At 71.2% G+C, this 45,120-nt stretch carries 38 protein-coding genes; 28 read left to right on the forward strand and 10 right to left on the reverse strand.

The window, feature by feature from the left end; genetic code table 11:
• Positions 1-21: 21 nt before the first annotated feature.
• The 3 genes from ACFHWU_RS23450 to ACFHWU_RS23460 form a co-directional block, all read right to left on the reverse strand.
• Positions 22-522: a hypothetical protein gene (locus ACFHWU_RS23450; protein ID WP_416591591.1), complete on the reverse strand. Its 501-nt coding sequence runs from the start codon at positions 520-522 to the stop codon at positions 22-24.
• A gap of 1 nt (position 523) precedes the next feature.
• Positions 524-1,330, reverse strand: coding sequence for a hypothetical protein (locus tag ACFHWU_RS23455; protein ID WP_416591592.1), 807 nt, complete (start codon positions 1,328-1,330; stop codon positions 524-526).
• A gap of 65 nt (positions 1,331-1,395) precedes the next feature.
• A complete protein-coding gene (locus ACFHWU_RS23460) occupies positions 1,396-1,779 on the reverse strand; it encodes a hypothetical protein (protein ID WP_416591593.1) in 384 nt (127 codons plus the stop codon).
• Between the two features lie 548 nt (positions 1,780-2,327).
• Here ACFHWU_RS23460 and ACFHWU_RS23465 point away from each other — a divergent pair.
• Entirely contained in the window at positions 2,328-2,693 is a 366-nt protein-coding gene (locus tag ACFHWU_RS23465; RefSeq protein ID WP_416552474.1) for a hypothetical protein, read from the forward strand.
• On the forward strand, positions 2,687-3,310 hold the full coding sequence (locus ACFHWU_RS23470; protein ID WP_416591603.1) for a GNAT family N-acetyltransferase: 624 nt from the start codon (positions 2,687-2,689) through the stop codon (positions 3,308-3,310). The genes ACFHWU_RS23465 and ACFHWU_RS23470 overlap by 7 nt, the downstream gene beginning before the upstream one ends.
• Positions 3,311-3,413: 103 nt before the next feature.
• On the opposite strand, the gene pepN is transcribed toward ACFHWU_RS23470, so the two are convergent.
• On the reverse strand, positions 3,414-5,966 hold the full coding sequence (gene pepN, locus ACFHWU_RS23475) for an aminopeptidase N (protein ID WP_416591594.1): 2,553 nt from the start codon (positions 5,964-5,966) through the stop codon (positions 3,414-3,416).
• Positions 5,967-6,186: 220 nt separating this feature from the next.
• Between pepN and ACFHWU_RS23480 the strand changes: the two genes are divergently transcribed.
• From ACFHWU_RS23480 to ACFHWU_RS23495, 4 genes are all read left to right on the forward strand, one after another.
• Positions 6,187-6,813 (forward strand): DsbA family protein, encoded by a 627-nt coding sequence (locus ACFHWU_RS23480; protein WP_416552477.1) that lies wholly within the window; start codon positions 6,187-6,189, stop codon positions 6,811-6,813.
• A 150-nt stretch (positions 6,814-6,963) separates the two neighbouring features.
• The gene (locus ACFHWU_RS23485) at positions 6,964-7,197 is read left to right on the forward strand and encodes a hypothetical protein (RefSeq protein ID WP_416552479.1); all 234 of its coding nucleotides are present in this window, start codon (positions 6,964-6,966) and stop codon (positions 7,195-7,197) included.
• 208 nt (positions 7,198-7,405) lie between these two features.
• Positions 7,406-8,605: a DUF1015 family protein gene (locus ACFHWU_RS23490; RefSeq protein ID WP_416552481.1), complete on the forward strand. Its 1,200-nt coding sequence runs from the start codon at positions 7,406-7,408 to the stop codon at positions 8,603-8,605.
• Positions 8,606-8,670: 65 nt separating this feature from the next.
• A complete protein-coding gene (locus ACFHWU_RS23495; protein WP_416552483.1) occupies positions 8,671-9,138 on the forward strand; it encodes a ribose-5-phosphate isomerase in 468 nt (155 codons plus the stop codon).
• Between the two features lie 57 nt (positions 9,139-9,195).
• On the opposite strand, the gene ACFHWU_RS23500 is transcribed toward ACFHWU_RS23495, so the two are convergent.
• Positions 9,196-9,696 (reverse strand): hypothetical protein, encoded by a 501-nt coding sequence (locus tag ACFHWU_RS23500; protein WP_416552485.1) that lies wholly within the window; start codon positions 9,694-9,696, stop codon positions 9,196-9,198.
• Between the two features lie 23 nt (positions 9,697-9,719).
• Positions 9,720-10,979: a GNAT family N-acetyltransferase gene (locus tag ACFHWU_RS23505; protein ID WP_416567875.1), complete on the reverse strand. Its 1,260-nt coding sequence runs from the start codon at positions 10,977-10,979 to the stop codon at positions 9,720-9,722.
• A 114-nt stretch (positions 10,980-11,093) separates the two neighbouring features.
• Here ACFHWU_RS23505 and ACFHWU_RS23510 point away from each other — a divergent pair, with 114 nt between their 5' ends.
• The 3 genes from ACFHWU_RS23510 to ACFHWU_RS23520 all read left to right on the forward strand — a co-directional run bounded on the left by ACFHWU_RS23510 (position 11,094) and on the right by ACFHWU_RS23520 (position 13,658).
• Positions 11,094-11,720 (forward strand): hypothetical protein, encoded by a 627-nt coding sequence (locus ACFHWU_RS23510; protein ID WP_416552488.1) that lies wholly within the window; start codon positions 11,094-11,096, stop codon positions 11,718-11,720.
• 90 nt (positions 11,721-11,810) lie between these two features.
• Positions 11,811-12,719 (forward strand): phosphatase PAP2 family protein, encoded by a 909-nt coding sequence (locus ACFHWU_RS23515; protein ID WP_416567876.1) that lies wholly within the window; start codon positions 11,811-11,813, stop codon positions 12,717-12,719.
• Between the two features lie 48 nt (positions 12,720-12,767).
• Complete coding sequence (locus ACFHWU_RS23520; protein ID WP_416567877.1) at positions 12,768-13,658, forward strand: hypothetical protein; 891 nt, start codon at positions 12,768-12,770, stop codon at positions 13,656-13,658.
• A 27-nt stretch (positions 13,659-13,685) separates the two neighbouring features.
• Here the strand turns inward: ACFHWU_RS23520 and metH are convergent, their stop codons facing one another.
• Entirely contained in the window at positions 13,686-17,333 is a 3,648-nt protein-coding gene (metH, locus tag ACFHWU_RS23525) for a methionine synthase (protein WP_416567914.1), read from the reverse strand.
• A 346-nt stretch (positions 17,334-17,679) separates the two neighbouring features.
• On the opposite strand from metH, the gene ACFHWU_RS23530 reads away from it, so the two are divergent.
• The 5 genes from ACFHWU_RS23530 (at position 17,680) to ACFHWU_RS23550 (ending at position 21,717) form a co-directional block, all read left to right on the forward strand.
• On the forward strand, positions 17,680-18,210 hold the full coding sequence (locus ACFHWU_RS23530) for a hypothetical protein (protein ID WP_416552494.1): 531 nt from the start codon (positions 17,680-17,682) through the stop codon (positions 18,208-18,210).
• 114 nt (positions 18,211-18,324) lie between these two features.
• Positions 18,325-19,260, forward strand: coding sequence for a WD40/YVTN/BNR-like repeat-containing protein (locus ACFHWU_RS23535; protein ID WP_416591595.1), 936 nt, complete (start codon positions 18,325-18,327; stop codon positions 19,258-19,260).
• Position 19,261: 1 nt separating this feature from the next.
• On the forward strand, positions 19,262-19,537 hold the full coding sequence (locus tag ACFHWU_RS23540; RefSeq protein ID WP_416552498.1) for a ubiquitin-like small modifier protein 1: 276 nt from the start codon (positions 19,262-19,264) through the stop codon (positions 19,535-19,537).
• A gap of 46 nt (positions 19,538-19,583) precedes the next feature.
• The gene (locus ACFHWU_RS23545) at positions 19,584-20,858 is read left to right on the forward strand and encodes an MFS transporter (RefSeq protein ID WP_416591596.1); all 1,275 of its coding nucleotides are present in this window, start codon (positions 19,584-19,586) and stop codon (positions 20,856-20,858) included.
• 100 nt (positions 20,859-20,958) lie between these two features.
• The gene (locus tag ACFHWU_RS23550) at positions 20,959-21,717 is read left to right on the forward strand and encodes a beta-ketoacyl-ACP reductase (RefSeq protein WP_416552502.1); all 759 of its coding nucleotides are present in this window, start codon (positions 20,959-20,961) and stop codon (positions 21,715-21,717) included.
• A gap of 13 nt (positions 21,718-21,730) precedes the next feature.
• Here ACFHWU_RS23550 and ACFHWU_RS23555 read toward each other — a convergent pair whose 3' ends face one another.
• On the reverse strand, positions 21,731-23,356 hold the full coding sequence (locus ACFHWU_RS23555) for a glycoside hydrolase family 43 protein (RefSeq protein ID WP_416552504.1): 1,626 nt from the start codon (positions 23,354-23,356) through the stop codon (positions 21,731-21,733).
• Positions 23,357-23,616: 260 nt separating this feature from the next.
• Between ACFHWU_RS23555 and ACFHWU_RS23560 the strand changes: the two genes are divergently transcribed.
• The 3 genes from ACFHWU_RS23560 to ACFHWU_RS23570 are packed head-to-tail and all read left to right on the forward strand — an operon-like array spanning position 23,617 to position 26,732.
• On the forward strand, positions 23,617-24,900 hold the full coding sequence (locus ACFHWU_RS23560; RefSeq protein ID WP_416552506.1) for an extracellular solute-binding protein: 1,284 nt from the start codon (positions 23,617-23,619) through the stop codon (positions 24,898-24,900).
• Positions 24,901-24,909: 9 nt separating this feature from the next.
• Entirely contained in the window at positions 24,910-25,839 is a 930-nt protein-coding gene (locus ACFHWU_RS23565) for a carbohydrate ABC transporter permease (protein WP_416552508.1), read from the forward strand.
• Positions 25,836-26,732: a carbohydrate ABC transporter permease gene (locus ACFHWU_RS23570; RefSeq protein WP_416552510.1), complete on the forward strand. Its 897-nt coding sequence runs from the start codon at positions 25,836-25,838 to the stop codon at positions 26,730-26,732. Before ACFHWU_RS23565 ends, ACFHWU_RS23570 begins: the two co-directional genes overlap by 4 nt.
• A 355-nt stretch (positions 26,733-27,087) precedes the next feature.
• Here the strand turns inward: ACFHWU_RS23570 and ACFHWU_RS23575 are convergent, their stop codons facing one another.
• Positions 27,088-28,095: a sigma-70 family RNA polymerase sigma factor gene (locus tag ACFHWU_RS23575; RefSeq protein WP_416552512.1), complete on the reverse strand. Its 1,008-nt coding sequence runs from the start codon at positions 28,093-28,095 to the stop codon at positions 27,088-27,090.
• Between the two features lie 123 nt (positions 28,096-28,218).
• Here ACFHWU_RS23575 and ACFHWU_RS23580 point away from each other — a divergent pair, with 123 nt between their 5' ends.
• The 6 genes from ACFHWU_RS23580 to ACFHWU_RS23605 all read left to right on the forward strand — a co-directional run bounded on the left by ACFHWU_RS23580 (position 28,219) and on the right by ACFHWU_RS23605 (position 37,555).
• On the forward strand, positions 28,219-28,863 hold the full coding sequence (locus tag ACFHWU_RS23580; protein WP_416552514.1) for a maleylpyruvate isomerase family mycothiol-dependent enzyme: 645 nt from the start codon (positions 28,219-28,221) through the stop codon (positions 28,861-28,863).
• A gap of 450 nt (positions 28,864-29,313) precedes the next feature.
• Complete coding sequence (locus ACFHWU_RS23585) at positions 29,314-30,096, forward strand: hypothetical protein (RefSeq protein WP_416552516.1); 783 nt, start codon at positions 29,314-29,316, stop codon at positions 30,094-30,096.
• Positions 30,097-30,553: 457 nt separating this feature from the next.
• On the forward strand, positions 30,554-31,915 hold the full coding sequence (locus tag ACFHWU_RS23590; RefSeq protein WP_416552518.1) for a Rieske 2Fe-2S domain-containing protein: 1,362 nt from the start codon (positions 30,554-30,556) through the stop codon (positions 31,913-31,915).
• The gene (locus ACFHWU_RS23595; RefSeq protein ID WP_416591597.1) at positions 31,908-33,440 is read left to right on the forward strand and encodes a glutamine synthetase family protein; all 1,533 of its coding nucleotides are present in this window, start codon (positions 31,908-31,910) and stop codon (positions 33,438-33,440) included. The genes ACFHWU_RS23590 and ACFHWU_RS23595 overlap by 8 nt, the downstream gene beginning before the upstream one ends.
• A gap of 12 nt (positions 33,441-33,452) precedes the next feature.
• Positions 33,453-34,907 carry an aldehyde dehydrogenase family protein gene (locus tag ACFHWU_RS23600; protein ID WP_416552522.1) on the forward strand — a complete coding sequence of 485 codons (1,455 nt, stop codon included), beginning with the start codon at positions 33,453-33,455 and terminating at the stop codon, positions 34,905-34,907.
• Between the two features lie 101 nt (positions 34,908-35,008).
• Positions 35,009-37,555 carry an aminotransferase class V-fold PLP-dependent enzyme gene (locus ACFHWU_RS23605; RefSeq protein ID WP_416591598.1) on the forward strand — a complete coding sequence of 849 codons (2,547 nt, stop codon included), beginning with the start codon at positions 35,009-35,011 and terminating at the stop codon, positions 37,553-37,555.
• On the opposite strand, the gene ACFHWU_RS23610 is transcribed toward ACFHWU_RS23605, so the two are convergent.
• The gene (locus tag ACFHWU_RS23610; RefSeq protein WP_416552526.1) at positions 37,491-38,246 is read right to left on the reverse strand and encodes a GntR family transcriptional regulator; all 756 of its coding nucleotides are present in this window, start codon (positions 38,244-38,246) and stop codon (positions 37,491-37,493) included. The genes ACFHWU_RS23605 and ACFHWU_RS23610 overlap by 65 nt on opposite strands.
• Before the next feature lie 308 nt (positions 38,247-38,554).
• Here ACFHWU_RS23610 and ACFHWU_RS23615 point away from each other — a divergent pair, with 308 nt between their 5' ends.
• From ACFHWU_RS23615 to ACFHWU_RS23635, 5 genes are all read left to right on the forward strand, one after another.
• Positions 38,555-40,576, forward strand: a complete 2,022-nt coding sequence (locus tag ACFHWU_RS23615) for a primary-amine oxidase (protein WP_416567880.1) — start codon at positions 38,555-38,557, stop codon at positions 40,574-40,576.
• A 181-nt stretch (positions 40,577-40,757) separates the two neighbouring features.
• Positions 40,758-42,404, forward strand: a complete 1,647-nt coding sequence (locus ACFHWU_RS23620) for an ABC transporter substrate-binding protein (RefSeq protein ID WP_416591599.1) — start codon at positions 40,758-40,760, stop codon at positions 42,402-42,404.
• 45 nt (positions 42,405-42,449) lie between these two features.
• A complete protein-coding gene (locus ACFHWU_RS23625; RefSeq protein WP_416591600.1) occupies positions 42,450-43,304 on the forward strand; it encodes an ABC transporter permease in 855 nt (284 codons plus the stop codon).
• Positions 43,301-44,353: an ABC transporter permease gene (locus ACFHWU_RS23630; protein ID WP_416591601.1), complete on the forward strand. Its 1,053-nt coding sequence runs from the start codon at positions 43,301-43,303 to the stop codon at positions 44,351-44,353. Before ACFHWU_RS23625 ends, ACFHWU_RS23630 begins: the two co-directional genes overlap by 4 nt.
• Positions 44,354-44,360: 7 nt before the next feature.
• Positions 44,361-45,053, forward strand: coding sequence for an alpha/beta fold hydrolase (locus tag ACFHWU_RS23635; protein WP_416591602.1), 693 nt, complete (start codon positions 44,361-44,363; stop codon positions 45,051-45,053).
• The last annotated feature ends 67 nt before the right edge of the window (positions 45,054-45,120 follow it).

The raw sequence follows: 45,120 nt of genomic DNA on the forward strand, positions 1-45,120 counted from the left end.
ATAACCATCACCCACATCGACCTACCGAAAGCCAGCAAAAAGGCCAAAGTTTAGGTCAGTGGTACCGGGTGGCCAGATGACTGTCACTGGGACGCCGTTGTTTTCGGCGTAGGCGACGACGTCGGCGGTTCCGCCGTAGCTTCGGGCGGGCATGCCGTCCCAAACGGCGAAGAGCTGATCCGATTGGTCGACCATCAACTCGCTTGCGGCCATGTGGGCAGTCGAGTCGGAGATGTGGTAGTCGCAGCGGTGGACAGCTACGGCCTGGCTGATCAACTTGTCGTACGCAGCATGGGCGTGCTCGGGTAGTCCGTCGCGGTACTCCTGGGCGGGGACGACGACTTCAAGCTGACCGCCGTGCCGGAGCACCGCCTCGGCAAAGAGTTGATCGGCTCCGTCGGCGAGGCAGGTTAGGCCGACGATTTCCTCCTTGACTTCGGACAGCCTCATGTTCAAGGTTTCGGTGACCTTGGCTGTGACTTCGTCGTTCAGTCCGCGATGTCCGGTGATGGCAATCCGCAACTTAGCGATCCTCCTGGTATCTTCCGTAGAGTCGTTCGTCCAGATCGAGCGTCAGTTTTCCGGCCCGTCCTCCGAGGGATTCGCGGAACCGCGAGACTGATTGGAGGATCTTCTCTGACTCGTACTTCTTGCCTGCGTCGAAAGCCTCACAGGCGATGTTGCATGCCTCGTCGAGGCGTCCAGACTTCGCCAGGATCTGGGCTCGTAGGACGTCTGATAGGGCTTTGGTCTTCGGACTCTGGGCTGGACCGCTGGCTGCTATAGAGAGCGCCCGGCTGGCCAGGCTTGGTTGATCCAGCTTGCTTGCGACTTGCGCTCGAAACGACGCCAGTTTTTGGTGATCGAAGCGGAAGATCCAAGGCCAGACAGGTTCATCGTTCCGGGCCTTCGCTAGGCGATCCTCGGCGTGGTTCAAGAGGTGCAGCGACTTTTTGTCGCCAGCCTCAGCGAGCGCGAGTGATTCGATCGCGTCCATCCAGACTGTGGAGATGGCGGGCGCTGAGCGGGGAAGGGCGCGGCGAGCGGATGCGACGATCTGGACGGCTTCGCGTGCGTCGCCGCAGTTCGCTGCGAACTGGCCCAGGCTAGCCTGCATGTATGCGAGTAGCAGCGGGTGTCCAGACCGATCTGCCGCGTGGACCGCGAGTTGGTAGTGTCGGCGGGCGTTGGCTCGGTCGTCGACATCCACGTACAGCCAGGCGGTCAGCCCGGCGGTTTCGCTGAGCACCGAGTAGAGCTGGCGGGTGTGCACAGGTGAGCGTTCGTTCCGCGATGCGAGTTGGCGGATGAGCGCGAGGTGTGCGCTCACCGGCGGAAGCAGGCTACGCGCAGGCATGCGCTGCTCCAGCCTGCGGTAGGTGGTCGAGGGGATGGTCAGTAGTTGCTCGTCGTCGCGTGATTCGAGGGGAACGCCTCCAGCAGCTGTGCCGACCAGGGCAACCCGCGTGGCTGCTGCGGCTGCGGCGACGAATTGGCGGCGGTTCGTGTCACTCTCCTGTTCATCCAGCAAGCCGGCCAGAGATCGAGGTATCCCCAGGCCGTCGCAAAGTGCCCGCACGGTGCGAAGCCCGGATCTCGGCTCCGTCCGGTGAGCAGGCGGGAAACGTGTGGCTGCGATATGCCAACGGCTTGCGCGATCTCCGTCTGCGACACCCGAGTTTGGGTCGTGACGACCTGAAGGACGGTAGCCCAGTCGCCGGCCTTCAACGCCTGGCGGACATCTACTCGCTCCAGGATCTCGGGTGGCAGCTTGATCATTTGCTCATGCCTGCGCAGCTCGGCGTTGGTTCCTGCTCTTGCATCTGTCCCTCCTGCGGTGCTGCGCGTCCGTCCGCTAGGAAAGCGAACCGGACCTCCTCTACTATGCCGCTTCCGTGTCGGAGGCGTATGCCTGAAGGTATAGATCTTGATTCCTATGCCGCTGGGAGTGGCGCTGACTATCTGTGATCGCCAAGCTGCGTGTCGTCGCGATCCGCGACAGGACAACTCAGACGATCAGGAGCACGCCGATTGGCCACGGCCGCACCGGCGTGGTGGGGAGGATCAAGAGTGTTGACCTTGGTAGGAGTCGTGTTGGCGGCGCTGGGCGGGTTGTGCGTCGGCTTCTTCACGTTCCGGGTGAAGCAGCGGTGGTGTCCGGTGTGTGGGGCGACGTTGCGGTGTCCGGAGTGTGCGCCTCGGCATTCGATGCGGTTCAGCCCGACGGGCCCGTCCGGCGTGCCTGGTTCGGCGGGTGCTGGTCGGGCTGGTGCTGTGGGGCGGGCGGCGGTGGATGCGGCTCGGGTGAACCGTGGCCGGTGGTCGCGGTGAGGGCAGAGTTGCGGGAGTTGGCCGCCGCTGGTGGTGGGGTGCTGGTGGTCCGGCATGACGGGCGACCTGGGGTCGGCCGGGGCGCGGGTGCGGCGTACCGCGATGTGACCGGTGCGGAGCCGGTGGCCGACAGCGGTGGCGGTGGTGGTCATGTGGCGGTGCGGCCGTCGTGGTCGTGTGCCGGTTGCGGCGAGTTGTGGCCGTGTCTGGTGGCGCGGGTCGAGTTGGCGGGGGTGTTCGGGCCGGTCGCGTTGGCGACGTACATGGTTGAGCGGATGACCGAGGCGGCGTTCGACCTGCCCGACGTCACCGCGGCCGAGTTGTTCGACCGGTTCCTGGTGTGGACGTGGCGGCCATGCTGACCGTACGGCCGGCGACGGCCGCCGACGTGGAGCCGTTGGCGGAGTTGTTGGCGCAGTCGTGTGTGCTGGACCCGGTGGTGTCCTGGCTGATCGGCGACCATGCGCTGCGCTATTTGACGATGCACCGGTTCTTCACCGCCGAGTTGGAGTTCGGTGTGCGGCACGGGATCGTCGACGTGGTCGGGCACTGCGACGGGGTAGCGATCTGGTACCCGCACCCGTTCGACCGGCTGCTCGGTGCGGAGCATCAGCGGCGGCGGTTGCGCGCCTGCGGCGACCGGCACGGCCCGTACGCGCACTACACCTTCACCGCCGGCCGCGTGGAAGCGACCGGCCGACACCACCACCTGGCGTTCCTGGCGGCGGCACCCTGGCTGAGACGGCAGGGGATCGGGTCGGCGCTGCTGGCCGCGCACCACACCCGGTTAAACCGGATCGGCATGCCGGCGGTGGTCGAGGCGAGCAGCCCACGCTCCCAGGCGTTCCACCTGCGCAACGGCTACCGGATCGTCCGGGTGGCGCACCTGCCGGCCGGCGGACCACCGCTGTGGGCGATGCGCCGGGGCGGCGCACCACCCAACCAACCACCCATGACCGCAGCCCTCCGCGTCGGCTGAGCCTGACGACCGGAGTGCCGCATCGAGGTGAGGCTGAGACACCTTGAATCTGCGTCTTAGGGTGTCTCAGCCTCACCTCGATGGCGGCTGGCGCGGGAGTCGCTCAGCGGGCGGCGGCCGTGTCGGTGGCCCGTGCGGTCAACGCCCGGACCACCCCGTCGCGGCCCTCAGCGACCAACCGGCGCAGCGGAGCCGGGTGACCCTCGCCGGCCAGCCATTCGTCCGTCGCCGCGACGGTTTCCTCGGAGACCAGGTACGCCGGGTAGGCCAGCGTGACGAACTCCTGCGCCGGCTCGCTGTCCCGGGTGGCCCAGATCCGGCCCACCACGTCGAAGTACGCCGTCCGGTACGGCTCGGTCAGCTCCACCTGCGTCGAGTGCTGGAAACCCTGCAGCAACGCCCGGTGCTGCCAGTTCGGCAGGCTGTCCGGCCCGGTCAGCTTGGCCCAGATGGCGGCCTTGTTGGCCGGGTCCGGCAGCAGGGCGCGGGCCAGCGCTGCCTCCCGCTCACCGCTGGCGGTCCGGTCCCGGGCCAGCTCCGCGTCGATCTGCTCGCCGGTGGCGGCACCGTTGGCGGCCAACGACTGCAGCACCGTCCAGCGCAGCTCGGTGTCGATGGTCAGCCCCGGCACCACATCTGCCCCGTCGAGCCAGCCACGCAGCACCGCCAGGTCGCCGTCGGAGCGGGCCGCCGTGGCGTAGCTGCGCGCCCAGGCCAGCTGGAAACCGCTGCCCGGCTCCGCCGCCTGCAGCGCCGTCCGGGCGGTACGGGCCAGGTCGGCCCAGCCCTGCGCCGCCCAGCCCGGCTCGGCGTAGAACGTCAGCGTGTTGGTGGCCTGCCGCAGGGTCGCGGTCACCAGGTTGATGTCGGTCTCGTTGGGCAGCCCGGTGAGCACCAGGGCGACGTAGTCGCGCGCGGCGAGTTCCCCGTCCCGGACCATGTCCCAGGCCGCCGCCCAGCACAGTGCCCGCGCCAGCGACGATTCGAACGCGCTGATGTGCTGCACCACGTTGGCCATTGACGCCGGGTCGAGCCGCAGCTTGGTGTAGCTCAGGTCGTCGTCGTTGAGCAGCAGCACGTCGGCGGCGGGCAGCCCGGCCAGCCCGGTCAGCTCGGTGCGCTCACCGCTGATGTCGACCTCGACCCGGTGCCGGCGGACCAGCCGGCCGTCGGTCAGGTCGTAGAGACCGACCCCGATCCGGTGGGTACGCAGCGTCGGGTGCCCGGCCGGTGCCTCCTGAAGCACCGTGACCTGCTGGTAGGTGCCGTCCGGGCCGACCGACAACTCCGGCCGCAGCGTGTTGACCTGGGCGGTCTCCAACCACTGGGCGGCGAATTTGCGCAGCTCCCGGCCGGAGGCGGCCTCCAGCTCGGAGAGCAGGTCGTCGAAGGTGGCGTTGCCCCAGGCGTGCCGCTGGAAGTAGGTGCGCAGACCGGCGAGGAAGGGCTCCAGACCGACGTACGCGACGAGCTGCTTGAGCACGCTGGCGCCCTTGGCGTACGTGATGCCGTCGAAGTTGACCTCGACCGCCTCCAGGTCCGGCATCTCGCAGTAGACCGGATGGGTGGAGGAGAGCTGGTCCTGCCGGTAGCCCCAGTTCTTGCGGACCGACAGGAAGGTGGTCCAGGCGTCGGTGAACCGGGTCGCCTCCGAGTTGCACCAGTGGCTGGCCCATTCGGCGAACGACTCGTTCAACCACAGGTCGTTCCACCAGCGCATGGTCACCAGGTTGCCGAACCACATGTGGGCCAGCTCGTGCAGCACGGTGTTGGCCCGCTGCTCGTACTCGAAGTCGGTCACCTGGGAACGGAAGATGTAGTGCGCCTCGGCGTGGGTGACCGCGCCGAAGTTCTCCATCGCACCGGCGTTGAAGTCCGGCACCCAGATCTGGTCGTACTTGGGCAGCGGGTAGCGGACCCCGAACTGGGCCTGGAAGAAGTCGAAACCCTGCGCGGTGATCAGGTGCAGGTCGTCGACGTCGAGGTGCTCGGCCATGCTGGCCCGGCAGAAGTAGCCCAGGTCGACGCCGTCGTGGCTGCGTCGCACCTCGTGGTACGGGCCGGCGCACAGCGCGGTGATGTAGGTGCTCATCCGGGCCGACTCGGCGAAGTGGACGGTCTTGGTGTCCGGCCCGGCCGGCTCCTCGGTGGCCACCGGCATGTTCGAGATGACCCGCCAGTGGGCCGGCACGACAGCGTGCCAGGTGTAGACGCTCTTCAGGTCGGGCTGGTCGAAGCAGGCGAACACCCGCTGCGCGTCCGCGGTCTCGAACTGGCTGTACAGGTACGTCTCGCCGTCGACCGGGTCGACGCTGCGGTGCAGCCCCTGCCCACTGGCCGAGTAGATGAAGTCGGCCTCGACGACCAGCGTGTTCTCCGCAGCCAGGCCCGGCAGGGCCAGCCCGGACTCGGCCGACCAGCCGGACGGGTCGAGTCGCTGGCCGTTCAGCGTCGCCGAGTGTAGCTGGTCCGCCGCCACCTCGATGAACGTGCTGGCTCCGGGCTCGGTGCAACGGAAGGTGACCGTTGTCGTCGAGCGGAACACCCGGTTGTCCGTTGCGCTGCCGGCGGCGGACAGGTCGAGGTGGATGTCATACCCGGTCACGTCGAGCAGGCGGGCGCGTTCGGCCGCCTCGACCTGGGTCAGATTGCGCACTCCAGCCACCGTGTGCCTCCGTCCAATCGTTCAACCGCCGACGTCGACGTCGGCGGCGTCGGGGACAGCTGGGAATGACCCCGTTCGGCCAAGTCTTTCACGTCGTGGGGGCCTGGCGAGGCCGGCCCAGATCCTGGACTTGGTGGGTTGGGGCGCCGTCTGGCGAGGTGACCCGGACAATGGCGGCGGACAGCCGCCGGACAAAAAGAAGGAGAGTCTGATGTCGGACCGTCAGACCGTGGACATGTACTTCGATCCGTTGTGCCCGTGGGCCTGGATCACCTCACGTTGGTTGTTGGAGGTCGAACAGGTCCGGCCGGTCGACGTGCGGTTCCGGGTGATGAGCCTGGCCGTGCTCAACGAGGGCCGTGACCTGCCGGAGAGCTACCGGAAGCTGCTCGACGGGGCCTGGGGGGCGGTCCGGGTCGCCGTCGCGGTCCAGCAGGACCACGACGACGCTGCGGTACGGGCGCTCTACACCGCGCTGGGCAACCGGATCCACCTGGAGAAGCAGCCGACCGCACCGGAGCTTTACACCGCCGCGTTGACCGAGGCCGGGCTGGACCCGGCGCTGGCCGCCGCCGCCGACGATCCGGCCTGGGACGGCCCGCTGCGGGCCAGCCACGCCGCCGGGATGGCCCCGGTCGGGATGGACGTCGGTACGCCGGTGATCCACGCCCCGGGCCCGGAGGGTGCCGGCCCGGTCGCGTTCTTCGGCCCGGTGATCACCCCGGTGCCGCGCGGGGAGGCCGCAGGGCGGCTCTGGGACGGTGTGCTGCTGGTCGCCGGGACGCCGGGATTCTACGAGCTGAAGCGGTCCCGCGAGGTGGATCCCACGTTCGACTGACCAATTTGTCGGTGTCGGCGACGAGTTCCACGTCGCCCGGCGTGTCGCTGCGCGGCGCACGTGACGCGTCCCAGGCCACGTCGTTGCCCAGGATGTTCACCCCGCCGGCCCGGTAGGAGACCGGGCCACACCGACGCATCGGAGGTCAACATGCTGGTCGACATCGACTCCGACTACTGGGATCTGCCCGTGCTGCGCGAGGCGATCGCAGCCCAGGTCTGGGGCGCGCCGAGTGACGGCAGCCGGCACCGGCGGGAACCGTCGGTCCACGAGGCGGAGCGGGTGCCGGTCGCCGTACCGTCGGGGCTGCCGGCGTCGACGGTCGGCACGGTCCCAGCGGCCCGGTCCGGCGGCCGGCACCGGCGCCCGACCCCGGTCGGGTGATCCGGTCCGGCCGGTCACTGCGACCACCGCCGTCGACAGCGGCCCGGGCGACCGGGCCGCTGTCCGTTCCACTTGCCGGGGCCCCCGGGCCCCCGGGCCCCCGGGCCCGCGTCCGTCGGGCCGGTCCGGCGACCAGGTCGGCGTCCATCCGGTGGACACGGCCGATGTATCGGTCGTCACAGCGGACCCCGCCGGTAGCGTCCGCGCCATGACGGTCGTTCACCCGATTCCCCGCGCCTGGATCACCACCGGTGAGACCGGTGCGCAGAACTACGACGAGTTCGCCGACGACGCCGAGATCACCGCGATCATCGGGGCGAATCCCCGTAGCGCGCTGGCAGTGGAGATGCCGCACCGGGCGCCGGACAGCCTCGGCCGGTCGTTTCTCGACTGCCTGCCGTCGGCCGCCCGACGGCTCGCCGAGGCCCGCGCCGACGGTAGCTACACGCCGGCCGAGCAGGTCGCCGTGCTCTACCGGATCACCGAGCCGGCCAGCGACGCGGCTGCGTACGGCCTGTTCGTTATGGTCGACACCGACCAGATCTCCACCAGCGCCGACGAACCGGGCCTGGTGATCCGCAACGAGGACGTGTTCATCGCCAAGGTCCGGGAGCGGGTGGCGCTCGCCGAGGCGGTCGGACATCTACTCTCCCCGGTGCTGCTGCTGCAGACCGGGCGCGGCGACGAGCTGCACGCCGCGCTCGCCGAGGCGGCGGAGGCCGCCGGCGCTCCGGCCGCGACCGATCTGGACCAGGCCGGCCGTACCCATGCAATCTGGCCGGTCGGTCCGGGAGAGCTGCAGCAGCGGCTCTGTGCCCTGGCCGGTGGCGGTGAGCTGGTCGTCGCCGACGGCAACCACCGCAGTCTGGCCGCGCAGACCGGCGGCCTGTCCCGGTTCCTGGCCGTGGTCACCACTCCCGCGTCGGTGGCCATCCAGCCGTACAACCGGCTGGTCAGCGAACTGACCCTGAGCCCGGACGAGACGCTGGCCGGGCTGCGGGCCGCCGGTGCGGCGGTGGCCGCGCTCGACGGCGCGCCGACGGTTCCGGATGTCGGCGGCGAGGTACGGCTCTACCTGGCCGGAGGCGGCTACCAGGTCACCCTGCCTACCAGCGGCGGTGACCGGGTGGACAACCTCGACCACGCCCTGGTGGAGCGGGTGCTGCTGCGCGGTGTGCTCGGCCTCGACCCGGGCGACAAGCGGATCACCTACGTCGGCGGCGACTATCCGGCCAGCTGGCTCACCGGCGAGGTCGACGCCGGTCGGGCCGAGCTGGCCGTGCTGATCGCCCCGGTCACCGTCGACGATTTCGTCGCGGTGAACCTGGCCCGGCAGAAGCTGCCCCGCAAGAGCACCTGGTTCACCCCGAAGGCGCGCGGCGGCCTGGTGCTGGCCGAGATCGGCTGAGCCGTTACGCGGGACCGGCTGACCCGGCTGTACGGCCTACCTGCCGGCGCTGAGAGACTGCGGGTATGCGCGTCTACCTGGCAGCCGACCACGCCGGCTACGAGCTCAAGGTGCATCTGGTCAACCACCTCGTCAAGCAGGGGTACGAGGTGACCGACGTCGGGCCGCACGAGTTCGACCCGGACGACGACTACCCGGCGTTCTGCCTGCACGCCGGAACCCGGGTGGTCGCCGACCCGGGCAGCCTCGCAGTGGTGATCGGCGGCTCCGGCAATGGCGAGCAGATCGCCGCCAACAAGGTGCCCGGGGTGCGGGCGGCCCTGGCCTGGAACCTGGAAACCGCGCAGCTGGCGCGCACCCACAACGACGCCAACGTCGTCGCGATCGGCGCCCGTCAGCACACCCTCGACGAGGCGACCACGCTGGTGGAGGCGTTCCTGGCCACCGGTTTCTCCGGCAACGACCGGCACGCCCGCCGGATCGCCCAGGTCGCCGCGTACGAGGTCGACCGGGAGTTGCCCGCGCTGCCCTGACCAGGGACGCCACGCGCTGCGTTCCGGCGTCCGGTGGTTCGCGGGGAACCGGCCGGTTCACCGCTCCCGGCGGGGCAGTTCCTCCCGGGGTACCCAGTGCCGGCGGACGATGGTCAGGGTCTCCTCGGCCCGGGCGAGGTCGTCCTCACTGGGGCGGGACGCGTCCCGCGCCCGCAGCGCCGCCGAGGTGCTGACCTGCGAGGTGCCGGAACCGACCAGTCCGCGCAGGCCACGGTCGGCTTCCCGGTCGTCGCCGCCGGACCCGCCGCCGGCGGAACGGCCCGACGTCTGCCGGCGCTGACGGTGCGTCGGCGGTGGCTCCGGGACGCGCTGCGACGGCTCTGGAGCACGCGGTCCCAGTGGCTGCGGGCGCGGCCCCGGCCCTGGTACCGGCCTGCCGTCCGGCTCCGGAGTGCTCGGAGTGCTGCCCGGCTCCGGCGTACCGTCCTGCTCCGGGTCGTGCACCTCAGCGGTGCTGGCGCTGGCCGGTCCGCTGTCGGGGCGTCGCGGCGGGCCGCCGTGCCGGTGCCGTCGCCTGCGCCGTTCGAAGTCCGCCATCCGCCGACCGTACCGCGACCGGCTCAGAAGATCTCGATGCCGGCGGGGGCACGGTCCCAGCCGAACGCGGTGTTGGCCTCGGCCACCGCACCGTGGCGCAGCTCGCGCACCCGGCCGGCGTCGGCCAGCGACCGCAGCGACGGGCCGCCCAGGTACACCGCCGCCAGATCGGCGACCCCGCAGGCGAGGTCCGCCGGTTCGTCGGTGGGTACGCAGCGGGCCTGTTCCCGGCCGCCGGTCAGCCGCCAGCGGCCGGAGTTCTCCGGCAGCAGCGGATCGGTGACGTCGACGACCACGTCGACTCCGGTGGCGTACCGACGGGCGGACAGCGCCGCCGCGACGTCGACCAGCCGCACCCAGAGGCTGTCGGCGAGCGCTGCACCGAGTTGCCGGGGCTCGTCGACCAGTTGGAACAGCGGCTCGTCCAGCGCCGCGAACCGGAAGGAGAGCGTCCGGCTGAGGTCGATGCCGGTGAGGAACCGCCACAGGGCCCGGTATCCGTCGACGCTGCCGGCCACCGCCTCGGTCACCCGTACCCGGCCCTTCGGCCCACGGGCGTCCCAGTCGCTCACCGTGCGCCACAGGGCGTAGCCGTCCGGGCCGGTCGGACCGTCGTGCAGCACCACCCGCAGCGCGGTCTGGCCGGATCGGCGGGCCGGGCCGTCGGCCAGCACGTACCGCCACCACCGGTCGTCCCGGCCGGACCAGCCGGGACGATTGGGGCGCAGCCGTTCGTACACCGCCGCCAGCTCGGGCCGCAGCTGCCCGGGGTCGCCGACGCGCAGCGACCCGACGCCAGGGCCAGCGGACAGGTCGGCACCCGCGCCCGGGCCGGTCGGGTCGAGCACCCGGGTCTCCCGCAGGTCGACATCCAGTTCCAGCCGCTGTGCGGCCATCCCGTAACCGTACCGCGGGTAGATGCGGCCCTCGCTGGCCCACAGCACCGCGACCGATTCGCCGCCGTCGCGTAGTTGGCGCAGCTGGCGGTGCATCAGCCGGGTCAGCAGCCCGCGCCGACGGTCGGTCGGGGCGACCACGACCATGGAGACGTGGGCGGCGGGCAGCATCGCGCCGGGCACGGTCAACTCCCTGGTGTACGCCCCCGCGTGCCCGACCATCCGGTCGCCGTCGGTGACCACCAGCGACCGGTCCGACTCGAAGACGTCCCGCTCGACGTGGTGCAGGTCCGGGTCCGGGTTCTGGTGGAAGGCCGCCAGCAGCAGCTCCATCACTGGGTCGAAGTCCTGCGGCACGCCGGCCCGGATCGGAAACGGTGCATCCATCTGCTCTGTCTAACCGATCGGTGGCGGGGTCGGCGAGTCATTTGCCGGCTCGCTACTCTCGGATGTGAGCGTCTAAATGGTACGGGGGTCCGCCCGCACCCGTGGGGAGGAAAGATGGCAGATCGGCATACACCCTGGGCCGAGCGGACCGTGGAGGTGCCGCCGCAGCGTACGGTCCCCGGCGCAGCGGACGCGGACCAGCCGACGACACCGGACGCGGACCAGCCGACGACACCGGGTGTCGCCGGCCTTTTCCGGCGTGGGGTGGCGCAGGTCGGCCGGGGCGGGCCGCCGCCGACCGCCGAGTTCACCGCGTCGCACGAGCCGACCGGCACAGGCTGGCCGTCGGAGGTCGGGCCGGGCTGGTCGGACGGCCGGATCCGGCCGCCCCGGCCACCGCTGAGTCAGCAGCTCGCCCAGCTCCGTCGTGGCGGCGAGTGGAGCGTGCTGGGTGGCTTGTTCGCCTTCGTCTGTTGGGGGGTCTGGGCCATCTCCGCCCGGGGGGACCTGGCCAGCCCGGTGCTGACCTTCGCGCTGACGATGCTGGTCGGGGCGGGTCTGTTCGCGCTGTGCCGGGTGATCGGCCGGGTGGTGCTGGAACGCCAGCTGGGTCGGGTCCGGCACGGTGCCCGTGCCTCGCACATGGTGACCGGGGCGTACCTGATCGTCGTCGGGTTCGCCTACCTGCGGCAGACCGAGTGGGTGGTCAGCGTCTGGAACTGGTTCGCTGGTTGGTTCTGAGGTGCTGAGCTTCCGGGTTCCTGCGTTGTGACCGAGCGCGGGACGTTCTGACCGAGCGCGGGAGCCGGGCCGGGCGGCTACCGTGACGGCATGCGCAGTCGCGGCGCGGTGTTCCTGGGCGTCTGGTGCCTTCTGCTGGCCGCCGGCCAGACCGCGGCCTTCGGCGTGGTCTGGTGGGTCTTCGTGCGGACCTGGCGCGGCCAGTGGCTGGACACCATCGCGCTGACCGGCAACTCGATTGGCCAGGACGAGGCGTACGGGCCGGCGAACACCGTGCTCGGTGTGGTCTCGGTGGCCTCGCTCGCCCTGGCCACCGGGGTGATCGGGTTCATCGCGCTGATCCGGGGCCGGGTCCTGCTGGCGGTGGTCGCCACCGGGGTGATCGCCGGCTCCAACCTGACCACCCAGTGGGTCAAGTACGCCGTCGCCCGGCCGTCGCTCGGGGTCGATCCGGTCGACGCGAACTCGGCCAACAGCCTGCCCAGCGGGCACACCACGGTAGCCGCCTCGGTCGCGGTGGCGCTGGTCCTGGTACTGCCGGCGGCGCTGCGCGGCATCGGGGCCCTCGCCGGTGCCGGCTACGCGGCGGCCGCCGGGGTCGCCACCCTGTCCGCGGGCTGGCACCGGCCCAGCGACGCGGTGGCGGCGCTGCTGGTCGTCGGGGGGTGGGCGGCGGCCGGGATGCTCGCACTCACGCTGGCCCGGTCGCCGGACGACGAGCTGCGCCCGAGCGGACACCACCCGATGTCGCTGGCGCTGCTGCTGCTCGCCGGGGTCGGACTGCTGGCGGCGGCCGGGGCCGCGATGGCGGTGACCGACCAGGTGACCGGGCTGCCGCTGGAGGCGCTGAGCCGTCGGCGGCTGTTCGTGGCGTACGCGGGCAGCGCGGCGGGGATCGCCGGCACGGCAGCGGTCACCATGGCCCTGGTGCTGGGGACGGCCGGCTACGCCGTACCGGCCTCGGCGTCCACCGGCCCGGATCCGGCGGGTGGGAATTGAACCGGGTTGGGGTGGAACCGATCGGGAACAAGTGACGTCTCAGCAGACATGACGATTCTTCGAGGCGTACGGGCGGCGGCCACCGCCGCCTCCCTGTTGCTGCTCACCGCCGCGTGCGGACAGAACCCGGGCACCGACTCGTCCACCGGCGGCACCGCCGGCGGGTCGTCGCTGCCGGCCGACACGCTGGTCCTGCGGGTGGACCACACCGGCGGTTTCACCATGCCGGCGGCGTTGCTGACCCGGCTACCGGTGGTCAGCGTGTACGCCGACGGCCGAGTGATCACCCAGGGCCCCACTATCCTGGTCTACCCCGGTCCGGCCATGCCGAACCTGCAGGTGCAGACAATCAGCGCGGAGCAGGTCGACGAGCTGGTCAAGCAGGCGCTGGCCGCCGGGGTCGGCACCGAGCAGGACCTGGGCCGGCCGCCGGTGGCCGACGCGACGTCGACCCGGTTCACGGTGCTGACCGACAACGGCGTCGAACAACTCGAGGTCTACGCGTTGTCCGACGACGCCTCGGGTGACGCCGGGCTGACCGACGAGCAGATCGCCGCCCGGGACAGGCTGCGGGACTTCGCCGACTCGCTCACCGAGCTGTCCGGCGGTGTCGGCGCGGCACCGGAGGACTCCGAGCCGTACGTCGCGCACGCGATCGCCGCGGTCGCCGAGCCGTGGGTGGCGGTTGACGAGCCCGTCGACGCCAGCCAGCCGGAGGTGGCCTGGCCCGGCCCGGAACTGCCCGGCGAATCGCTGTCCGAGACGCTCGATCTCGGCTGCGTGACGGTCACCGGTGAGGCGTTGGAGGAGTTGCGGTCCGCAGCGGCGGACGCGACGACCGCCACCCCGTGGACGTCGGCGGGTAAGCGGTGGACGGTGACCCTGCGCCCGCTGCTGCCGGACGAGACGGACTGCTCGGACCTCACTGCCGCGGGCTGACTCCTCCCCAGCCCGCGCGGTGCGGTTTCAGTCGGTCTCGTAGCCGAGGTTGGGGCGCAGCCAGCGCTCCACCTCGGCGAGCGGCATCCCACGCCGGGCCGCGTAGTCCTCGGCCTGGTCCCGGCCGATCCGCCCGACGGTGAAGTACCGCGACGCCGGGTGGGCGAAGAGCAGGCCGCTGACGCTGGCCGCCGGGGTCATCGCTCCGGACTCGGTCAGCTCGATGCCGGCCCGCCCGGCGTCCAGCAGGTCGAACAACTGCGACTTCTCGCTGTGGTCCGGGCTGGCCGGGTAGCCCAGCGCCGGCCGGATTCCCCGGAACCGCTCGGCGTGCAGGTCGGCCACGTCCGGGTCGGCGTCCGGCTCGTACCAGTCCCGTCGGGCCCGCAGGTGCAGGTGCTCGGCGAACGCCTCGGCCAGCCGGTCTGCCAACGCCTTCACCATGATCGCCCGGTAGTCGTCCTGAGCGGCCTCGTATCCGGCGGCCAGCTCCTCCGCGCCGTGCACGGCCACCGCGAAGCCACCGAGGTGGTCCCCGGCCGGGGCCACGTAGTCGGCGAGGCAGCGGTTCGGCCGCCCGGCGGGTTTGGTGGTCTGCTGGCGCAGCATCGGGATCCGTACCGGCTGGTCGGTGTCGGTGCCGCCGCCCGGCGGGTCGGCCTGTCCGGCGGCGATGACCAGGTCGTCGCCCTCGGAGTGGGCCGGCCAGAAGCCGTAGACGCCGTGGGCCCGCAACGAACCGTCGGCGATGATCTGGTCGAGCATCGCGTTGGCGTCGTCGAACAGTTCACGGGCGACCGGCTGCTCCAGGATCGCCGGGTACTTGCCCTTGAGCTCCCAGGCGAGGAAGAGGAACTGCCAGTCGATCATCGGCCGCAGCTCGTCGAGGCCGGGCTCGACGTACCGTACGCCGGTGAACGCCGGCACCGGCAGATCCTCGAAGGACACCGGCTCCGCGTTGGCCCGGGCCTGGGCTAGGGTGAGCAGCGGCTGCCGTCGGTTGGTGTGCTGCTCGCGCAGCCGGTCCTGCTCGGCCCGGTTGTCCCTGTCGAACTGCTCCACCCGGTCGGCGCTGAGCAGGTCGGAGACCACCCCGACCACCCGGGACGCGTCGAGCACGTGCACGGTGCTCCCGTCGTACGCCGGTGCGATTCGCACCGCGGTGTGCTGCCGGGAGGTGGTGGCCCCGCCGATCAGCAGCGGTAGTTTCAGCCCACGCCGCTGCATCTCCCCGGCGACGGTGACCATCTCGTCCAGCGACGGGGTGATCAGGCCGGACAGCCCGACCGCGTCGGCGTTCTCAGCGACCGCGGTGTCCAGGATCTTCGCGGCCGGCACCATCACCCCGAGGTCGATGACCCGGTAGTTGTTGCAGCCCAGCACCACCCCGACGATGTTCTTGCCGATGTCGTGCACGTCGCCCTTGACGGTGGCCAGCACCACGGTGCCCGGCCCGCGTTCCCCACCGCCCTCGGCAGTGGTCTCCTGCCCGGCCGGTGCGTTCTCGGCGTCCTGCCGGGCCTGTTCCTTCTCTGCTTCCAGGAACGGTTCCAGGTAGGCCACCGACCGTTTCATCACCCGGGCGCTCTTGACCACCTGCGGCAGGAACATCTTGCCCGAGCCGAACAGGTCACCGACGACCTTCATGCCGTCCATCAACGGCCCCTCGATCACGTCGAGCGGCCGGGCCGCCAGTTGGCGGGCCTCCTCGGTGTCGGCCTCGATGAAGTCGACGATGCCGTGCACCAGCGCGTGCGACAGCCGGCCGGCGACCGGGGCGTCCCGCCAGGACAGGTCGACGGCGCGCTTCGTGCCGGAGCCGGAGACGGTGCCGGCGAAGGTCACCAGCCGGTCGGTGGCGTCCGGGCGGCGGTCGAACAGTACGTCCTCGACCAGCTCCAGCAGGTCGGCCGGGATGTCCTGGTAGACGGTGAGCTGCCCGGCGTTGACGATGCCCATGTCCAGCCCGGCCCGCACGGCGTGCAGCAGAAACGCCGAGTGCATCGCCTCGCGGACCACGTCGTTGCCCCGGAACGAGAACGACAGGTTGGAGATGCCGCCGCTGGTGCGGGCACCCGGGCAGCGCTGCTTGATCAGCGGCAGCGCGTCGATGAACGCCTTGGCGTACCCGTTGTGTTCGCTGATCCCGGTGGCGACGGCCAGCACGTTCGGGTCGAAGATGATGTCGGTGGGGTCGAACCCGGCTTCCCCGGTGAGCAGGTCGTACGCGCGGGCGCAGATGTCGACCTTGCGTTCGGTGGTGTCGGCCTGGCCCAGCTCGTCGAAGGCCATCACCACCACCCCGGCCCCGTACTCGCGGATTTTGCGGGCCTGGTCGAGGAAGACCTCCTCGCCCTCCTTCAGGCTGATCGAGTTGACCACGGCCTTGCCCTGTACGCACTTGAGGCCGGCCTCCAGCACGCTCCACCGCGAGCTGTCGATCATGATCGGGATCCGGGCCACCTCGGGCTCGGTCGCGATCAGATTGAGGAAGGTCACCATCGCCTGCTCGCTGTCGAGCAGGTCGGCGTCCATGTTGACGTCGAGCAGGTTCGCCCCGCCCCGGACCTGGTCCAGCGCCACGTCTACGGCGGCCTGGAAGTCGCCGGCCTCGATCAGCCGGCGGAACTTCGCCGACCCGGTCACGTTGGTCCGCTCACCGATCATCACGAACCCGGTGTCCGGGCCGATCTCGAACGGCTCCAGCCCGCTGAACCGGCTGGTCCGCGCCGGCTGCGGCACCGGCCGCGGTGCCTTCCCGGCGACCGCCTCGGCGATCCGGGTGATGTGCGCCGGCGTGGTGCCGCAGCACCCGCCGACCAGGTTGACCATTCCGCTGTCGGCGAAGTCGGCCAGCATCGCGCCGGTCTCGTCGGGGGTCTGGTCGTACCCGCCGAACGCGTTCGGCAGACCGGCGTTCGGGTGGGAGGCGACATAGCTGTCGGAAATGCGGGCCAACTCGGCCACGTGCGGGCGCATCTCCTCCGCGCCGAGCGAGCAGTTCACCCCGACGACCAGCGGCCGGGCGTGCTCGACGGAGCGCCAGAACGCCTCGACGGTCTGCCCGGACAGGGTCCGCCCGGACAGGTCGACGATGGTCACCGAGATCCACAGCGGCAGCTGCGGCACCACCTCGCGGGCCGCCGCGATCGCCGCCTTCGCGTTCAACGTGTCGAAGATCGTCTCGATGAGCAGCAGGTCGACGCCGCCCTCGGCGAGCGCCGCCAGCTGCTCGGCGTACGTTGCCTTCACCCGGTCGAAGGTGACGGCGCGGTAGGCCGGATCCTCCACCCGGGGCGACAGCGACAGCGTGACGTTGAGCGGGCCGACCGAGCCGGCCACGAACCGGCCGCCGAACTCGTCGGCTGCCTGCCGGGCCAGCTGCGCGCCGCGCAGGTTCATCTCCGGCACGTACGCCTCCAGACCGTAGTCGGCCTGGGCGATGCTGGTCGCGGTGAAGGTGTTGGTGGTGGTGATGTCCGCGCCGGCGGCCAGATACTGCCGGTGAACGTCGAGGATCACGTCCGGGCGGGTCAGGTTGAGCAGGTCCGGGTCGCCGGTGACGTCGCGGGGGTGGTCGCCGAACCGGTCGCCACGGTAGTCGGCCGGGGTGAGACCGGCACCCTGCAACATGGTGCCCCAGGCACCGTCGAGCACCGCGATCCGCTGACTCAGCAACTCCCGCAGCGCCCGCTCGCTGTCGCTGGTGCGTGACAAATGCTTCACCTGACACCTCCGCTGGTAGCTCGGAGGCGCCCTTGTCTGGTGGTCACGCCCAATCAGGGGCCGTGATCGTGGCCGAGCGTGGCGGGCTTCTCGCGGCCCGTCGCAGCGCCTCTCGACCTCGTGATGATCCTACCCGTGGCCCGGTCCGGTCACCCGGCTGATTCTAGCCGGCCCGGTCGGACACAACAGTGACCAGGCTGTTGCGGTCTTCGCACACCTGTCGGGTAGCTTCGGTGACCGGCTCCGCCGCCAGCGGACGCCGGCAGCCATCCGGACCGACGGGAGATCTATCGACATGGGCAGGAAGACGGTGTACGTCTCCGATTTCAGCGGTGCCGTGCTGGACTCGGCGGACGAGCTGGTACGGATCGTCGTCCTCGAACATCCCGACCTGGTCGCCGGTCCGGTGCGGCTGGAGGCCCGGCCGGACGAGGTGGAGAGCATTGACGACGCGGCGCTCGACGTCGCCGTCGTGGAGATCCACGACGGACAGGGCGATGGCGAACCGCGTCGGGTGGTACTGACCGCCAGCGAGTTCGACTCGCTCGCCACCGACGCGCCGATGGCCCAGCTGCTGCGTACCGCAGAGCGGGTCAAACCGGCTAAGACCAGCCGCAAGGCCGTCGAGCGGGTGGACTACGCGACCCTGGAGCACGCCGGCAAACCACACCGAGGCAAGACCACCGATGAGGAGGCCCGGCTGGTCCGCGACCACCTCGACGAGATCAACAAGCGGTTGGCCGACGAAGGGCTGCGCCAGATCGACCCGGCCGATCCCGACCACGCCGAGCGGTACGGCTTCGCCCGCTCGGCCGATCCCGACTGACGCCGGGCTCGCCACCCCAGCTGACCTGACCTGAATTGTCGGTCCGCCTCGGCATACTCCGGTTCCGGCCGGCGACGTCGCCGGCCGGTTACCAGAGGTGACCAGGAGGAATCGATGGGGACACCGCATACCGGGGCGCTGCTCGCGATCGGCACGGAGAAGGGTCTGTTCCTCGCGACCAGCACCGACGACCGGCGCGGCTGGCAGGTCAGCGGCCCGCACTTCCCGATGACCGCGGTGTACGCGGTGGCGATCGACAAACGCCGGGCGGCGCCCCGGCTGCTCGCCTCGGTCGCCAGCTCGCACTACGGGCCCAGCGTCGCGACCAGCGACGACCTCGGGCACACCTGGTCCGAGCCGGAGCAGCCGCCGGTCGCCTTCCCGGCCGGCACCGGGGCCACCCTGGAACGGGTCTGGCAGCTCACGCCGGCGTCGGCCGCCGAACCCGACGTGGTGTACGCCGGCAGCCAACCCTCGGCGCTGTTCCGGTCGACCGACGGCGGGGCCAGCTTCGAGCTGGTCCGGCCGTTGTGGGAGCACCCGCACCGGCCGCAGTGGGAGGCCGGCTTCGGCGGCCAGGCGATCCACACCGTCCTGCCCGACCCGCGGGACCCGGCGGCCATGCTGGTCGCCATGTCCACCGGCGGCGTCTACCGTTCCGCCGACGCCGGGGCGAGCTGGGCACCCGGCAACACCGGCATCCGCGCGTACTTCCTGCCCGACGAGTGGCCCGAGTTCGGCCAGTGTGTGCACAAGGTGGCCCGGGACGCCGTCGACCCGGACCGGCTGTACGCGCAGAACCACCACGGCGTCTACCGCTCCGACGACGCCGGCGCCACCTGGCAGCCGCTCACCGTCGGGCTGCCGCAGCATCCGTACTATCCGGCGGTGCTGCGCGACGCGCTGACCACCGACGACGCGCCGACCGCCGGGGTCTACTTCGGCACCCGTAGCGGGGACGTGTTCGCCAGCCGTGACGAGGGCGACTCCTGGCAGCCGGTCGCCACCGGCCTGCCGGACGTGCTCTGTGTCCGGGCCGCGGTGGTGTGACATGGTGGTGCTGCTGGTGCCGGGCGCGCTGCGGGCGGACAGTGGTGGGCAGGCCCGGCTCACCATCGACGCGGACGGCACGCTGCGGGCGGTCCTCGACGAGGTGACCCGCCGTTGGCCGCGACTCGCCCGCCGGATCCGCGACGAGCAGGGCCAGATCCGGCGGTACGTGAACATCTACGTCGACGGTGCGGACCACCGGCACAGCGGCGGCCTGGACACCCCGGTCTCGGCCGGTGCCCAGGTACAGGTGGTCCCGTCGGTCGCTGGCGGGTGACCCGGCACACGTCACTGCGGGCGGCGGCACGGGGCATGATCCACGGGTGCCCAGTCTCCTGATCGACCTCGGCCCGTTGCGGGCCAGCGTGCCGTACCGCCGGATGTGGCTCGGTGCCTCGCTGTCCGGCATCGGCACCAGCCTGACCACGGTGGCGGTCGGTCTGCAGGTCTACGACCTCACCGGCACCACGTTCCACGTCGGCCTGGTCGGGCTTTTCGCGCTGGTGCCGCTGGTGGCGTTGGGCCTGTACGGCGGCGCGGTGGTCGACGCGCACGACCGGCGGCGGGTGGTGGTCGCCACCTCCACCGGCCTGCTCCTGGTCGGGGTGGGTTTCTCCGGGCAGGCGCTGTTCGACGTCGGCAGCGTCGGGCTGCTGTACGGCCTGGTCGCGGCGCAGAACGGACTGTTCGCGATCAACAATCCGGCCCGTACCGCGATCGTGCCGAGGCTGCTGCCGATCGGCTTGCTGCCGGCGGCGAACGCCTTGTCCAACCTGTCCATGGGTGTGGCATACACGGCGGGGCCGCTGCTGGCCGGGGTGCTGGTCGGCTGGTGGGGCTACCCCGGGACCTACCTGATCGAGGTGGCGTTGGTCGCGGTGGCCCTGGCCACCCTGGTGGCGTTGCCGTCGATCCCACCGGAAGGCGAGGTCCGCCGGGCCGGGCTCGCCTCGGTCTGGGAAGGCCTGCGGTTCCTCGGCACCCGGCCGAACGTGCGGATGACGTTTCTGGTCGACCTGGCGGCGATGGTGCTGGCCATGCCCCGAGTGCTGTTCCCGGCGATCGGCGCGACCGCGCTCGGCGGCGGGGCCACCACGGTGGGGCTGCTCACCGCCGGCATCGCCGGCGGCACCATGGCGGCGAGCCTGCTCTCCGGGCCGCTGGATGCGGTGCGCCGGCAGGGCCTGGCGGTGCTGGTGTCGGTGGCCGGCTGGGCGGTGGCGATCACCGTGTTCGGGTTGATCGTCGTGGCGGCGCCAGGGCCGGGGCCGGGCGGTGGCGCGCATCCGCTGCTCTGGGCGGCGGTGGCGGTGCTGCTGCTGGCCGGCGCGGCGGACGCGGTCAGTTCGGTGTTCCGGATGACGATCCTGCAGGCGGCGACGCCGGACGCGTTGCGCGGCCGGCTGCAGGGGGTGTTCATCGTGGTGGTCGCCGGTGGCCCGCAGCTGGGCCAGCTGGTGCTCGGCACCACCGCGCAGCTGACCGGTGAGGCGGTCGCGGCGGTCGCCGGTGGCCTGGCCTGCCTGGTGGTGCTGGCGGCGCTGGCCCGCCACCAGCCGACGTTCGCCCACTACGACGCCCGGGATCCCACCCCGTGAGCGGACCCCCGGCACCGGGCACAATGGTCTGCGCCGACCCGAGGGTCCGCACCGGCGAACACCCCCGCCGGTTCACCCCAGCGCCGAAGGAGCCGCTTCAATGGACAGATTCGCCGACCGGGTCGCCCTGGTCACCGGAGCCGCGCAGGGTATCGGGGCAGCCACCGCCCGGCGGTTGGCCGCCGAGAGCGCCACGGTGGCGGTGGTCGACCTGACCGCCGAGCGGGCCGGTCCGGTGGTCGACGAGATCGTCGCGGCCGGCGGCAGCGCGGTCGCGGTCGGCTGTGACGTGACCGACCCGGTCGCCGTCGACGCGATGGTCGACCAGACGGTCGACGCGCACGGGCGGCTCGACATCCTGGTCAACAACGCCGGGATCACCCGGGACAACCTGTTGTTCCGGATGCCGGCCGACGACTGGGACGCAGTGCTGCGCACCAATTTGTCCAGCATGTTCCACTGCTGCCGGGCGGCGCAGCGGCACATGGTGCCGGCCCGCTACGGCAAGATCGTTAACCTGAGCAGCCGGTCGGCGCTGGGCAACCGTGGCCAGGTCAACTACGCCGCCGCCAAGGCCGGCGTGCAGGGGCTCACCGCCACCCTGGCGATCGAACTGGGGCCGTACGGGATCAACGTGAACGCGGTCGCACCCGGCTTCGTGGCGACGTCGATGACCGCGGCGGTGGCCGCCCGGATCGGGGTCGACCCGGACGAGCACCGCCGGCAGGTCGCGGAGCAGACGCCGCTGCGCCGAGTCGGCCAGCCGGCCGAGATCGCCTCGGTGATCGCCTTCCTGGCCAGCGAGGACGCGTCCTACGTCAGCGGGCAGACGCTGTACGTCAACGGTGGTGCCCGGTAAACCGGCCCGCCGCTCACAGCTCCCGGTAGGTGGCGTGGTCGAAGTCGGCGTACCCGCCGTCGTTGCCGATGTCCTGCACCCAGAGCCCGACGAACGCGCCGGTGAAGCCCCATGCCTCCGGCTCGCCGTCGGTCATCCGGGCGGCGTACTCGTCGGACAGGATGGTGGCGTCCAGCTCGACCGGCAGCTCGCGCCAGTGGTCGCCCCGGTGGTAGCCGAACCGCAGCACCGGGCCGCCGAACACCACCCGCAGCCCGAGCCGCGCGATGTCGGTGACGTCGACGCTGACCTGCGGGTGGGACTGTCGGCGGCCGCTGTCGCAGCTGAGCAGCTGCAGCACCTGGCGACCGTCGTCGGCGCGGGTCAGGTAGGCGTAGTGCCAGTTCTCGGTGTTGTAGTAGCCGGTGACCCCGGCGAGCTGGCGGGGGGTGGCCGCGCGGAACTCGACGAGCGTCTCAAAGACGCAGTTCGGTGCGGTCACCCGGCGGGCGACCAGGCTGGGACGTTGCCGTCCGACCGGGGACTGGCCGCCGACGATCCGCAGGTGTGACGGGCGGCTGGTCAGGTCGGTCCAGTCCGGCCCGGCCGGTCGGCGCAGGGTCGACCAGCGCGGGCCGAGGGTCGCGGTGTCGAAGTGGTCGGTGGACGGCTCGGCAGGCCAGGGGTGCGCCGGCAGGTCAGGGGCGGGCACCTGCTCGGCCGGGATCTGGCCGGCGACCCGCGGCCAGCCGTCGGCGGACCAGTAGATCCGCTGGATCGCGGTTTCCCGGCCGAGGACGCACCGCCCGAGTGGGGTGTAGGGCCGACCGACCAGGTGGGCGAGGTACCACTCGCCGCGCTGGGTCTGCACCAGGCTGCCGTGCCCGGCCTTCTGCAGGGTCAGTTCGGGGCGACCGGCCGAGGTGAGCATCGGTCCGGCCGGGTCGGCCTCGTACGGCCCGAGCAGGGCGCGGGACCGGGCGACCGTCACTTGGTGCTCCCAGCTGGTGCCGCCCTCCGCGGTGACCAGGTAGTACCACCCGCCGTGCCGGTAGATGTGCGGGCCTTCGGTGAGCCCGGTCGGCGTACCGGTGAAGATGGTGACCGGGTCGCCGACCAGCCGCCGGGCGTCGCGGTCGTAGCGCTGGATCTCGATGCCGCCGAACCGGTCGCGCCCCGGCCGCCAGTCGGCGGTCATCGCCAGCAGCCAGGTGCTGCCATCGTCGTCGTGGAACAGCGACGCGTCGAAGCCGTGGGCGTGCAGCGGCACCGGGTCGGACCACGGGCCGCCGATCGACGGGGCGGTGATCAGGTAGTTCTGCGGGTCCCAGTAGCCACTGGCGAAGCTGGCAACGTCGCTGTAGACCAGGTGGAACAGTCCGTGTGCGTACGTCAGGTCGGGTGCCCACACCCCGCACGAGTCCCCGGCACCGGTCAGGTCCAGCAGCCGTCGTTCGGTGAGGATCCCGTCGAGCGGGCGCCAGTGCACCAGGTCCCGAGAGTGGTGCAGGGTCACTCCCGGGTACCACTCGAAGGTCGACGTGGCCAGGTAGTAGTTGTCGCCGACGCGCAGCACCGACGGGTCGGGGTAGAACCCGCGCAGCACGGGATTGGTGATAACCCGGGCCGAGGTGGCCACGTCGGTCGTGTCGGTCGGCATCGGTGGTCCTCCGGGCTCGGCTCTCGGAAGCTTCGGCAGGTTTCCGGAAAGTATGCCACCCGTAGAGGCTTCTGTGGTCCGTTGGCGACGGTCGCTGTTTGGAGATCGGGTCTTGACCGGGCGGTAACGCCGTCGTAGCGTGCGCAACGTCACCAGTTCATTGGCGTTACGCAGGTGAAATTTTCGGTGACACTGGTCGATTGCTCGGCATCCAGCGGTGGGTGGGGACCAGGCCCGCTGCTTACCTGAGGGGACGGCACATGGCGACACCGATCCACCTTTCCCGCCGTACGCTGCTGAGCCTCGCCGGCCTCGGAGCCGGCGCGGTCGCGCTCGGCGGGTGCGGCGACTCCGGAAGCGACAGTGCGGGCATCGAGTGGTGGCACATCCAGAACACCGACCCGATGCTGCCCGTCTGGGCGGCGTTCGCCGAGGAGTTCCAGGCGCAGAACGAAGGCGTCGGCATCACCATCACCCCGCTGGAGAACGAGGCGTTCAAGGCCAGGCTGACCACGGTCACCCAGGCCGGCGACCCGCCGGACATCTACCACACCTGGGGCGGTGGCGTGCTTCGGCAGCAGGTCGAGGCCGGGCTGTGCCAGGACATCACCGACGCGGTCGCCCCCTGGCGGGATATCCTGCAGCCGGCCTCGACGCTGCCGTACGAGATCGACGGACGACTTCACGGCGTCCCGTTCGACATCGGCATGGTCGGCTTCTGGTACAACAAGGCACTGTTCGCCGACGCCGGCATCACCGCGCCGCCGCAGACCTGGGCCGAGTACCTCGAGGTCGTCGGCCGGCTCAAGTCCGCCGGGATCACACCGATCGCGCTGGCCGGCGGCGAGAAGTGGCCCGGCCACTACTACTGGGCCTATCTCGCGATGCGCATCGGTGGCATCGAGGCGCTGAGTCAGGCCGCCGAGGACGACGATTTCACCACCCCGGCGTTTATCGGCGCCGGCGAACGGTTGGCCGAACTGGTCGCCCTCGAACCGTTCCAGCAGGGTTTCCTCGGCGCGTCGTACGGGGAACCCGACGGCCAGGCCGCCGCGATGGGCAATGGCGACGTGGCGATGGAGCTGATGGGCCAGTGGGCCCCCGTCGTCCAGGAAGAAGCATCAGGTGTGGAGGGCGGGCTCGGAACCGACCTCGGTTTCTTCCCGTTCCCGGCGGTCGACGGCGGTCAAGGATCGGCGTCCGACGCGTTCGGTGGCGGCGGCGGGTTCACCATCGGCCGCGACGCCTCGCCGGACGCGATCCGGTTCCTGGAGTTCATCAGCCAGGTGGACAAGCAGCGCCGGGCCGCCGCAACCGGCGCGATCCTGCCGGTCACTATCGGTGCCGAGGACGCGATCGAGGACCCCAACCTCGCTGCCGTCGCCGATACCCTGGCCAACGCCAGCAACTTCCAGCTCTACCTGGACCAGGCGTACGCCCCGGCGGTCGGCCAGGAGGTCAACGACCGGGTCGCCGAGCTGATCGCCGGGCAGATGACCCCGGAGCAGGTCGCCGAGGCCGTCACCGTTGTCGCGCAGCGCTGACCGGCGACGATGGACCGCAGCCTGAGACGTCGCCGGATCAGCGACCGGATCACCATCGCCCTGTTCCTGCTGCCGGCGCTGGTGCTGTTCGGCGCGCTGGTCGTCGCCCCGATCCTGGTCGCGGCGTACACCAGCATGTATCGCTGGAACGGGTTCGGCGGCGTACCTACCGACTTCATCGGACTGGACAACTTCGTCCGGCTGCTCGACGACCCGGTTTTCATCGGAGACCTGCGACGCGGAGCCCTGCTGGTGGTGCTGTCGGTCACCGTCCAGTTGCCGCTGGCGTTGGGGCTGGCCCTGCTGCTGAACCAGAAGCTGCGCGGCCGGGCGGTCTACCGGGTACTGTTCTTCGCCCCGTACGTGCTGTCCGAGGTCATCACCGCGGTCCTGTTCACCATGGTCTTCAGCCCGAACCGGGGCCTGGCCAACCACGTGCTGGGCCTGATCGGGCTGGAGAGCCTGAGCTCGACATGGCTGTCCGACCCGTCGACCGTGCTGTACTCGGTGTTCCTGGTGATGACCTGGAAGTACTTCGGCTTCCACATGATCCTGCTGCTCGCCGGCAGACAGAACATCCCCCGGGAACTACACGAGGCGGCAGCGACCGACGGTGCCGGCGGCTGGCAGATCTTCCGGCATGTCACGCTGCCGCTGCTGGCCCCGACCATCCGGATCTCGATGTTCCTGGCCGTGATCGGCAGTATCCAGCTGTTCGACCTGGTTTGGGTGCTCACTGGCGGCGGCCCGCTGAACGCGTCCGAGACCATGGCGGTGACCATGTTCCAGTACGGGTTCCGGCGCTTCGAAGTGGGCTACGCCAGCGCGATCAGCATCGCGATGTTCCTGATCAGCCTGACCTTCGCGGTCCTGTACCAACGCTTCGTCCTGCGCCGCGATCTCGAAGGAGCGATGACCACCATGGGGGACCAGCGATGAGCGCCCCGACTCGGACCCCGCGGACCCGGCCGGAACGGGGAAACCAGGGTGGCAGCCCGACGTCGCGGCCGCCCGGCCCCGCGCGGGTCCTGTCGCTGCACGCCGTCTCGATCATCGTGGGGCTGATCATCGTCGTCCCGATCGCCTTCGCGCTGCTCGGCGGGTTCAAGGACAACCGCCAGCTGTCCACCGACCCGTTCGGTCTGCCGTCGCCGTGGATTCCGGACAACTACCTCGAAATTCTCATCTCCGGATCGTTCTGGCGGCAGTTGTTCAACAGCACGCTGATCGCGCTGGCCACTGCGGTGATCGTGGTCGGGGTGGCGGCGCTGGCGTCGTTCGTCTTCGCCCGGTACGCGTTCCGGGGTCGCGAACTGCTGTTCCTGTTCTTCACGATCGGGCTGATGTTCCCGTTCGCGGTCGCCATCCTGCCGCTGTTCATCCTGCTGCGCACCATGGGTCTGCTGGACCATCCGCTCGGGGTGATCCTGCCGCAGGCCGCGTTCGGCCTGCCAGTGACGATCATCATCCTGCGGTCGTTCTTCCGGGCGATACCGGGTGAACTGGAGGAGTCGGCGATCCTCGACGGCTGTACACCGTTCGGCTTCTTCTGGCGGATCCTGCTGCCGATGGCCCGGCCGGCGATCGCCACCGTGTCGGTGCTCGCCATCGTGACCAGCTGGAACAACTTCATGCTCCCGCTGGTGGTGTTCAACGACCCGAACTGGTGGACCATCCCGGTGGGTGTGCAGCAGTTCCAGGGCCAGTACGCCGACGACAGTGCCAAGGTACTGGCGTACGTCGTGCTGGCGATGGTCCCGGCGCTGGCCTTCTACTCGATCGCCGAACGTCAGCTGATCGGCGGCCTCACCGCTGGTGCCACCAAAGGCTGACCGGGCGACCCGGATGACCGCCGCGCAGGCGGCCCTGGCGCTGCAACGCGAAATCAACGCCAACCGGTACGTGCCGGAATCGCCGGCATCCTGTCCGTACCGCCGCGGTTGGAGTGCCGCTACCAAGTTTGCCGGTCCGGGTCGAGCTGGACAACTCCGTCCCCGGCCTGGAGATCTGTGCGACCTCCCACCCCGACCGCGACCGGCATCTAAGCGCCGACGCTCAACCAGCCGAGGCACTCACCCTCTCCGGCCCGCAGGGCGAGCGTGCCCACCTGTCTTCCGTTTCCGCGATCCGTCGGCGGAACTCACGACCGTTGGCTCCCGGTACAGGTACTCCGTCTCGCGTCAGTCGTCATCGTCTGGCTTGACCGACCCGCGCCACCGGACCGTGAGTGTCCCGCGACGGTCGCTGCCGGAACAGCGTCAACAGTCGATCGGCGTCGAGGTACGTGGTGATACCAGTGACCTGGCCGTCCAGCACGTCGAGCAGGACCAGGGCGAACGGTGCGTGCCCGGTCGAGCCAGGCCGGGTCTGCCAGAACGCCGGGGAGCCGTTCGCGGCGGTCGGCAGCAGCCGTGCACCGGCACAGCCCGACCGGGGGTCGAGCAACGCGGTCCGGATGTGCTCGCGACCCCGCAGCGACCACCGGAACGGCGGCATGGACATCGTGGCGTCCTCGCGCAGCAGGGCGACGAGGGCCGAGACATCATGCTGCTCGAACGCCGTGCAGTAGCGGGTGAGCAGGTCGCGTTGCCGGCTGTCGGACGGTCGCAGCGGTTCCCCCGGGTCGGGGGCGGCGGTGCGCAGCGTCGCCCGCGCCCGTTGCAGCGCGCTGGTCACCGACGCGACGCTGCTGTCCAGCAGCTGCGCGACCTCGTCGGCCCGCCAGCAGAGCACGTCGCGCAGGATCAGCACCGCCCGCTGCCGGGGCGGCAGGTGCTGCAGCGCGGCGACGAACGCCAGCCGCAGCGACTCCCGCTGCAGCACCACGCTCTCCGGGGACGCGTCGACTGGCACGACCAGGTCGTCCGGGACCGGCAGCACCCAGGCCCGCTCCGGTACGGGCGGGCCGAGGCCGCCACCGGCCTGCGCTGCCGGGTCGAGTTCCATGGTCAACGCCCGCCGCTGCGCGCTGCGCAGCATGTCGACGCAGACGTTGGTCGCGATTGAGTAGAGCCAGGTGCGCAGCGAGCCGCGCCGCCCGTCGTACCGGTCGAACGAACGCCAGGCGCGGACCAACGTCTCCTGGACCGCGTCCTCGGCCTCGAAACCGGAGCCGAGCATCCGGTAGCAGAAGCCGGTCAACTCGACGCGGAACGGCTCCAGCCGTTCCGCGTCGCTGGTCGAGGTCGGTGCCACCCGCCCGACGATACGGGCCACCGCCAGGCCGGGCAGATCCGGCGACGACCGATGAGTTCCGCCGGCCCACGCCGTACACCCTCGGAGGGCGCGATTGTCGCGTCGGTCACGGAGGGACGAATCATGGAATACACCGACGAGGTACGGGCAGCGGTCGTCGCGCACCGCCGCGACCTGGTGACGCTGCTCGCCGAACTTGACCCGGGTCAGTGGGACGGGCCGACGCTGTGCGCCGGCTGGCGGGTACGTGAGGTGGTCGCCCACATCACCATGGCCTTCCGTACCTCACCGGGCCGGATGATGCTGGACCTGGTCCGCGCCGGTGGCCGGTTCGACCGGATGGCCGACCGCAGCGCACGACGCGACGCTGCCGCCATGTCGCCCGAGCAGTTGCTGGCCGCGTTGCGGGACAACGTCACCCACCCGTGGACACCGCCCGGCGGCGGCCCGGCCGGGGCGCTCGCCCACGAGGTCATCCACGGTCTGGACATCACCGTGGGACTCGGGCTCGGCCACCGGGTGCCGCTCGACCGGCTGTCCCTGGTGCTGGTCGGGCTGCGGCCCCGCAGCATCGCCTACTTCGGCACCGACCTGACCGGCGTCCAGTTGCAGGCCACCGATCTCGACTGGCGGCACGGCACTGGAACGCCGGTGCGTGGGACGGCGCAGGACCTGCTGCTGGTCTTGTCCGGCCGTCGCCTCCCGCCGGGCCGACTCGTCGGCGACGCCGCCGACCGGTTCACCGGCCGGTCGGCAAACCGGCGCTGACCTGGTCGGCCCCCGGCCTTCGGCGAAGACGCCGGGACGGCGTAGCGCCTGCTTGAAGACGCGGGCGCTGACCGGGATGCCGTCCCGGTCAGGGCGGTCGCTGGCTTCGGCGCCGAGCGCCACCGTCTGCCACGCCAGGTCCGGTGTTGTCGCGGGAGTGCCGGTCGTCGGGGCGGGCGGCGACGAAGGTCCGGCCGGTAACAGCGGACCGGCTCACCGGGCCCGCCCTCGGCGCGCGGGGGGTGCCCGCGTTCAGCATGTCGCTACCCGCCACCAGGGTCGCCGTTCAACGACTCGACCCGTGGTTCGTCGCCCTCGGCGTCGTCGTCGGGTTCCCGCTGTTCACCTCGCTGGCGTTGACCACCCAGCCGTCGGCGCACGCATCTAGCGCCTGGTCTCGGCCCTCGACGAGGTCGGCTGCTGCTGGTCAGGTGGTGCCACAATGCGTCCATGAGCGACGGTATACGCGGGCTGGCGATGGTGCGTGCCGTTCCGTGGTGGACGGTGCTGCGGCTGGTGCTCGTCCTGCTGTGGCTGGTCGCTGCGACGACCGCCTGGTGGACAGCGCCCCGGCAGCACGACTACGACCAGGCGAAGGCGGACGTTGCAGCGGGTCGGGTGGTGGCGTACCAGTGGGGTGACAGCTGGGGCCAGAGTCGACGCGGATGGTTCGACGTCGCCGAGCTGCGGTCGTCCGGTCAGCTCGGCCCGCTGTTCGGCTGGCGTACCGCCGACGGCCGGGTGCGCTGGACCAACACCGCGACCTTCGGTGCGGTGACCGCTGCCGCTGCCGCTGCCGACGGCGGCAGCAGCTACGCCGGCCCGGGTGCCGCCGCCCTGGCCCGCGACCTGCGCGCCGCCGGCCTGGAAGAGCGGGTCGGCGGCGTGCAGACCTCGGTCAGGATCGGTACCCAGATCGGTTTCGTGCTGCTCGTGACCTTCCTGGTGGTGCTGGTCGGTGGGCCGGCTCCGGCGCTGGGCACCCGGTGGTACTGGTTCTGGCTGGTCTTCCTGGCCCCGTTCGGGCTCGGTCTGCTGTGGTGGCTGGGTCTGGAGCGTCCGTGGTCGGGCAGGGCGGCGGCGTTGCCTGGCGTGGTCGGCGTCGACCGGCGTCGGTACCCCGGCGTTCTCGGCTTCGCGTTCGGGCTGCTCGCGGCCCTCGGGATCAGCCTGCTGACCATGGTGCTGCACATTGTGCTCGGCGACTGGTGGGCGCCTCGGCCCGGCGGTTAGCGGCGGAGTGATTTCGCCGGTAGCGGTCAGGGAGTCAGGACGACCGGCGACGGTGCCGGACTCGGCAAGCCGCAGCGCGGCGAGGACCTGGGCCAGGTCGGCCCCGCAGCCGGGTTCGGAGCCGATCCTTGACCTCTAGGCGAGGAGGATGTCAACCAGGACGCTCTCCGGCAACTGTCGCCGAGCCGCTTCCGGTGAGGTTCCTGCGGTAGTGCATGGTGCGCTGTCGTGCGTAGGCAGGTACTGCGCTCGATGCTGGGATGCTGGCCGAGGCGTCGGGCGTCCCGCGCGCCGGAAGCGGCGGTCGCCGCCGGCGTGAGTGACCTCGCGGTACGGACGGGGCAGAAGCGCTGATCGTCGGTGGAAACCGGGATGCTGCATCTATCGCTCTGCCGACATCTGTGCCAGGATTGGATCCAATGCACGCTTGATCGGATGCCTAGCTGGGAGGGGTGCCATGCTGCGGCGCGAGGAGAACGAGCGAATCACCCGCTCCGGGCCGGGCACGCCGCTCGGTCGGCTGATGCGCGCGTACTGGCAGCCGGCGGCGCTGGTGTCGGAGATGGACCCGCAGCGGCCGGTCAAACCGGTCCGGCTGCTCGGCGAGGACCTGGTGCTGTTCAAGCAGGCCGACGGCGGCTGGGCGCTGGTCGGGCGGTTCTGCGCGCACCGGGGCGTCGACCTGGCGTACGGCCGGCACGAGGACGGCGGGCTGCGCTGCCTCTACCACGGTTGGCTGTACGGGCCGGACGGGCGCTGCCTGGAGCAGCCGGCCGAGCCGCCGCACAGCACCTTCGCCAGCAAGGTGCGCATCCCCAGCTACCCATGCGTCGAGCGCAACGGGATCATCTTCGCCTACCTCGGCGAGGGCGACCCGCCGCCGATGCCGCACTACGACTGCTTCCAGGCCCCCGACGAGTACACCTTCGCCTTCAAGGGGCTGTGGGAGTGCAACTGGCTGCAGGGCGTCGAGGGCGGCATCGACCCCAGCCACGTCTCGTTCCTGCACCGGTTCATCGACGAGGATCCGCGCGACGTCTACGGCCAGCAGTTCAGCGAGGAGGTCGCCGGCACCGGGCAGAAGCTGTCCAAGCTGGTCGGCGACGCCTACCGGCCGGACATCGAGGTCGAGCAGGCCGAGCACGGCCTGCGGGTGTACGCGCTGCGCCAGCTCACCGACGAGATCCGGCACGTACGCATCACGAACCTGGTCTTCCCCAACGCGTTCGTGGTGCCGTTCGGCAACGACAAGGTCTTCTGCCAGTGGCACGTGCCGATCGACGACCACCACCACTACTGGTACATGATCTTCTACGACTTCGCCGAGCCGACCGACAAGCAGACCCTGCTCGCCCAGCGGCTCGACGAGGTCTCCCTGCCGGACTATCGGCCGCTGCGCAACCGGGCCAACAACTGGGGCTTCGACCCGGCCGAGCAGCGTGACCTGACCTACACCGGGATGGGCCTGGACATCAACGTCCACGACCAGTGGGCGGTGGAGAGCATGGGCCCGATCCAGGACCGCACCGTGGAGCGACTCGGTGTCTCCGACCGGGCGGTCACCGCCAACCGCCGGCTGCTGCTGCGCGCGATCGACGCGTTCGAGGCCGGTAACCCGGTCCCGGCCCGCCCAGCCGACGAGGCCGCCGCCGCCGAGCTGACCGGCCCGCTCGCCGTCGACACCGTCGCCCCGACCGACAGTTGGGAACAGACCTGGCGTGAGCGCGAGGCACAGCGGCGGGCCGGCTCCCCGTGGGCCAGCGATTCGGCCCGGTCGGCGGTCGGCGGTCCGACGCGGTCGGCGGCCGGCGATGCGTAGCCTCGACGAACGGCCCGTCGCCGACGGTGGGGACGGCCGCCGCGCCGTGCCGATGCTCGCCGCCGACCGGGGCGGCTTCATCGATCGTCACGGACTGTGGACCGACACCCAGTACGCCGCCGCCGGCCAGCTGCGCCGGGTCGTCGACGAACTCGGGATCGAGCTGATCCGGTTCTCCTTCGCCGACCAGCACGGCGTGCTGCGCGGCAAGACGTTGACCCGCGAAGCGGCCGCCACGGCACTGCGGTCCGGGGTGACCGCGCCGTCGTCGCTGCTGCTCAAGGACCCGTCGGGTGCGTCGGTATTCCCGGTCTTCGCCGCCGACACCGGCGTCGGGGTGGACGGGTTCGCCGGTGCCGGGGACATCGTGCTGGTGCCCGACCCGACCACGTTCCGGGTGCTGCCGTGGGCGCACCGGACCGGCTGGGTGCTGTGCGACCTGCGGTTCCCCGACGGTGCCGCGGTGCCGTTCTGCACCCGTGGCCTGCTGCGCACGCAGCTCGACCGGCTGGCCGCCGCCGGGTACGCGATGACCGTCGGCGCCGAGCTGGAGTTCCACGTCTTCGCCGCCGACGGTCCCACCGACGGCGGGCTCGACGACGACCAGGTGGGCCGGCCCGGCGCCCCTGGCCAGGCCAGCGGCACCCGGCCGCTGAGCCGGGGTGCGCAGCTGCTGCACGAGGACGGGCTGGACCGCGCCGACGAGGTGGTCCAACTGCTGCACCACGGGCTCACCCGGCTCGACCTGCCGCTGCGATCCCTGGAGCTGGAGTTCGGGCCGAGCCAGTTCGAGATCACCATGACCGCCGGGGACGCGGCGGTCGCCGCCGACCAGGTGCTGCTGGCCCGCTCGGCGATCCGCCAGCTCTGCCGCCGGCACGGCTACCACGCCACGTTCATGTCCCGCCCGGCTGGTGCCCAGACCGCCTCCACCGGCTGGCACCTGCACCAGTCGCTGCGTGAGCTGGCCACCGGCGCGGCGGCGTTCGACCCGACCACGCCGGGGGAGGCGCTCTCCCCGGTCGCTGGGCACTACCTCGCCGGTCTGCTGGAGCACGCCGGCGCGGCCGCCGCCTTCGCCACCCCGACGGTCAACGGCTACAAGCGCTACCTGCCGTTCTCGCTCGCCCCGGACCGGGTGGCCTGGGGCGTCGACAACAAAGGGGCCATGGTCCGCGCCGTCGGTGCCGGCTCCGACACTGGGGTACGGCTGGAGAACCGGTGCGGCGAGCCAGCCGCCAACCCGTACCTGTATATCGCGTCGCAGCTGGTCAGCGGCCTGGACGGGATCGACCGGCGGCTCGCCCCGCCACCGGCGGTGCGGGATCCGTACGCCGCCGACGCGCCCCGGCTGCCGGACTCGCTCGCCGAGGCGCTGACCGCGCTGGAGGCCGATCCGGCGTTCACCGCCGCGCTCGGCGCCCCGGTGATCTCCTGGTACGCGACGCTCAAGCGCCGCGAGTTCGCCCGCTACCTCGCGCACGTCTCCGACTGGGAGCAGCGCGAGTACTTCGATCTGATCTGAGGGAGTAGCCCGATGACGTCGTCTGTCGCCCCGCTGGCCGACCTGGAGCCGTTTCACGTCGACGGCGAGTGGATCGCCCCGGGCGGGCGCGCGCTGATCGAGGTGCGTGACCCGTCCACCGGTGCGGTGATCAGCCGGGTCGCCCAGGCCACCGCCGACGACGTGGACGCGGCGGTGGCCGCCGCCACTCGGGCGTACGCCGACCGCCGGTGGAGCGGGCTGGCCCCGCTGGAGCGCACCCGGGTGCTGCACCGGCTCGCCGACCTGATCGAGGCGCACCTCGAGGAGTTGGCGGTGCTGGAGACCCGGGACAACGGCAAGCCGATCGAACGTTCCCGGGCCGACACCGGCGCGGCGGCCCGGGCGTTCCGGCACTTCGCCGGGGCGACCAGCCGGCTGACCGGCACCGTGGTGCCGATCGACGGCGGCGGTCACCACGTCTACACGGTGCTGGAGCCGGTCGGCGTGGCGGCGCTGATCCTGCCGTGGAACTTCCCGATCATGACCGGCTGCTTCAAGATCGCCCCGGCGTTGGCCGCCGGCTGCCCGATCGTGGTCAAGCCGGCCGAGCAGACCCCGCTGACCATGTTGCGGGTGGCCGCGCTGGCCGCCGAGGCCGGCGTACCGCCGGGGGTGTTCAACGTGCTCACCGGCGACGGCGAGGTCGGCGCGGCGCTGGTCGCCCATCCTCAGGTGGCGAAGGTGTCCTTCACCGGCTCCACCGAGGTGGGTCGGCTGGTGATGGCCGGGGCGGCACCGACGATGAAGCGGCTCACCCTGGAGTTGGGCGGCAAGAGCCCGAACATCGTCTTCGCCGACGCCGACCTGGACGCCGCGGTGCTGACCGCGATGCGGGCGTCGTTCGGCCACTCCGGGCAGATGTGCACCGCCGGCAGCCGGCTGCTGGTGCAGCGGTCGATTCTGGACGAGATGACCGAGCGGCTGGCGGCGGCGACCCGCCGGGTGCCGCTGGGCAACGGACTGGACGGCGGGGTGACCGTCGGCCCGCTGGTCTCCGAGGAGCAGCGCCAGCAGGTGCTGTCGTACATCGAGACCGGCGTGCGGGAGGGCGCCACGGTCGCGGTCGGCGGCGGGGTGCCGGACCGGCCCGGCTACTTCGTCGAACCGACCCTGTTCACCGGGGTACGCAACGACATGGTGATCGCCCGGGAGGAGATCTTCGGGCCGGTGACCGGGGTGATCGCCTTCGACGACGAGGACGAGGCGGTCGCGATCGGCAATGACACGTCGTACGGGCTGGCCGCCGGGGTGTGGACCCGGGACCTGTCCCGGGCGCACCGGATGGCGGCCGCGCTGCGGGTCGGCACGGTCTGGGTGAACACGTATAACATCTTCGACCCGGCGTTGTCCTTCGGCGGGGTCGGGGACTCCGGTCTGGGCCGGGACCTGGGCGACGAAGCCCTGCATTCGTACTGCGAGCGCAAGGGCGTCGTCGTCGCGCTTTGACCGGCGGTGCCGGTCCGGTCGGTGGCACCTCGCCGGACCGGGCACCGCCCCGATCACCGATGGGATCCATCTTGAAAGACACTGCATCCCAGACTGGACCGGTGGGCGCGGTCGCGGAGCCCGCCGACCCGGCGCCCGCACCGCTCGACCCGGCGGCGCTACGGGCCGTCACTCCCGGCGCGACCCTGGCCCACCACCTCAACGCCGCCGGCGCCGCACTGCCCAGCCTCGCCGTCCTCGACGCGGTCATCGACCACTTGCGGCTGGAGTCGCGGCTCGGCGGCTACGAGGCGGCCGAGGCCGCAGCCGAGCGGACCGCCGACGTCTATCACCTGGCCGGCCGGCTGATCGGCGCGACCGGGGAGGACGTCGCCCTGGTGGAGAGCGCCACCGTCGCGTGGCACCGGGCGATCGACGCGCTGCGTCTCGGCCCCGGTGACCGGATCCTCGCCTCCGCCTCCAGCTACGTCAGCTCCGCACTGCACCTGCTCGAGCTGCGCCGCACCCGGGGCATCAGCGTCGAGGTGCTGCCCACCGACGACTCGGGCGGCGTCGACCTGGACCAGTTGGAGCAGGCACTGCGGCAGCCGGCCGCGCTGGTCACCGTCGCCCACGTACCGACCTCGTCGGCGCTGATCGAACCGGTCGCGCAGATCGGCGCCCGGGTCGCCGCGGTCGGCGTGCCGTTGCTGGTCGACGCCACCCAGTCGGTCGGCCAACTGCCCGTCGACGTCGGCGCGATGCGCGCCGACATCCTGGTCGCCACCGGTCGCAAGTTCCTGCGTGGACCGCGCGGCACCGGGCTGCTCTACCTCGACCCGACGCTGCGCGAGCGCGCCCGGCCATTGACCCCGGACGTGCGTGGTGCCCGGTGGACCGGAGACGAGGAGTACGACCTGCTGCCCGGCGCCCGACGGTACGAGACCTGGGAGGCGTCGCACGCGCTGCGGCTCGGCCTGGGCGCCGCGCTTACCGAGGCGCTCGCCCTCGGCGTCGACGCCATCTCGGCGTACGTCAGCGGCCTGGCCGCCCGGTTGCGGGCCGAGCTGGCCGAGCTGCCCGGGGTGACCGTGGTCGACCCGCCGGCGGCCGGCGGCGGCATCGTCACCTTCGTCCGCGACGGCGAGGAACCGACCACCACGGTACGCACGTTGCGCGCCGCCGGACTGCACCTGGTCGCCGTGCCGGCCAGCCACGGCCAGTGGGACCTGGGCCGGCGCGGCCTGCCGGCGGTGGTCCGCGCCTCGGTGCACGTCTACAACGACGACACCGAAGTGGACGCGCTCCTGGCCCGACTGGCCCGTCCGACGGCCACCGGTGTGCCGACCCTACCGTCCGTGCCGACCCTACCGTCCGTACCGGCTGTTTCGGAGGCTGCGCCTCCGCCGTCGGCTGTGCCCACGGCGACGACGGCCGCGCCGGGCCCGGCTCCCGCGCTGCAGACCGGTGCAGACCGCCGGGCCGAGGTGATCGTCGTCGGTGCCGGCGTCCACGGTCGCAGCGCTGCCTGGGCGCTCGCCGCGCGGGGCGTCCGGGTGATTCAGCTCGACCGGCTGCCGGCCGGGCACACCGAAGGATCGTCACACGGACGGACCCGGATGATCCGCCGCGCCTACCCGTCGCCGGTCTGGGACGACCTGGTGGACCGCGCGTACACCGGTTGGCGCCAGCTGGAGCAGGCCGCTGGTCGCCGGTTGGTGAGCACCGTCGGGGGCCTGTACGCGCGACCGGCCCGGACCAGCAGCACCCTGCGTGGGCCGGATTGTGTCCTGGTCGACGCCAACCAGGCCGCCGGCATCGCGCCGGGGCTGGTGCTCGGCGCCGACATGGTGGCCGTACACGATCCGGCGGCCGGCGTGATCGACGCCGCCGCCGTGATGGACGCGCTGGCCGGGCTCGGCCGGACCGCCGGGGTGCACCGCCGCGACGGCTGCCGGGTAACCGGTTGGCATCCGGACGGTGCCGGGGTCCGGGTGCACACCGACTCCGGTGACTTCCTCGCCGACCGGCTGGTCATCTGCGCCGGACCGTGGACCGCCGACCTGGTGCCGGAGTTCGCCGGCCGGCTGACCACCGTGCGGATCGTCAACATCCACATCGGCTCGTCAACCCCGGCGTTGCTGGCCCCACCGGCGCTCGGCCCGTTCTCGGTCGAGGTCCCCGGCGTCGGTCTGCTCTACGGCATCCCGGCGTACGGTCCGGACGCCGTCAAGGTGGGGTTCGACCACGGGCCGGTTGACGACCTGAGCCGGGCACCCGGGCCGGTGACCGCCGCCGAGCGGGCCGAGCTGCTCTCTGTCGCCCGTCGGTTCCTGCCGGCCGCCGACGGCCCGGTCACCGCCGAGCTGGCCTGCCGTTACACCATGGCACCGGGCAACCGGTTCGCGGTCGGTGCGCTGCCGGCGCATCCGCAGGTGTTGATCGCGGTGGCCTGTTCCGGGCACGGGTTCAAGTTCGGGCCGGCGATCGGCACCGCGCTGGCCGACCTGGCGACCGGGGTGCCCCGGCCGGATCTGGAGTTTCTCGCTCCGGAGGCGATGGGGGTCGCCGGGGTGCCACCCGGGGACTGGGCCGCCGACCGGGTCAACCCCGGAACACCGTCGCCGATCGCCGCTCGTACCAGCGAGCCAACTGCTCACCGGCGCTGATCACATGGGCCTGCATCTCGCGCCGAGCGCGTTCGCCATCCTCCGCGGTGAGCGCGGCGATGATCCGTTCGTGCTCGTGGAAGTTGTCGTCGCGGTGCCGCGGATTGTCCTGCAGCACGAGTGCCGAGACGTTGCGCGGGAACGCCTCGTTGATCTCCTTGATCACCCTGGCCAGCCAGTCGTTGCCGGCCACCTGGTGGATGAGGGTGTGGAACCGGTCGTTGGCGGTGTTGGTGGAGCCGGCCAGGGCCACCCGGGCGCGGGCGACCCCCGGGTCGTCGTCGACCCGTCGCTGCGGGATGCTGCCCCGGGCGGCCTGCTCGGTACGCCGCAGCAGCGAATTGGCCTCCCGCAACTCGTGCAGGACGTCGTCGGTGATCCGGCTGACCGCCCGCTCGCAGGCCAGCGCCTCCAGCTCCGCACGGACCTCGTAGGCTTCCCGGACCTCCCACGGCGCCGGGACCCGGACCACCGCCCCACGGTGCGGCACCACCTCGATCAGCCCGCCGGTCTGCAGCTGCCGCAGCGCCTCCCGGACCGGGGTGCGGCTGACTCCGAGGAGCTTGGCCAGCTCGGCCTGGCGCAGTTGGGCGCCGATCGGGATCTCACCGGACATGATCTTGGCGCGGATCTTGGCCGCGGTGGCGTCGACGAGGGCACTGCTCGTGGTTTCCGTCGAGCTGACTGGCATGCCCGGTGCCCCTGTCTGATCGGTGTGCGGCCCAGCCGGCCGGGTTCCGGCCCGGCTGCCATCGTCTCCACAGTGGTGCGATGTGAGTGTCACGATAGCAAGCCGGCCGGCGACCCTGCGGGTCCCGTACATTTCGCTTTGGATCCTGGTTTTGGATCCAATGATCCTACGGTAGTATCCGAGACTACCTTGGCCAGGGAGTTCTTAGGAAGCACCGGCCCGCCGCAGCCACCACGACGCGACGCAGACCGACCCCAGACGAGCCGGACCGCATCGGAACGACTCCCGCGACGGCGACAGGAGCAATCGTGAGCGCGTGCCACCCCAGCCCGGACGGGCGCAACCACCGTAACCATCCGCTCGACCCACCCAGCCCGGCGGAGATCGCCCGGGCCGTCGCCGTCGCCCGCGCCGACGGTCGGCTCGGCGAGCGAACCCGGTTCTGGGGGGCCACGCTGGACGAGGCGCACGCCCGGGCCGTCCTGGCCGGCGCGGCCGCGGCCGGGGAGGTCCGACTCGGACTGGTGGCCATGGACCATGCCGCCGGCACCGCCTGGGAGATCGACGTCGCGCTGGCCGTCGGGAGCCGGGACGACGGTGCGGCGTCGAACCACGCTGCAGGCGACGGTGCCGCCGACCGCTGCCTGGACTGGCGTCCGCTCGACCCGCGTCGGCCCGGCATCACCTCCGAGGAGGCCCGCGCGGCCGCCCAGGCCTGCCGGCAGAGCCCGAGGTTCCGCGAGGTGCTCGCCAAGCGGGGCATCCACGACGTCTCCCTGGTGGTGGTCGACGCCGAGTCGATGGGCGGCTTCGAGCCGAAGCGGTACGCCGACCGGCGGCTCACCTGGGGCACCGTCTGGCACCGAGTCAACGAGGGCGACAACGGTTACGTGCGCCCGGTGCAGGGCGTGGTGCCGATCATCGACATGGCGACCATGGAGGTCCTGGAGGTCGAGGACCACGGCGTGGTGCCGATCTCGGACGAGGCCGGCCCGCTGGAGGCCGAGGCCTGGCCGGCCCGGCCCGGGCTGCGGCCGTTGGACGTCGTGCAGCCCGACGGTCCGAGTTTCGACGTCGACGGCTGGCAGGTCAGCTGGCAGGGCTGGCAGCTGCGGGTCGGCTTCACCCACCGCGAGGGCCTGGTCCTGTACGACCTGGAGTTCCAGGGCCGGCCGGTGGTCAAGCGGGCCGCCTGCAACGAGATGTACGTGCCGTACCTCGACCCCAACTCCACCCAGTACCGCAAGAACTTCTTCGACTGGGGTGAGTACGGGGCCGGGCCGTTGACCAACTCGCTTGCCCTCGGCTGCGACTGCCTCGGCGTCATCTACTACTTCGACACCGCCTACCTCGGCGGCGACGGCGACCCGGTGACCATCCCGAACGCGATCTGCATGCACGAGGAGGACCACAGCATCCTCTGGAAGCACAACGACCTGCGGCGCGGGGTCAGCCAGGTGCGCCGCTCGCGTCGGTTGGTCATCTCCAACTTCCAGACCGTGGCCAACTACGACTACGGCTTCTACTGGTCGCTCTACCAGGACGGCCGGATCGAGCTGGAGGTCAAGTTGACCGGGATGCTCTCCGCCTCCGGCATCGCTGACGGCGACGAGGTGCGCTACGGCCGGGTCGTCGCGCCGAACGTGCAGACGCCGACCCACCAGCACTACTTCGGGCTACGCCTGGACATGGCGGTGGACGGACCGCGCAATCGGCTGGTCGAGGAGCACGCCGAGGGCGAGACCGACCCGGCACTCGACCCGTACGGCAACGCGGTACGCAACGTGCGTACCCCGCTGCTGCGTGAGTCGCAGGCGGCGCGCCGCACCGATCCGTCGTCGGCCCGCCGCTGGCGGGTGGAGAGCACCACCCGGACCAACCGGTTCGGTGAACCGACGGCCTATCGGCTGCTGCTGCCGAACACCACCCGGTCGTTCGCCCGGCCGGACTCGGTGATGGCCCGCCGCGCACCGTTCATCCACCAGCACCTGTGGGCCACTCCGTACGACCCGCAGGAGCAGTTCCTCGGTGGCCGCTATCCCAACCACGCCGAGCCGGGCGACGACGGTGTGCAGGTCTGGCAGCGCCAGGACCGGTCGATCGACGGTGTGGAGCTGGTGCTGTGGCCGGTGCTCGGCACCCACCATTTCCCGCGTCCCGAGCAGTGGCCGGTGATGCCGGTGGACGCGATCCACATGATCCTTGAACCGGACGGCTTCTTCGACCGCAATCCGGCGATGGACGTTCCGGATCCGGCCACTGCCCGCGGCGCGGGCAGTGCCTGCTGCGCCACCGGAACAGACGGAACAGACGTGGTGCCGGCCGACTGACCCGGCCGGTACGTCGGCCACCGCGCCGGCCATGGGGGAACCTGTCCATTCTCGACATCCCGACACCAGACGTTCACAATCGCGATACGGACCCGAATCGGGTACCGCAGATGATGGTTTTGGATCCAATCCAAATGAAATTTCATCCATCTTCGTCCCATACCCTGCCGAGGAGCGCACTATGTCGGACGATCCCCGCAACCTCCCGCAGAACCTGATAACCCGTCGCGCGATGCTGCGTGGCACCGGACTGCTCGGCCTCGGCTTTGGCGCCAGCAGCCTGCTCGCCGCCTGCGGCGTCGCCTCCGACGGCAGCGAAGACGGCGACGACGGCACCAGCAGCGGCGGCACCCTCACGCTCGGCATCGACGCCACCAGCGCCGTCCACGACCCGGCCTTCTACACGTCACTGGGCGACTGGATGGCGGTCGACTGCATCTGCCGTGGGCTGACCTTCATCTCCTTCGAGACCAACGAGCCGCAGGCCGACCTCGCCGAGAGCTGGGAGATCTCCGACGACGGGCTGACCTACACCTTCACCCTCCGCCAGGGCGTCACCTTCCACGACGGCACCACCTTCACCTCGGCGGACGTGCTGGCCAGCCTCGGTCGGCAGTTCAACGAGGACGACCCGACCCTGCCCGAGGGGTCGTCCCGGCCGCTGCGCAGCCTCGGTGCCAACGTCGCCTCGCTGGACGCCCCCGACGAGTACACCGTGGTGATGGTGCTCAACAGCCCCGACGCCACCGTGCTCAACCGGCTCTCCGACATCGGCGGCCGGATCATCTCCTCCGCCGCACTCGCCGAGTACGGCGCCGACATCGGCAAGAACCTGGTCGGCACCGGCCCGTTCCAGTTCTCCTCGGCCACCGCCGGGCAGCAGGTGGTGCTGACCGCGTTCGAGGACTACCGCACCGGCCGGCCCAAGGTCGACCGGCTGGTGATGCAACAGGTCCAGGACCCCTCGACCATCGTCAGCTCGCTGCTCAGCGGCGACCTGTCCGCCACCCAGTTCACTCCGTACTCGGCGGTCGAGCAGCTGAAGGCCGACGACGCGGTGACCTTCCACGAGACGCCGTACAGCTTCGACGCGCTGATGATGATCGACGCCCGGCGGATCCCGGAGCTGGAGGTGCGTCAGGCGATCAACCTGGCGATCGACCGCGAGGCGATCATCGCCCAGGCGTTCTTCGGAATCGGCGCGCCACCCGACGGCTACACGATCCCACCGTCGCAGGACGGCTACGACCCGAGCCTGGCCGACCTGAGCCGGTTCGATCCGGACGAGGCCCGGCGGCTGATCGAGTCGGCCGGCGCCACCGGCCGGCAGGTGGCGTTGATGGCGGCCAGCGACTCCTGGCACCCGCGAACGGCGCAGATCGTCGCGCAGAACCTCACCGACATCGGGTTGACCGTCGTGAGCGACTCGGTCGACCCGGCGACCTACTTCAGCCGGCTGCTCGACCCGGACGACGAGTTCCACGAGCTGATGATCTGGGAGCGCAACTCCTACATCCCGGACCCGGACAACATGATCGGGGCGATGGGCCTGCCATCCGGGGTGTACGGCGACTTCACCTCCGGATTCAACACGCTCCCCGGATCCGAGGCGTTCGCTGACGACCTGGCCGCCGCGAGGAACCTGCCCAACGGTCCCGAGCGCACCGCCGCGTACACCGACATCCAGCGCCGGTTCGCCGAGCAGTACATGGTGCTGTCGATGCTCTGCTACTCGGCGAACCCGGTGGTGACCGGGGCGAACGTCGAGGGCGCCAACGTCGCCGCGCTCGGTAACCACCGCTGCTTCATGGAGAACGCCAGTGTCTGATCCGATCCGCACGGCCCGTCCGGGGGACCGGTGACGGTCGCCGGGGTGCGGCCGGTCGAGCGATGGAGAGCCGCCTACGCGCGGCGCTCCATCGCCCGGTCCTGGCTGGCCACCGTCTCCTGGCTGGTGGTCGTCGGTTTCGTGCTGATGGCGACCATCGGGCCGCTGGTGATCGGCGCCGACCCGGAGCGGCAGTCCAACGTCACCCTCGCCGGGTTCGGCACCGCCGGGCACCCGCTCGGCACCGACGATCTCGGCCGTGACTTCCTGGCCCGGCTGGTATACGGCGCCCAACCACTGCTGCTGGTCGCGTTCCTCGCCACCGTCCTCGCCGCGCTCATCGGCACCACCGTCGGCATGCTCGCCGGCTATGTCGGCGGCTGGGGTGAGCAGATCCTGATGCGGGTCACCGACGTCGGGCTGGCCTTCCCATCGATGCTATTGATCATCCTGGTGGTGGCGGCCAGCGGACCCGGCGTACGCAGTCTGGTGGTCGGGGTCGGTGTCGCGCTGTCACCCGGCCTGGCCCGGCTGGCCCGGGCGTTGACCGCCCGGGAGGCCGCCCGCGACTACGTGCTCGCCGCCCGGCTCGGCGGCACCCGGTCGCCCCGGATCATGATCCAGGAGATCCTGCCGAACATCGCCGGCCCGCTGCTCGCCCAGGTCGTGATGACCCTGTCGGTGGCCGCCGGCTTCGCCGCCGGCCTGTCCTACCTGGGCCTGGGCATCCAGCCGCCCACCCCGGACTGGGGCTACATGGTGCAGGCCGGCCAGGAGTTCATTTACTCGGCACCCCGGATGGCGGTGCTGCCCGCAGCGTTGACGCTGATCTTCGTGGTCGCCAGTAACTTCGTCGGCGACGACCTGCGCGACGCGCTGGACCCGAGGAGCCGCCGATGATCCGGCTGCTGCGCGGCAGGTCGCTGCCGATGCTCACGGTGCGCCGGCTGGCCAGCGTGCCGGTGGTGCTGTTCGTCCTGGCCTCCCTGGTGTTCCTGGCCATCCGCCAGCTGCCCGGCTCGCCGTCGTCCACCCTCGCGGCCAGCGGCACCCAGGGCCTCAGCGCCGAGCAGATCTCGGCCAACGAAGCCCGGATCAACGAAGCATTCGGCCTGGACAAGCCGATCTGGGAGCAGTACCTGCGCTACCTCGGCGATCTGTTCGGGCTGGATCTCGGGCGTTCCTTCTACGGCGGCAACAGCGTGCTGGGCCTGCTGGGTGGTGCACTGCCGGCGACGATCGAGTTGACCGTCGCGGCGATGCTGATCGCCATCCTCATCGGGGTCGTCACCGGGGTGATCGCCGCGCTGCGCAAGGACACCTGGGTGGATACCGCCACCCGGTCCATCGCCACGGTCAGTTTCTCGCTGCCCTGGTTCGCCCTCGGCGTACTGAGCATCGTGATCTTCGGCGTGTGGCTGCGCTGGATGCCGGTGATCGGTCGGCTGCCCAGCCAGCTCGACTACCAGCCCACCACCAACTTCGTGCTCCTCGACGCGATCCTGCAGGACCGGCCCGAACTGGTCGTGCCGTGGCTGCAGTACCTGATCCTGCCGGCCACCACCCTCGCGTTGGCGATGGCCGGCTTCATCACCCGGATCGTGCGGGCCTCGGTGCTGGAGGTGCTCAGCGACGACTTCGTGCGAACCGCCCGGATGAAAGGGCTGCGGGAGCGGACCATCCTGCGCCGGCACGTGCTGCGCAACGCCGGCCTGCCCATCGTGACCGTGCTCGGTCTGCAGTTCGGTTCGCTGCTCGGCGGCTCGGTGATCACCGAGACCGTCTTCTCGTACCCGGGCGTCGGCAACCTGCTGGTCAGCTCGGTGCTGCAACGCGACTACCCGGTGGTGCAGGGCGCCGCGCTGGCGATCGCGCTGCTCTTCGTGCTGGTCAACGCCGCAGTCGATCTGTTCTACCTGGTCCTGGACCCGCGCCTACGGAGAGGATGAGTCCATCATGGATATCGTGCTGGTGCACGGTGCTGGCGGCACCCCGAGCACCTGGGCCCACGTGGCACCGTTGCTGCGCGCCACCGGACACCGGGTTCACTTGGTGACCAATCCGATGAACTCGCTCGTCGAGGACGTCGCCAACACCACCGCCGTGCTTGCCGACTGCACCGCACCGGTGTTGCTGGTGGGTCACTCCTACGGCGGGGCGGTGATCACCAACGTCGGCCGGGACGAGCGGATCGCCGGGCTCGTCTACGTCTGTGCGTTCGCCCCCGACAATGGCGAGTCGATCCAGGACATCATCGGCCGCTACCCGCCCGCCGAGGTCAGTCGGCACATGCGACGCGGTCCGAACGGCGAATGGGCCTCGGAGCACAGTCCCGAGTACTGGGCGGAGATCGGCTGGGACGTGCCGGAAGCCGAACGGGACAACTTCGACGCCGACTCGCGCCCCAGCGCCGACGCCATCTTCGCGCAGCCCACCGGGGTGCCCGCCTGGCGCGACAAGCCGACCTGGTACCTGGTCGCCGCCGAGGACCGGACGCTGCGGCCGGACACCCAGCGGGACATGGCCGCCCGCGCCGGCGCTGCCGTCTCCGAGGTCGGCGGCAGCCACTTCACTCCCCGCGTGCGGCCCCACGCTGTCGCCGACCTGGTTGAGCAGGCCGTCGCCAGTATCACCGGAGCGCCCCGGTGACCTCCACCCCGACCGGCCCGGCCCCGACCGGCCCGGCCCCGACCGGCCCGGCCCCGACCGGCCCGGC

Origin of the sequence: Micromonospora sp. LOL_015, from assembly GCF_048060275.1 — a bacterium.
GTDB lineage: Bacteria > Actinomycetota > Actinomycetes > Mycobacteriales > Micromonosporaceae > Micromonospora_E.

Bases quoted from the DNA above. Each gene is read 5' to 3' on its own strand.
- ACFHWU_RS23460 (WP_416591593.1), bottom strand. From the start codon at position 1,779: ATGATCAAGCTGCCACCCGAGATCCTGGAGCGAGTAGATGTCCGCCAG.
- ACFHWU_RS23470 (WP_416591603.1), top strand. From the start codon at position 2,687: ATGCTGACCGTACGGCCGGCGACGGCCGCCGACGTGGAGCCGTTGGCG.
- ACFHWU_RS23480 (WP_416552477.1), top strand. From the start codon at position 6,187: ATGTCGGACCGTCAGACCGTGGACATGTACTTCGATCCGTTGTGCCCG.
- ACFHWU_RS23485 (WP_416552479.1), top strand. From the start codon at position 6,964: ATGCTGGTCGACATCGACTCCGACTACTGGGATCTGCCCGTGCTGCGC.
- ACFHWU_RS23490 (WP_416552481.1), top strand. From the start codon at position 7,406: ATGACGGTCGTTCACCCGATTCCCCGCGCCTGGATCACCACCGGTGAG.
- ACFHWU_RS23495 (WP_416552483.1), top strand. From the start codon at position 8,671: ATGCGCGTCTACCTGGCAGCCGACCACGCCGGCTACGAGCTCAAGGTG.
- ACFHWU_RS23500 (WP_416552485.1), bottom strand. From the start codon at position 9,696: ATGGCGGACTTCGAACGGCGCAGGCGACGGCACCGGCACGGCGGCCCG.
- ACFHWU_RS23505 (WP_416567875.1), bottom strand. From the start codon at position 10,979: ATGGATGCACCGTTTCCGATCCGGGCCGGCGTGCCGCAGGACTTCGAC.
- ACFHWU_RS23510 (WP_416552488.1), top strand. From the start codon at position 11,094: ATGGCAGATCGGCATACACCCTGGGCCGAGCGGACCGTGGAGGTGCCG.
- ACFHWU_RS23515 (WP_416567876.1), top strand. From the start codon at position 11,811: ATGCGCAGTCGCGGCGCGGTGTTCCTGGGCGTCTGGTGCCTTCTGCTG.
- ACFHWU_RS23520 (WP_416567877.1), top strand. From the start codon at position 12,768: ATGACGATTCTTCGAGGCGTACGGGCGGCGGCCACCGCCGCCTCCCTG.
- ACFHWU_RS23530 (WP_416552494.1), top strand. From the start codon at position 17,680: ATGGGCAGGAAGACGGTGTACGTCTCCGATTTCAGCGGTGCCGTGCTG.
- ACFHWU_RS23535 (WP_416591595.1), top strand. From the start codon at position 18,325: ATGGGGACACCGCATACCGGGGCGCTGCTCGCGATCGGCACGGAGAAG.
- ACFHWU_RS23540 (WP_416552498.1), top strand. From the start codon at position 19,262: ATGGTGGTGCTGCTGGTGCCGGGCGCGCTGCGGGCGGACAGTGGTGGG.
- ACFHWU_RS23550 (WP_416552502.1), top strand. From the start codon at position 20,959: ATGGACAGATTCGCCGACCGGGTCGCCCTGGTCACCGGAGCCGCGCAG.
- ACFHWU_RS23555 (WP_416552504.1), bottom strand. From the start codon at position 23,356: ATGCCGACCGACACGACCGACGTGGCCACCTCGGCCCGGGTTATCACC.
- ACFHWU_RS23560 (WP_416552506.1), top strand. From the start codon at position 23,617: ATGGCGACACCGATCCACCTTTCCCGCCGTACGCTGCTGAGCCTCGCC.
- ACFHWU_RS23565 (WP_416552508.1), top strand. From the start codon at position 24,910: ATGGACCGCAGCCTGAGACGTCGCCGGATCAGCGACCGGATCACCATC.
- ACFHWU_RS23570 (WP_416552510.1), top strand. From the start codon at position 25,836: ATGAGCGCCCCGACTCGGACCCCGCGGACCCGGCCGGAACGGGGAAAC.
- ACFHWU_RS23580 (WP_416552514.1), top strand. From the start codon at position 28,219: ATGGAATACACCGACGAGGTACGGGCAGCGGTCGTCGCGCACCGCCGC.
- ACFHWU_RS23585 (WP_416552516.1), top strand. From the start codon at position 29,314: ATGAGCGACGGTATACGCGGGCTGGCGATGGTGCGTGCCGTTCCGTGG.
- ACFHWU_RS23590 (WP_416552518.1), top strand. From the start codon at position 30,554: ATGCTGCGGCGCGAGGAGAACGAGCGAATCACCCGCTCCGGGCCGGGC.
- ACFHWU_RS23595 (WP_416591597.1), top strand. From the start codon at position 31,908: ATGCGTAGCCTCGACGAACGGCCCGTCGCCGACGGTGGGGACGGCCGC.
- ACFHWU_RS23600 (WP_416552522.1), top strand. From the start codon at position 33,453: ATGACGTCGTCTGTCGCCCCGCTGGCCGACCTGGAGCCGTTTCACGTC.
- ACFHWU_RS23610 (WP_416552526.1), bottom strand. From the start codon at position 38,246: ATGCCAGTCAGCTCGACGGAAACCACGAGCAGTGCCCTCGTCGACGCC.
- ACFHWU_RS23620 (WP_416591599.1), top strand. From the start codon at position 40,758: ATGTCGGACGATCCCCGCAACCTCCCGCAGAACCTGATAACCCGTCGC.
- ACFHWU_RS23630 (WP_416591601.1), top strand. From the start codon at position 43,301: ATGATCCGGCTGCTGCGCGGCAGGTCGCTGCCGATGCTCACGGTGCGC.
- ACFHWU_RS23635 (WP_416591602.1), top strand. From the start codon at position 44,361: ATGGATATCGTGCTGGTGCACGGTGCTGGCGGCACCCCGAGCACCTGG.